General features: G+C 64.1%; 58 protein-coding genes (2 of these 58 running past the window's edge). 34 read left to right on the top strand and 24 right to left on the bottom strand.

The features are described from left to right. The 5 genes in view from ACQ5ID_RS10420 to ACQ5ID_RS10400 are tightly spaced (at most 41 nt apart) and all read left to right on the top strand, a layout consistent with a single transcriptional unit that may run on beyond the window. On the top strand, positions 1-245 hold the 3' portion of the coding sequence (locus tag ACQ5ID_RS10420; protein WP_429912392.1) for a flagellar basal body-associated FliL family protein. Its footprint begins 301 nt before the window's first position; 245 of the gene's 546 nt are visible here — the last part of the coding sequence; its start codon lies beyond the left edge, outside the window; the stop codon is at positions 243-245. Between the two features lie 41 nt (positions 246-286). Beyond that, positions 287-1,435: a flagellar motor switch protein FliM gene (gene fliM, locus ACQ5ID_RS10415; protein ID WP_429912391.1), complete on the top strand. Its 1,149-nt coding sequence runs from the start codon at positions 287-289 to the stop codon at positions 1,433-1,435. Beyond that, positions 1,432-1,824: a DUF6468 domain-containing protein gene (locus tag ACQ5ID_RS10410; protein WP_429912390.1), complete on the top strand. Its 393-nt coding sequence runs from the start codon at positions 1,432-1,434 to the stop codon at positions 1,822-1,824. The genes fliM and ACQ5ID_RS10410 overlap by 4 nt, the downstream gene beginning before the upstream one ends. A 14-nt stretch (positions 1,825-1,838) precedes the next feature. After that, the gene (locus ACQ5ID_RS10405; RefSeq protein WP_429912389.1) at positions 1,839-2,522 is read left to right on the top strand and encodes a MotE family protein; all 684 of its coding nucleotides are present in this window, start codon (positions 1,839-1,841) and stop codon (positions 2,520-2,522) included. After that, positions 2,503-5,784: a hypothetical protein gene (locus ACQ5ID_RS10400; protein WP_429912388.1), complete on the top strand. Its 3,282-nt coding sequence runs from the start codon at positions 2,503-2,505 to the stop codon at positions 5,782-5,784. Before ACQ5ID_RS10405 ends, ACQ5ID_RS10400 begins: the two co-directional genes overlap by 20 nt. 12 nt (positions 5,785-5,796) lie before the next feature. On the opposite strand, the gene fliE is transcribed toward ACQ5ID_RS10400, so the two are convergent. From fliE to flgB, 3 genes are read right to left on the bottom strand one after another with little or no spacing between them, the layout of a single operon-like run. Beyond that, on the bottom strand, positions 5,797-6,108 hold the full coding sequence (gene fliE, locus ACQ5ID_RS10395) for a flagellar hook-basal body complex protein FliE (protein ID WP_429912387.1): 312 nt from the start codon (positions 6,106-6,108) through the stop codon (positions 5,797-5,799). Positions 6,109-6,130: 22 nt separating this feature from the next. Beyond that, positions 6,131-6,547 (bottom strand): flagellar basal body rod protein FlgC, encoded by a 417-nt coding sequence (flgC, locus tag ACQ5ID_RS10390; protein WP_429912386.1) that lies wholly within the window; start codon positions 6,545-6,547, stop codon positions 6,131-6,133. 20 nt (positions 6,548-6,567) lie between these two features. Next, a complete protein-coding gene (gene flgB, locus ACQ5ID_RS10385) occupies positions 6,568-6,987 on the bottom strand; it encodes a flagellar basal body rod protein FlgB (protein WP_429912385.1) in 420 nt (139 codons plus the stop codon). A 179-nt stretch (positions 6,988-7,166) separates the two neighbouring features. Between flgB and ACQ5ID_RS10380 the strand changes: the two genes are divergently transcribed. From ACQ5ID_RS10380 to ACQ5ID_RS10370, 3 genes are all read left to right on the top strand, one after another. Further along, positions 7,167-7,499, top strand: coding sequence for a flagellar biosynthetic protein FliO (locus ACQ5ID_RS10380; protein WP_429912384.1), 333 nt, complete (start codon positions 7,167-7,169; stop codon positions 7,497-7,499). Between the two features lie 80 nt (positions 7,500-7,579). Further along, a complete protein-coding gene (fliP, locus tag ACQ5ID_RS10375; protein ID WP_371395080.1) occupies positions 7,580-8,269 on the top strand; it encodes a flagellar type III secretion system pore protein FliP in 690 nt (229 codons plus the stop codon). Between the two features lie 54 nt (positions 8,270-8,323). After that, on the top strand, positions 8,324-8,965 hold the full coding sequence (locus ACQ5ID_RS10370) for a YqaA family protein (protein WP_429912383.1): 642 nt from the start codon (positions 8,324-8,326) through the stop codon (positions 8,963-8,965). Here ACQ5ID_RS10370 and ACQ5ID_RS10365 read toward each other — a convergent pair. The 3 genes from ACQ5ID_RS10365 to ACQ5ID_RS10355 all read right to left on the bottom strand — a co-directional run bounded on the left by ACQ5ID_RS10365 (position 8,962) and on the right by ACQ5ID_RS10355 (position 11,201). Next, complete coding sequence (locus tag ACQ5ID_RS10365; RefSeq protein ID WP_429912382.1) at positions 8,962-9,180, bottom strand: hypothetical protein; 219 nt, start codon at positions 9,178-9,180, stop codon at positions 8,962-8,964. The two genes, ACQ5ID_RS10370 and ACQ5ID_RS10365, sit on opposite strands and share 4 nt — an antisense overlap. Further along, on the bottom strand, positions 9,110-10,573 hold the full coding sequence (locus tag ACQ5ID_RS10360) for a glycosyltransferase (RefSeq protein WP_429912381.1): 1,464 nt from the start codon (positions 10,571-10,573) through the stop codon (positions 9,110-9,112). Before ACQ5ID_RS10360 ends, ACQ5ID_RS10365 begins: the two co-directional genes overlap by 71 nt. 139 nt (positions 10,574-10,712) lie before the next feature. Continuing rightward, positions 10,713-11,201 carry a SixA phosphatase family protein gene (locus ACQ5ID_RS10355; RefSeq protein WP_429912379.1) on the bottom strand — a complete coding sequence of 163 codons (489 nt, stop codon included), beginning with the start codon at positions 11,199-11,201 and terminating at the stop codon, positions 10,713-10,715. Between the two features lie 118 nt (positions 11,202-11,319). On the opposite strand from ACQ5ID_RS10355, the gene ACQ5ID_RS10350 reads away from it, so the two are divergent. The 9 genes from ACQ5ID_RS10350 (at position 11,320) to ACQ5ID_RS10310 (ending at position 18,144) form a co-directional block, all read left to right on the top strand. Continuing rightward, positions 11,320-11,955: a peroxiredoxin gene (locus ACQ5ID_RS10350; RefSeq protein ID WP_429912378.1), complete on the top strand. Its 636-nt coding sequence runs from the start codon at positions 11,320-11,322 to the stop codon at positions 11,953-11,955. A 1,096-nt stretch (positions 11,956-13,051) separates the two neighbouring features. Then, positions 13,052-13,318, top strand: coding sequence for a hypothetical protein (locus tag ACQ5ID_RS10345; protein ID WP_429912376.1), 267 nt, complete (start codon positions 13,052-13,054; stop codon positions 13,316-13,318). A gap of 9 nt (positions 13,319-13,327) precedes the next feature. Next, a complete protein-coding gene (locus ACQ5ID_RS10340; RefSeq protein WP_429912375.1) occupies positions 13,328-13,747 on the top strand; it encodes a hypothetical protein in 420 nt (139 codons plus the stop codon). Continuing rightward, a complete protein-coding gene (locus ACQ5ID_RS10335) occupies positions 13,744-13,944 on the top strand; it encodes a helix-turn-helix transcriptional regulator (protein ID WP_429912374.1) in 201 nt (66 codons plus the stop codon). The genes ACQ5ID_RS10340 and ACQ5ID_RS10335 overlap by 4 nt, the downstream gene beginning before the upstream one ends. Before the next feature lie 81 nt (positions 13,945-14,025). Further along, entirely contained in the window at positions 14,026-15,621 is a 1,596-nt protein-coding gene (locus ACQ5ID_RS10330) for a lysine--tRNA ligase (protein WP_429912373.1), read from the top strand. A gap of 71 nt (positions 15,622-15,692) precedes the next feature. Next, positions 15,693-16,586: an AraC family transcriptional regulator gene (locus ACQ5ID_RS10325; RefSeq protein WP_429912372.1), complete on the top strand. Its 894-nt coding sequence runs from the start codon at positions 15,693-15,695 to the stop codon at positions 16,584-16,586. A gap of 48 nt (positions 16,587-16,634) precedes the next feature. Further along, positions 16,635-17,399: a hypothetical protein gene (locus ACQ5ID_RS10320; RefSeq protein WP_429912371.1), complete on the top strand. Its 765-nt coding sequence runs from the start codon at positions 16,635-16,637 to the stop codon at positions 17,397-17,399. 99 nt (positions 17,400-17,498) lie between these two features. Next, positions 17,499-17,921: a hypothetical protein gene (locus tag ACQ5ID_RS10315; RefSeq protein ID WP_429912370.1), complete on the top strand. Its 423-nt coding sequence runs from the start codon at positions 17,499-17,501 to the stop codon at positions 17,919-17,921. A gap of 4 nt (positions 17,922-17,925) precedes the next feature. Next, positions 17,926-18,144, top strand: coding sequence for a helix-turn-helix transcriptional regulator (locus ACQ5ID_RS10310; RefSeq protein ID WP_429912369.1), 219 nt, complete (start codon positions 17,926-17,928; stop codon positions 18,142-18,144). A gap of 168 nt (positions 18,145-18,312) precedes the next feature. On the opposite strand, the gene ACQ5ID_RS10305 is transcribed toward ACQ5ID_RS10310, so the two are convergent. After that, positions 18,313-18,939, bottom strand: a complete 627-nt coding sequence (locus ACQ5ID_RS10305) for a S24 family peptidase (RefSeq protein ID WP_429912368.1) — start codon at positions 18,937-18,939, stop codon at positions 18,313-18,315. Positions 18,940-19,049: 110 nt separating this feature from the next. Here ACQ5ID_RS10305 and ACQ5ID_RS10300 point away from each other — a divergent pair, with 110 nt between their 5' ends. Both ACQ5ID_RS10300 and ACQ5ID_RS10295 read left to right on the top strand, forming a co-directional pair. Next, complete coding sequence (locus ACQ5ID_RS10300) at positions 19,050-19,397, top strand: DUF952 domain-containing protein (protein ID WP_429912367.1); 348 nt, start codon at positions 19,050-19,052, stop codon at positions 19,395-19,397. Continuing rightward, complete coding sequence (locus tag ACQ5ID_RS10295) at positions 19,397-20,434, top strand: quinone-dependent dihydroorotate dehydrogenase (RefSeq protein WP_429912366.1); 1,038 nt, start codon at positions 19,397-19,399, stop codon at positions 20,432-20,434. Before ACQ5ID_RS10300 ends, ACQ5ID_RS10295 begins: the two co-directional genes overlap by 1 nt. Here the strand turns inward: ACQ5ID_RS10295 and ACQ5ID_RS10290 are convergent. Then, a complete protein-coding gene (locus ACQ5ID_RS10290; RefSeq protein WP_429912365.1) occupies positions 20,395-21,753 on the bottom strand; it encodes an MATE family efflux transporter in 1,359 nt (452 codons plus the stop codon). The genes ACQ5ID_RS10295 and ACQ5ID_RS10290 overlap by 40 nt on opposite strands. A gap of 99 nt (positions 21,754-21,852) precedes the next feature. On the opposite strand from ACQ5ID_RS10290, the gene ahr reads away from it, so the two are divergent. Continuing rightward, a complete protein-coding gene (ahr, locus tag ACQ5ID_RS10285) occupies positions 21,853-22,863 on the top strand; it encodes an NADPH-dependent aldehyde reductase Ahr (RefSeq protein ID WP_429912364.1) in 1,011 nt (336 codons plus the stop codon). 98 nt (positions 22,864-22,961) lie between these two features. Here ahr and ACQ5ID_RS10280 read toward each other — a convergent pair whose 3' ends face one another. After that, positions 22,962-23,303 (bottom strand): UrcA family protein, encoded by a 342-nt coding sequence (locus tag ACQ5ID_RS10280; protein ID WP_429912363.1) that lies wholly within the window; start codon positions 23,301-23,303, stop codon positions 22,962-22,964. Between the two features lie 143 nt (positions 23,304-23,446). Next, positions 23,447-23,605: a DUF2256 domain-containing protein gene (locus ACQ5ID_RS10275; protein ID WP_429912362.1), complete on the bottom strand. Its 159-nt coding sequence runs from the start codon at positions 23,603-23,605 to the stop codon at positions 23,447-23,449. Between the two features lie 135 nt (positions 23,606-23,740). Between ACQ5ID_RS10275 and ACQ5ID_RS10270 the strand changes: the two genes are divergently transcribed. Continuing rightward, complete coding sequence (locus tag ACQ5ID_RS10270) at positions 23,741-24,742, top strand: NAD(P)/FAD-dependent oxidoreductase (protein WP_429912361.1); 1,002 nt, start codon at positions 23,741-23,743, stop codon at positions 24,740-24,742. On the opposite strand, the gene ACQ5ID_RS10265 is transcribed toward ACQ5ID_RS10270, so the two are convergent. The 5 genes from ACQ5ID_RS10265 to ACQ5ID_RS10245 form a co-directional block, all read right to left on the bottom strand. Further along, complete coding sequence (locus ACQ5ID_RS10265; protein ID WP_429912360.1) at positions 24,739-25,146, bottom strand: PaaI family thioesterase; 408 nt, start codon at positions 25,144-25,146, stop codon at positions 24,739-24,741. The two genes, ACQ5ID_RS10270 and ACQ5ID_RS10265, sit on opposite strands and share 4 nt — an antisense overlap. Beyond that, entirely contained in the window at positions 25,143-25,652 is a 510-nt protein-coding gene (locus ACQ5ID_RS10260) for a PaaI family thioesterase (RefSeq protein WP_429912359.1), read from the bottom strand. The genes ACQ5ID_RS10265 and ACQ5ID_RS10260 overlap by 4 nt, the downstream gene beginning before the upstream one ends. Positions 25,653-25,711: 59 nt before the next feature. Then, entirely contained in the window at positions 25,712-26,524 is an 813-nt protein-coding gene (locus tag ACQ5ID_RS10255; protein WP_429912358.1) for a response regulator, read from the bottom strand. A gap of 102 nt (positions 26,525-26,626) precedes the next feature. Further along, positions 26,627-26,932, bottom strand: coding sequence for a DUF6460 domain-containing protein (locus tag ACQ5ID_RS10250; RefSeq protein ID WP_429912357.1), 306 nt, complete (start codon positions 26,930-26,932; stop codon positions 26,627-26,629). Positions 26,933-26,983: 51 nt separating this feature from the next. After that, complete coding sequence (locus tag ACQ5ID_RS10245) at positions 26,984-27,823, bottom strand: mechanosensitive ion channel family protein (protein ID WP_429912356.1); 840 nt, start codon at positions 27,821-27,823, stop codon at positions 26,984-26,986. 268 nt (positions 27,824-28,091) lie between these two features. Here ACQ5ID_RS10245 and ACQ5ID_RS10240 point away from each other — a divergent pair, with 268 nt between their 5' ends. Continuing rightward, entirely contained in the window at positions 28,092-29,729 is a 1,638-nt protein-coding gene (locus ACQ5ID_RS10240; RefSeq protein WP_429912355.1) for an AbgT family transporter, read from the top strand. 65 nt (positions 29,730-29,794) lie between these two features. Beyond that, positions 29,795-30,409 (top strand): glutathione S-transferase family protein, encoded by a 615-nt coding sequence (locus ACQ5ID_RS10235; protein ID WP_429912354.1) that lies wholly within the window; start codon positions 29,795-29,797, stop codon positions 30,407-30,409. 45 nt (positions 30,410-30,454) lie between these two features. Here the strand turns inward: ACQ5ID_RS10235 and ACQ5ID_RS10230 are convergent, their stop codons facing one another. From ACQ5ID_RS10230 to ACQ5ID_RS10215, 4 genes are all read right to left on the bottom strand, one after another. After that, the gene (locus tag ACQ5ID_RS10230; RefSeq protein WP_429912353.1) at positions 30,455-30,748 is read right to left on the bottom strand and encodes a nucleotidyltransferase family protein; all 294 of its coding nucleotides are present in this window, start codon (positions 30,746-30,748) and stop codon (positions 30,455-30,457) included. A gap of 40 nt (positions 30,749-30,788) precedes the next feature. Further along, positions 30,789-31,136: a HepT-like ribonuclease domain-containing protein gene (locus tag ACQ5ID_RS10225; RefSeq protein WP_429912352.1), complete on the bottom strand. Its 348-nt coding sequence runs from the start codon at positions 31,134-31,136 to the stop codon at positions 30,789-30,791. After that, the gene (locus tag ACQ5ID_RS10220; protein ID WP_429912351.1) at positions 31,129-31,416 is read right to left on the bottom strand and encodes a nucleotidyltransferase family protein; all 288 of its coding nucleotides are present in this window, start codon (positions 31,414-31,416) and stop codon (positions 31,129-31,131) included. The genes ACQ5ID_RS10225 and ACQ5ID_RS10220 overlap by 8 nt, the downstream gene beginning before the upstream one ends. Before the next feature lie 81 nt (positions 31,417-31,497). Next, on the bottom strand, positions 31,498-33,696 hold the full coding sequence (locus ACQ5ID_RS10215; RefSeq protein ID WP_429912350.1) for a prolyl oligopeptidase family serine peptidase: 2,199 nt from the start codon (positions 33,694-33,696) through the stop codon (positions 31,498-31,500). 98 nt (positions 33,697-33,794) lie between these two features. Between ACQ5ID_RS10215 and ACQ5ID_RS10210 the strand changes: the two genes are divergently transcribed. The 3 genes from ACQ5ID_RS10210 to pdeM all read left to right on the top strand — a co-directional run bounded on the left by ACQ5ID_RS10210 (position 33,795) and on the right by pdeM (position 37,799). After that, positions 33,795-36,287, top strand: coding sequence for a ligase-associated DNA damage response DEXH box helicase (locus ACQ5ID_RS10210; protein ID WP_429912349.1), 2,493 nt, complete (start codon positions 33,795-33,797; stop codon positions 36,285-36,287). A 139-nt stretch (positions 36,288-36,426) separates the two neighbouring features. After that, positions 36,427-37,065 (top strand): CatB-related O-acetyltransferase, encoded by a 639-nt coding sequence (locus ACQ5ID_RS10205; RefSeq protein ID WP_429912348.1) that lies wholly within the window; start codon positions 36,427-36,429, stop codon positions 37,063-37,065. Between the two features lie 20 nt (positions 37,066-37,085). After that, on the top strand, positions 37,086-37,799 hold the full coding sequence (pdeM, locus tag ACQ5ID_RS10200) for a ligase-associated DNA damage response endonuclease PdeM (RefSeq protein ID WP_429912347.1): 714 nt from the start codon (positions 37,086-37,088) through the stop codon (positions 37,797-37,799). Between the two features lie 272 nt (positions 37,800-38,071). Here pdeM and ACQ5ID_RS10195 read toward each other — a convergent pair whose 3' ends face one another. The 5 genes from ACQ5ID_RS10195 to ACQ5ID_RS10175 all read right to left on the bottom strand — a co-directional run bounded on the left by ACQ5ID_RS10195 (position 38,072) and on the right by ACQ5ID_RS10175 (position 45,662). Then, positions 38,072-38,554, bottom strand: coding sequence for a DUF3429 domain-containing protein (locus ACQ5ID_RS10195; RefSeq protein WP_429912346.1), 483 nt, complete (start codon positions 38,552-38,554; stop codon positions 38,072-38,074). An 11-nt stretch (positions 38,555-38,565) separates the two neighbouring features. Then, on the bottom strand, positions 38,566-39,369 hold the full coding sequence (locus ACQ5ID_RS10190; protein WP_429912345.1) for a TIGR02186 family protein: 804 nt from the start codon (positions 39,367-39,369) through the stop codon (positions 38,566-38,568). Next, the gene (locus ACQ5ID_RS10185) at positions 39,366-40,307 is read right to left on the bottom strand and encodes a sulfite exporter TauE/SafE family protein (protein WP_371392310.1); all 942 of its coding nucleotides are present in this window, start codon (positions 40,305-40,307) and stop codon (positions 39,366-39,368) included. The genes ACQ5ID_RS10190 and ACQ5ID_RS10185 overlap by 4 nt, the downstream gene beginning before the upstream one ends. Positions 40,308-40,316: 9 nt before the next feature. After that, positions 40,317-43,520 (bottom strand): peptidoglycan-binding protein, encoded by a 3,204-nt coding sequence (locus ACQ5ID_RS10180; protein ID WP_429912344.1) that lies wholly within the window; start codon positions 43,518-43,520, stop codon positions 40,317-40,319. Between the two features lie 192 nt (positions 43,521-43,712). After that, positions 43,713-45,662, bottom strand: a complete 1,950-nt coding sequence (locus ACQ5ID_RS10175; protein ID WP_429912343.1) for a hypothetical protein — start codon at positions 45,660-45,662, stop codon at positions 43,713-43,715. 137 nt (positions 45,663-45,799) lie between these two features. Between ACQ5ID_RS10175 and ACQ5ID_RS10170 the strand changes: the two genes are divergently transcribed. From ACQ5ID_RS10170 to ACQ5ID_RS10135, 8 genes are all read left to right on the top strand, one after another. After that, complete coding sequence (locus ACQ5ID_RS10170; protein WP_429912342.1) at positions 45,800-46,282, top strand: MerR family transcriptional regulator; 483 nt, start codon at positions 45,800-45,802, stop codon at positions 46,280-46,282. Positions 46,283-46,339: 57 nt separating this feature from the next. Further along, complete coding sequence (locus ACQ5ID_RS10165; protein WP_429912341.1) at positions 46,340-48,130, top strand: acyl-CoA dehydrogenase C-terminal domain-containing protein; 1,791 nt, start codon at positions 46,340-46,342, stop codon at positions 48,128-48,130. Between the two features lie 26 nt (positions 48,131-48,156). After that, entirely contained in the window at positions 48,157-49,332 is a 1,176-nt protein-coding gene (locus ACQ5ID_RS10160; RefSeq protein ID WP_429912340.1) for an acyl-CoA dehydrogenase family protein, read from the top strand. Positions 49,333-49,334: 2 nt separating this feature from the next. Further along, positions 49,335-49,760, top strand: coding sequence for a PaaI family thioesterase (locus ACQ5ID_RS10155; protein ID WP_429912339.1), 426 nt, complete (start codon positions 49,335-49,337; stop codon positions 49,758-49,760). An 11-nt stretch (positions 49,761-49,771) separates the two neighbouring features. Continuing rightward, positions 49,772-50,251 (top strand): OsmC family protein, encoded by a 480-nt coding sequence (locus tag ACQ5ID_RS10150; protein WP_429912338.1) that lies wholly within the window; start codon positions 49,772-49,774, stop codon positions 50,249-50,251. Next, a complete protein-coding gene (locus ACQ5ID_RS10145) occupies positions 50,248-50,712 on the top strand; it encodes a hypothetical protein (RefSeq protein WP_429912337.1) in 465 nt (154 codons plus the stop codon). Before ACQ5ID_RS10150 ends, ACQ5ID_RS10145 begins: the two co-directional genes overlap by 4 nt. 24 nt (positions 50,713-50,736) lie before the next feature. After that, positions 50,737-51,945: an acetyl-CoA C-acetyltransferase gene (locus ACQ5ID_RS10140; RefSeq protein WP_429912336.1), complete on the top strand. Its 1,209-nt coding sequence runs from the start codon at positions 50,737-50,739 to the stop codon at positions 51,943-51,945. Between the two features lie 471 nt (positions 51,946-52,416). Then, positions 52,417-53,618 carry the 5' portion of a 3-hydroxyacyl-CoA dehydrogenase NAD-binding domain-containing protein gene (locus ACQ5ID_RS10135; RefSeq protein ID WP_429912334.1) on the top strand. 997 nt of this gene lie beyond the right edge of the window, so 1,202 of the gene's 2,199 nt are visible here — the first part of the coding sequence; it begins with the start codon at positions 52,417-52,419; the stop codon falls past the right edge of the window.

The raw sequence follows: 53,618 nt of genomic DNA, 5'->3' as shown, positions 1-53,618 counted from the left end.
TCCTGACGCTGAAAGTGAGTTTCGAGTTCACTGATCCGGCGGTGGAGCTGGCCCTGCAGGCGGGGATGCAGCGCATTCTCGACCAGTATCAGGGCTTCCTGCGCGAGCTGACCCCTGACGATATTGCCGGGTCTGCCGGCCAGCACCGCCTGCGTCTGGAATTGCTGCGCCGGACCAATCTGGCGATTGCGCCTGCCCAGGTGGACCGCGTCCTGCTGACCGAAATCCTGATAACCCAGACCTGATACAGCCCGTTCACACGAAGAGATAAAGACCGGATTGCGCGATGAGTGATGTAGATCAGGAAGCCTTGGCCGCTGAATGGGAAGCGGCCGCCAGCGCCGAGCAGCCCGACTTTGATGCTGCCGGTTCGGATGCGCTTGCGTCTGAATGGGAGGCCATGGTCGGTGCCGATGGCGAGACCTTCCTGCCCCAGCAGGGTGCGCAAGGCCCTGAGCGTATCCTCAACCAGGACGAGATCGACAGCCTTCTGGGCTTCTCGGTGTCGGACGAGGACGGGGCCGAGCGCTCGGGCATCCGCGCTATCATCAATTCCGCGCTCGTCTCCTATGAGCGCCTGCCCATGCTGGAAATCGTCTTTGACCGCCTTGTGCGGCTGATGACGACATCTTTGCGCAATTTCACCTCCGACAACGTGGAGGTGAGCCTCGACAATATCTCCTCCATCCGGTTTGGCGACTATCTCAACTCCATCCCGCTGCCCGCCATCCTGTCGGTGTTCCGCGCGCAGCAACTGGACAATTACGGCCTGCTCACGGTCGATTCCAACCTGATCTACTCGGTGGTGGACGTGCTTCTGGGCGGGCGTCGCGGCACCAGCGCCATGCGTATCGAGGGGCGGCCCTACACGACCATTGAGCGCACGCTGGTCCAGCGAATGATCGAAGTGGTGCTGGCCGACGCCAAGCAGGCGTTTGCGCCGCTGACCGAAGTGGACTTCACCCTCGACCGGGTGGAGACCAATCCGCGCTTTGCCGCCATCGCCCGGCCGGCCAATGCAGCCATTCTCGTCAAGCTGCGCATCGATATGGAGGACCGCGGCGGGCGAATCGAGCTTCTTCTTCCCTATGCGACGCTTGAACCCATCCGCAAAATGCTCCTCCAGCAATTCATGGGGGAGAAGTTCGGACGGGACAATATCTGGGAAAGCCACCTCGCAACCGAGCTGTGGTCCACGCAGATGGAGGTTCACGCCGTCGTTGACGAATTGCAGCGGCCCCTTGGCGAGATCATGAAACTTCAGGTCGGCGACACGATTATGCTTGATGCCGGACCCGATAGCGCCGTTGAGCTGCGCTGCGGCACCATTCCGCTGACGCGCGGGCGCATGGGCCGCCTGGCCCATAACGTGGCTGTGCGCCTTGATTCGCCGCTGACACCCGCCGCGCGGCGCACCCTGACGAGGTTCTCATGAGTATGGCCGCCTTCCTGTTTGAAGCCCTGATCGGTGTCCTTCTGGTAGGCGCTGCGGTGATGTGCTGGCGCGTCGACCGGCGGCTCAAAGCCCTGCGCGACGGGCAGGACGGGCTCAAAGAGACGGTATCTGCGCTCAATGATGCGGTGGACCGCGCGCGCGCTGGCCTCGCCGCACTGGACCGGGCCTCGAAAGAGACCGGCGAGGTGCTGGAGCACCGCACACGGGAGGCGCGCGCTCTGGCCGATGAGCTGCGTCTTCTGACCAGTGCAGGCGAAACTCGTCTTGACCGTTTTGAGCGTGCCCGCCGCCCGCAGGCGGCCAGTGAGCTGCCCCGTGAACGCACGGCAGAGCCGCGTGAGCGCGAACACCTCAAGACGTTGCGCTAGAAAGGTCTTTGCTCATGCCCGGCCTTCGTCCCCTTGCCGTGATTGCGATATTGCTGGCTGCGATGTTCGCGCTGAAATCGGTGTCGCTGGCTGACAGCGCCGTGGCACTGATGAACACGCAAGGCGCAGACGAGCCGCAAGTGCTTGCCCCGCGCGCGGAGCCAGCCGTCCAGGCTGAGGCTGCGCCGCCAGCGGTCACGCCTGCGCCTGTGTTTGAACCTGAACCCGACGAGTTCAACGTGACGCGCTCCCAGTTCCAGCTGTGCGAGCTGGTGGAGAACCGGCGCGTGGAACTGGATATGCGCGAGGAAGAGCTCGATACGCGCGAGGCCCTGCTGGAGGTCGCCGAGCAGCGCATCGAGGCGCGCATCGCGCGTATGGAAGCGCTGGAGACCAGTCTGGAAACGCTTCTGGGCACGCTGGAAACCGAGCGCGAGCGCCGCGTTGGCGAGATCGTTTCGGTCTATGCCCAGCTGGAGCCGGAGAACGCGGCCGCAATCATGTCGCGCATGGATGAGGACACGCTGGTCCTGCTGGCTGAATCCCTGCAGCGCGATCAGGCGCGGCGCTATGCGGCAATCCTGGCGGAGATGGACCCCGGCTTCGCGGCGGAGCTGACCTTGCGGCTGCGCTCGCGTGCCAATCCGCCTGAAACCCAGACCGAGGTGGAGGCCCGCCTTGCCGGCCGGGACAGCTAGACCCGCCATCCTTGCGGTGGCGTTGCTCCTTGCGGGGCTGACCCAGGGCGCGTGGGCGCAGGTGACGGGCAGCGTTGGCGTGGAGCGCACACCCGCCAGCACGCGTCTGGTCATCACCTATCCTGAATCCATGGGCGGCGATCTGTCGGCGGAGGCAGAAATTGCCGCTGGCGCGGTGCTGGTCGCGCGCTTTTCACAGCCTGTCTATTTCGATGCTCCGTCTATTCCGGCCCAGACTGGCGGACTGGCAGCGATGGCGCGTCTCGACGAGGATGGCCGCACCTTGCGCCTTGCGCTGAACCGTGAGGCCGAGCCGCATGTCAGCGTCTCGCATAATGTCATCGCCATTGATCTGACACCGCCCGGCGCGTCCGCGCCTGCGCCCATCGTGTCGCAGTTCGAGCGTAACGCCCGTGCCGAGGCGCAAGCCGCTGCCGAGCGCGCCGCGGCTGCCAATGTCCCGCCCCCGCCTGCCAATGTTGCCGTGCGCACCGGCGAGGCGGCGGAATATACCCGGATCGAATTTATGTGGCCGTCGCGCACCGGCTATGCGCTGGAAACCGGTAATGGCCGGGCAGTCCTGCGTTTCGATGCGCCGGGCGAGGCTGATCTGCGCCAGCTTTCTGCCAGCCCGCCCCGCCTGATCGAGCAGCTGCGCGGTGCCAATGAGGATAGCGGTCTGACGATCTCGCTGCGCCTCGACGAGGGTGCCTCGGCGCGCGCGTGGGATGATGAGGATGGCCGCCGCATTGTGCTGGATGTGCTGCCTGAAGGGCATGTGTCGCCTGAAGCCATGCTGGCCGCGCTGGGCGGGCTTGAGCCGGAGACGCCGCCCGCCGGCGAGCCGCAAGCGCCAGAGCCGGAACCCGTTGCCGTGGCGGAAATCCGTCCCGACCCGGTGCCGGAAAACGGTATTGTGCGCGTGCGCCTGACGCGCAGCGGCAATGATGCGCTTTTGCACTTTGAGTGGGCGCACCTGCCGGGGCTGGCCGTTTTCCGCCGCCCCGAAGCCGTGTGGCTGGTGTTCGATGCGCGCGCCGAGCTGGATGTATCGGAGCTGTCTGACGCCCCGCGCCGCCATATGCGCGGGTTTCAGGTCGTGGCCGGAGAGGATTACACCGCGCTGCGTATCGAAGCGCCCGAAGCCACCCTGCCTGATCCTGTTGCGGCCGGTGCCACATGGACGGTTGGCCTTCGCGACAATATCGACCAGCCCTCACGCCCGGTCGTGCTGATGCGCGTGACGCCGCCCGGCCAGCCGGCCCGCCTGCGCATCGGTCAGGAGGGTGCGCGCTCCGCCGTCAGGATTGATGATCCCGTGATGGGCGACAGCCTTCTGGTGTTGACCGCTGACGGCGCCAAGAGCGGTGTTCTTCTGCCCTACCGCATGGTGGAGGCGCATATATTGCCATCGGTGCACGGCGTTGCGGTGCAGCCGCTGGCGGACGATCTGGAGCTGGCCCTGCTGGATGGCGGTGCGCAGCTGTCCCGGCCGGGCGGCATGGCCCTGTCGCGCTCTGGCGGGCCGGCATCAATGGCTGATGCGGTGATGCCCACCTCGCCCGCCTTTACCGATCTGGCGGCCTGGCGGGGGAACGAAGACTATCAGAGCGGTCTGACGCGCGCCCTGTATCGTGCCTCTGGCGGGGAGCCGAACGAACTGCTCAATCTGGCCCGCTTCTATCTGGCGTGGGAGCTGGCACCGGAAGCCCTGGGCGCGGCGCGGCTGGCAGCGCAGGCCGATAGCGAGCTGGCCGACAGTGTGGAGCTGCGGGTCATAAACGGCATCGCCATGCTGATGATGGGCCGCCTGCCGCGTGCCGAAGTGTTTCTGTCCGGCTCCGCCCTCAATGAAGACCCGGCCGTGCAGCCCTGGCGCGGGCTGATAGCCGCACGCCGGTCTGACTGGCCCGAGGCGCGCCGCCGGTTCGACGCCGCTGAAGGTACGGGCTTCTTCCTTGATCCGCTCTGGCGCGCGCGTATCCAGGCAGCCCATGCCCGCGCCGCAGCCGAGACCGGCGATATCGGCACGGCCTTGCGTCTGCTTGATGGCATCGATGCTGAGCTGGATGATCCGCAGGCGCGTGCCGAGGCCGAGTTTGCCGCCGCGCGTGTGGCGGCGCTGTCAGGGCGTAATGACGAGGCGATCAGGCGTTTCGCGGCTCTGGCTGAAGACCCGTGGCTGCCTATTCAGGCGGTGTCCCTGCTCAACCAGGTGCGTCTGGAGCTGGCAGAAGAACGCATAGCGCCGACACAGGCCGCCGACATGCTGGCCAGCACCGCCTTGCGCTGGCGCGGCGATGATACCGAGCTGGAAGCAGCCCGCCAGCTTGGCGCGCTCTACGCCGAAGCAGGCCGCTATGGCGAGGCGCTCGAAGTGATGAGCCAGGCGCGTCTGCGCCAGCCGGGCAGCGCCGCGGCGCGGCGCATCGCCTCGGACATGGACGCCCTGTTCCGCAGGCTGTTTCTGGACGATGAAGCCGCGCGCATGTCGCCGCTGGAAGCCCTGTCGCTCTTCAACGAGTATGCGTCGCTCACCCCGCAAGGCGCGGACGGCGACCGGATGGTGCGCCGGGTGGCCGAACGTCTGGTGGCGGTGGACCTGCTCGATCCGGCCGCGCAGCTTCTCCAGCATCAGGTCGATAACCGCTCCATGCCCGCGCAGGCGCGCGCCGCCATCGCCTCGGATCTGGCCGTCATCTATTTGATGGGCCGCCGCCATGAGGAGGCGCTGCGCACCTTGCGCGCGACCCGCGTGACCGGACTGTCACCTGCGCTGGTTACAGAGCGCCGCCTGCTGGAAGCGCGCGCCATGGCCGGGATTGGCCGGGCCGACCATGCGCTTGAAATGATCGGGGATGATGACAGCGCCCCTGCGCGCCGCCTGCGCGCTGATATCGCCTGGGAGCAGCGCGACTGGGCCGGTGCCGCGCGCGGGCTGGAAGCGGTGCTGGGCGCGCGCTGGCGCGAGGATGGACCGCTGACCGACACCGAATCGCGTGATGTCATGCGCGCCGCGATTGCCTATGCGCTTGTAGGCGATAGCGGATCACTGGAACGGATCGAGGCGCGCTATGGCGAGGCCATGGCCACGACCCGCCATCGCGGGGGCTTCAGCCTCGTCACGACGGAATTGCCCGCACCAGGCGACCGGCGGCTGACAGAGCTGGTCTCCAGCCTCGCCAGCCGGGGAACGATGGATGCGTTTCTGGCAGGGTTTGCGCGCCGCTTCGAGGCGGGCGCAGATCAGGGGCCGTCCTGAGCGAATTTCGCTCTAGATCGGCATGCGCAGGATTTCCTGATAGGCCCGGATCACCTGATCGCGCACGGCGATGACGGTTTCCAGCTGTACCTCTGCGGCGGCCATGGCGGTGACGACATCAACCAGCTCGGCCTGTCCGGTGGCATTCTGTGCGGTCAGGCTTTCTGACGCCTGCATGACGGCCTGCGTCTCGCTCAGCGCGTTCATCACCATATCGCCAAAGCCGGACGCAACCGGATTGCCCGCGCTGGCGGCGCTTGTGGCATTCGGGTCGGACACCTGGCGGGCGGCCTGTGCATAGGCGCGGATGGCTGCAAGATCCATCGTTCAGTCTCCGGTCAATTCTCTAGCGGCGCAGAAGGTCCAGCGTGCGCTCCATCATGCGCCGCGTGCCTTCCACCATGTTCATGTTCGCCTCGTAGGAGCGCTGTGCCTCGCGCATGTCCATCAGCTCGATAAGGCTGGAGACATTGGGATAGCGCACATAGCCCTCCCCGTTGGCGGCCGGGTGGCCCGGCTCATAGACCATACGGAAATCCGATTCGTCCGCGCGCACGTCGCTCATGCGCACCAGGTTGGCCCCTGTAACCCGGTCCAGCTCGGCGCGGAAAACCGGCATCTGGCGCTGATAGGGGTTTTCGTCCGGTGTGCGCCCGGTCGAGGACGCATTGGCCAGGTTCTCTGCAATGATGCGCATACGCGCGGACTGGGCGCGAAGGCCCGCCGCGGCGATCTGCAAGGTATCTGATGCGTTGTTGGACATGGGTCAGATCCTTCTTTCCTTTACGCGCCCGGCCCTCTGGCCGCCATGCGGATGAGTGACAGGCTCTTCTGGTAAAGCCCCAGCGCGGTTTCAAAGCGCATCCGGTTCTCGCCGGAGCGCACCATCTGCTCTTCCAGCACGACCGAATTGCCGTTGATCGTGGTTTCACTGTCCGGCGTTGCCATGGAGCGCCATGCGCCCGATCCGCCAGAATTGACGCGCCCCTGAATATGGCCCGCTTCGGTGGCGCTCAGCGTGACCCGGCGCGTGGTCTGTGCGCCGGACAGGGCGCGCTCGAACTCGCTTTGCGGAATGTCGCCGGGGACATAGCCGGGCGTATTCGCGTTGGCGACGTTTTCCGCGATCACGCGCTGGCGGTCGGAGTGATAGCCGAGCGCCTGGCGCAGAATGCCAAGGACTGGAATGTCGTCCGGACGCATGCGTTTTGCTTCCTGTTTTCGCGCTGGCCGTTCTGGCGCGCATAAGGCTCCAACCCAAGCCTTGTGCTGATGCGGTTAAGAGTGGCTTAACCAAAGCCGCGACTCCCGCTAGCGGTTGAAGTCCGCAAAACGGAACGGGCGCTCACGGGGCTGCGCCTTTCCGCCGGGGAGCGCGTCAAATGGACGTAATAGATTTCGGACGCTATTTCGCGGCGCTTCTGCTCGTGCTGGGCCTGCTTGGCGGGCTGGCACTGCTGGCGAGGCGGGCAGGGCTGGCCCATTTCCTGCCCAGCATTCAGCGCTCCAATGCGCCGCGCCGCATGGAAGTGGCCTCCACCCTCATGCTCGATCCACGCCGCCGCGTGGTGCTGGTGCGTGTGGATGATGAGGAGCATGTGATTCTGCTGGGGCTGGCTGGCGAGACGGTTCTGGACCGGCGTCCCGCCCCGCCGCGCTTTGAGCCGGTGGAGCCGGGTATTGCCGATGACACCGCGCAGCAGGACCCGTCCTGATGGCGTGGTTGCGGTCCGGACCGGCGCTTTTCTGGAGCCTCGCGCTCGCCCTGCTGCTGGCCGGGCTGGCGTTTGGCGGCATGGCCGAGGCGCAGTCAATCAGCATTGATGTCGGCGAGGAGGATGGCCTGACCGAGCGGGTGATCCAGCTCGTCATCCTGTTGACGGTGCTGTCTCTGGCTCCGTCCATCCTCATCATGACGACGAGCTTTGTGCGCATTATCGTCGTGCTGTCCCTGCTGCGTACGGCGGTCGGCCTGCAGCAGAGCCCGCCCAATGCGGTGCTGGTTTCGCTCGCCCTGTTCCTTACCGCCTTCATCATGGCACCGGTTTTCACACAAGCCTATGGCGAGGGCATCCAGCCTTATCTGGATGGCGAGATCGAAACCGAGGAGGCGTTCGAGCGCACCACCTCGCCGGTAAAGATGTTCATGCTCGCCCATACGCGCGAGGATGATCTGGCGCTGTTTTTCGACATCGCGCAGGTGGAGGTGGAGACGCCCGAAGCCACGCCGCTGCATGTGGTCGCGCCCGCCTTCATGATCTCCGAGCTGCGCCGGGCCTTCGAGATCGGTTTCCTGCTTTTCATCCCCTTCCTGATTATCGACCTGGTGGTGGCCTCCATCCTGATGTCGATGGGTATGATGATGCTGCCGCCAATCATCATCTCGCTGCCGTTCAAACTGATCTTCTTCGTACTGGTGGATGGCTGGCGTCTGGTGACCGGCTCTCTGGTGGAAAGCTTCCAGACCGGCCTGCCGGGTGGGTAGCGGCGTTAGGCCGCTTTTGCGCGCCGCCGCCAAGCGGGTAAAGACCGGCTGGTGATGAGCAAGCCCGATACCCGCCCCGCATCGAGATCGCGCCCCTCAGGCTGGTCGCGAACCGTGCGGCTGATCCGCCTGCGCCTGATACGCGCGGCGAGGGGAAAATGGGCCGTGCCTGCGCTCTTCGTTGGCTCTTTCATCGATTCCACGATCTTTCCCTGGCCGGTCGCCCTGCCGTTGGCCGCCCAGATGCTGCGCGGGCGCCGCTTTGTCTTTCCGGCAGCGGCAGCAGCGGCTCTGGGGTCGATTCTGGGCGGGCTGCTGGTCTACACGCTGGCCCGGCTGGCCTTTGATGCCATCGCGCCGATGATCGTTGATGATAGCGGCGCGGCAGCAACCCTGTCGGACGCGCGTGCGCGCATCGAGACGGGCGGCGCTCTGGCGGTATTTGCCGCCATGCTGACCCCTGTCCCGGTACAGCTGACCAGCCTGGCTGCGGGGCTGGCAGGCGTTGGCGGGGTGTGGTTCGCGCTGGCCATCACGCTGGGGCGGGGCCTGCGCTATTTCGCGATGGGGCTGGTGCTCTATGCGGTGGGAGACCGGATCGTGGCGGGCTGGCTGTGGCTTCCCCGCTGGGGCCGGTGGCTGCTGATCGCGCTTTTTGCCGCGCTGTTCGCCGGGCTGATTGCCGCGTCCTTCTAGAAGGTCCGCACGCGCTGGCCGGTTTCTATGCCGATAAAGCTAAGCAGATGGGCCAGCAAGAGCAGCAGGAAGATCGCAAGAGCGATGCAGATCAGCGTCCACGGCACCATGCGTGGCCCGTGCACCGGGTTCCACGGCCTTCCGCTACGCCACGCGCTGAAAGCAAACAGGGCCAGCGCCGCGATCATCAGGATGAGCGTGAGGGTAAGGCTCATCAGGGGCCATCCTGTGCTGGGCGGTAATGCCGTGTTCGGTCTTCGCCCACACATAAGGTTGGCTGCCAATCTCGCGCAAGCCCCGGATGGCGGCGGGCGTCTGTAGCAGCCAGTAGGCGGGCAGCATGGCAAGATCGCGCGCCAGCGGCTTGAACCCGGCCCGGCGTGCACCGGTGGCCGCAGCGAGTATCGCCGCGCCATATCCGGCCAGCGCAGGCAGCACGATCCAGGGCAGGCTGGCGGCGGCAAGGCTGCTGGCGGTCATCCAGATGATGAAGAGAGCCGCCGGCCCGTGTACCAGCGCACTCACGACATTCATGCCCAGCGATGCCTGCAGGGATACAAGCCCGCCAAATCCACTCTCGCTGACAAGCCCGCCGGGCTGGCGCATCTGCACACACCAGCTGATCGCATGACCTTTCAGCCATCGGCTGCGCTGGTGCGTCCAGGCGTGTCGCGTAACGGGCGCTTCCTCCAGCGTGCCGTGATCTATCATCCCGGTTTTCCAGCCATGGCGTGCCAGCCGGAAACCCAGATCCGCATCCTCGGTGACGTTGTGGGCATCCCAGCCCCCGCAGACCATAAGGGCATCGCGCGAGAAGACATTGCTGGTGCCGCCCAGCGGCAGCGGCCAGCCCATCCGCAGGAAAAGCGGCAGGACAACATGGAATTGCGCGGCATATTCCAGCGCGAACATGCGCGTCAGCCAGTTTTCCGACCGATTATACCAGCCCAGAGGGGCCTGCACGCAGCCCAGCGCCGGGTCTGCCGCAAACGCTTCTGCCGCGGCACGCAGTTGCTGCGGAGCAGGGGCGTCTTCCGCGTCATAGACGGCGACCAGCTCGCCTGTCGTGCGCTGCAGCGCGAAATTGAGCGCCTTGGGTTTGGTGCGCGGACCCACGGGCGGTACCGCCATGACGCGCACGGGCAGGCGGCTGGCATTGGCTTTAGCGGCGGCGTGGGCGGCGCTCAGCGTCTCCCAGTCATCGGCTTCGATGGCCAGTGCCACATCCATGCGCTCGCGCGGATAGTCCATGCGCGCCAGCTGATCGACCAGACCGGCAACGACAGATGCCTCCCGGTGAAGCGCTACCAGCACGGTCACCGAGGGCAGCGCATGGGTAAACAAAGTGCGGCGCGGGCTGGTACGGGCGGGCAGTATCGAAGCGGCCAGGCGCAAGCCGGCAACGCCCAGAAACAGGAAAGCGGCCAGCAGGCCCAGCACGGCCAGCCCGGCACCTGCGCTTATCAGCTCCAGAATGATCAGAAAGCTGGCAGGCCCGGCCCACAGGGCATGAGGCACAGCCAGCGGATGGACTGCGCTGGCCTGCGGGTTTTCGTCTGCAAGGGCGTAGGCAGCCCGGTAGGCCTGCGCATGGCTGCGCGTGGCCATGATCGCACTGGACGGGGTGGGCGCCGGTAACGGCGCGCGCCGCAATCTCTGCCCGATAGCATGCCCCATAGCCGCCTGTTCCTTGCGAAACGGCCGGTATGGTTAACGCAAATTAACCTTTAAGGCGAATCGATTCCGGCTACGCCTTCGGATTGAACAGGAAAGTGCGGTTGGGCCGGGACAGGCTGGCATCGGCCAGATCAAAGGCGATGGCGGCGCTGGTTGGCCAGCCATAGGGCACGCCCTCCATCGCTTCGGCCCGCGCCGCAAGCCCGTGGGCAAATTCGCCTATGCCGGGATTATGCCCGACCAGCACGATAGCCTTCACGCCGGTGTCCAGCGCTTCGGTCACGGCCCGCTCCAGCATTTCGCGTGAGGCATGGTAGAGCGCCATCGGGTCTTCGATCACTGCATCGGGGAAGATGGCGGCCAGCGGCTTGTAGGTCTCGCGTGTGCGCCGGGCAGGGGAGACCAGCGCCAGCTCGGCCCTGAGCCCTGCATTGTGCATCTCCTGTGCGGCGCGCGCGGCATCCGCGTGGCCGCGCGGCGTGAGCCCGCGTTCGAAATCGTCCTCGGCCTCCATCCGGTCGACGGCTTTGGCATGGCGCATGATGATCAGGCTGGGCATAATGGGTCCGCCAGTAATTCTGAATGAGGGGTGGAGGCGCGATGGCCTTACATCGCCCAAGCCTGCTTCCTAAGTAAAGCGCTTAACGTTCCGCCAGCAAACAATCTGGAGCATCTGCATGTCCCTTCTCCTCGGCGATACCGCCCCGGACTTCACCGCCGACACCACCGAAGGCCCTATCCGCTTCCATGACTGGATCGGCGATAAATGGGTGGTGTTCTTCTCCCACCCGGCTGATTTCACGCCCGTCTGCACCACCGAGCTCGGCTTTACCGCCAAGCTGAAAGACGAGTTCGCGAAGCGAAACGCCAAGGCCATCGCGCTCTCGGTCGATCCGCTCGACCAGCACAAGGCGTGGATCAAGGACATCGAGGAGACGCAAGGCACGGCGATGAACTTCCCGATCATCGCGGACGTGAACAAGGAGGTCTCCACCCTTTACACGATGATCCACCCGAAGGCCGATCCCAAGGTAACGGTGCGCGCCGTCTATGTGATCGACCCGAACAAGAAGATCCGCGCCACCTTCACCTATCCGCCGAGCGCAGGGCGCAATTTCACCGAAGTGCTGCGCCTGATCGACTCGTTGCAGCTCACCGATGGCTACAAGGTGGCCACGCCGGTGAACTGGACCGATGGCGATGACGTGATCGTGGTGCCAAGCCTCTCCGACGAAGACGCCGACAAGCTCTTCCCCAAGGGCTACAAGAAGATCAAGCCATACCTGCGCGTCACGCCGCAACCGAACAAGTAGGCGCGCTCATTGCAGGAATGCCGGAAAGGCCGGGCTCCGAAAGGGGCCCGGTTTTTTTCTTGTGGGTCGCACTTGAAGCGGCCGGAAATCGAGCTGATCATTCGTGAGTTGCGATAGTGGATTAACAGATCATGCCAGACCGACCCTTATGCCGCATAAGGCGACCCTGATGCGCCAGCTCAGCAGCAGATGAAATTGAACGGGATGCGGGCATGCGCAAGTTGTTTCGAATGAACGGTCTTGGGTAGTTACAAAATGCGAATTTTCTTGTTGCTGCTTCTAGGGTTGGTTGCAATTGCCGTTTCAGTACAAATGGCTTTAGATTTCAGAGGAATGTATCTCTATATTTTGTGTACAGCAATGGGATTCATATATGTTATTGTTCGAATGGGCAAATCACACGCAGAATTCAAGAAAGCATCCGTTGTGTTTTTCGTATATTTTCTCGTGTATACGATGCTCATAATGTTTTTCGTGAGGTAGTAACAATGAATTTAAGGTGGTGGAATGATTGGTATGATGTCTCGCTGATTGCTCCAGTATTTGTTATTTTTGTGCACATGATGTTTTTCGGATATTTCGAATATATATTAATTTTTGTATCATTTATTATATTGTTGTTCTGTAGCTTATCTGTTCATTTTTTAAGGCGTTATTATTTGTATAACAAAAAGAGTCGCGTCTGGTTAGAGTGACAAGGCACGCATGTAATCCGGACGTCCGCAAAGCTGATCTTCCTTGCCGCCATGTTTCTGGCGGCCTGTGATGCTCCGGAGGTCTCATGCTGCCGCATGATCCTCACAGTGGCGCCCAATATCGATGACGAGTTGCGAGAGTCGGCGTTGGAGGAAGCCGTTGCTCAGCTTCAAGGCGTTCAAGGTGTTCGAGAGCTAAATCGCGACGGGGACCAGCTGCACTTCATAGCTCCATGCCACTCATTTCACGACACAGCACCACTTATAGGTGCTTCCTACGGGGTCACCGCTCAAGCCATCGAAGGTTGATCCACCGCTCCGCAAAAAAGTTGTAAAGCACCCTTGACGTAAAGCGAGCTTGACGCTACATCGTAAAGCACGCTTTACAACGGAGGTGAATTATGACTTTCTCAAAGAAACTTCGCATCGGTCTGGTCGTGCTGGCAGGTTCGGCAACATTGCTGGCGTGGACGGGTGCGGGAGCCGCGTATTTTTTGGACGCGCCGCGGGCGGTTTTTGTGGTTGCGCTGATTGCAGCGGCCCTGGCGACCGAGGCGCTTTTCTGGCTGACCATGCTCGTTCTGGGCTGGACAGCGTTTGCGAACCGTCACTGGCTGATACGCCTGTTTACTGGCGGCCAGAAGCCTGGTGACGCCCATCAAGCCTGAAGGCAGCCCATGATAAATCTCCTCCCGGAAACCTACTCCGCCCCGCCGTCTGCCCGCCGCCGTTATATCTGGCGTACAACCGCCCTGATACTGGTCGTGCTGGCGCTGCAAACCGGCTATTACGTGGCGGGTGGAGATCCGGGAGGAGCGAGCCCGCTAAACCTTGCCATGCTGGCGATCTGCGTCGTCTTCGTGGCAGCGGCGAGCTACGAGATTGTCATCCTTATCCGGGCGCTCGACGAGCTGCAGCAGCGCATCCACATCCTCGCCTGGGCCATTGGCGGCTGTCTTTCCGTGACATTGATGTTCCTGTGGGGCCTGGCAACGGTGCTGACGGGCCTGCCAGCCTTCGAGCCGGTCATGTCGGTGGCAGTGGCGGCGCTTGGATACTACGTCTCGCTATTCCTGCTGGGGCGCAGTTATTCATGAATAACCGGCTGAAGGAATTGCGCGGGGAACGCGGCTGGAGTCAGGCGCATCTGGCCGAGCAGCTGGATGTATCACGCCAGACCGTGATCTCGCTGGAAAACGGCAAGTATGACCCGTCTTTGCCGCTGGCGTTCAAGATCGCACGCCTGTTCGGCCAGCCCATCGAGGCGATCTTCGATGATGGTGCGCAAGACTGAGGGCAGGGCTGTCATTGACGGGTGCGCGTGTGCGGTCTACCTGCCAGCCCATCCTTCAACGACAGACAGGACGCCCGCCCCATGAGTGAGTATTCCGCCCTTGCCGCCAACGCCAAAGCCTGGCCGTTCGAGCTCGCGCGGGAATTGCTCAAACGCGTGGAAAAGCGTGGGGGTCCGTCAAAGCCTGTGGTCTTCGAGACCGGCTATGGCCCGTCCGGCCTGCCGCACATTGGCACGTTCGGCGAGGTGGTGCGCACCACAATGGTCCGCCATGCCTTCGAGGTGCTCACCGATGGAAAAATCCCGACCCGCCTGATCTGCGTGTCCGACGATATGGACGGGATGCGCAAGGTGCCGGGCAATATCCCCAACCCGGAAAAGCTCGAAGCCCATTTGCAGCGTCCGCTGACCGATGTGCCCGATCCGTTTGGCACACATGAGAGCTTCGGCCACCACAATAATGCCCGCCTGCGCGCGTTTCTGGACGGGTTCGGCTTTGAGTACGAATTCCTCTCCGCGACCGAGCTTTACCGCTCCGGCGCGTATGACCAGATGCTGCTCACGGCGCTGGAGCGCTATGACGACATCATGAAGGTGATGCTCCCGACGCTGGGCGAGGAGCGGCGCGCCACCTACAGCCCCTTCCTGCCGATCAGCCCCAAGACGGGCCGCGTGCTCTACGTGCCGATGAAAGCCATCGATGCAGATGCAGGCACGATCACCTTCGATGACGAGGACGGCGAGGAGCTGACCCTGCCGGTCACGGGCGGTAATACCAAGCTGCAATGGAAGCCGGATTTCGGCGCGCGCTGGGCCGCGCTGGGCGTCGATTTCGAGATGTATGGCAAGGACCACCAGGTCAATGGTGCCATCTATTCGCGCATCTGCCGCATTATCGGCGCCGAGCCGCCGGTGCAGTTCTGCTACGAGCTCTTCCTGGATCAGGTGGGCGAGAAAATCTCCAAGACCAAGGGCAATGGCATCGCGGTGGAGGAATGGCTGCGCTATGCGCCGGCTGAAAGCCTGTCGCTCTACATGTTCCAGAAGCCCAAAACCGCCAAACGGCTCTATTTCGACGTGATCCCCAAGGCCGTGGACGAGTATCGCCAGCATCTGGCTGCTTATCAGGCGCAGGAGCCGGAAAAGCGCATCGAGAACCCGGTCTGGCATATCCATTCAGGTGAACCGCCTGTGCCTGGCGCGGATATCTCCTTTGCGCTGATGCTCAATCTCGTCTCGGCGGCCAACGCCTCCAGCAAGGAAACGCTGTGGGGCTTTATCGGCCGCTATGCGCCTGATGCGAGCCCGGCAAGCGAGCCCTTCCTCGACCGGCTCGCCGACTATGCGATCCGCTATTACGAGGACTTCGTCAAACCGGCCAAATCCTACCGAGCGCCGAACGCGCAGGAGCGGGCAGGGCTGGAGGGTCTCGTGGCGCGCCTTGAGGCGCTGTCACCGGATGAGCGCGATGCCGAGCTGATCCAGACGGAAGTCTATTCAGCCGGCAAGGATGCAGGCTTTGAACAGCTTCGCGACTGGTTCCAGGCGCTCTACGAAGTGCTGCTCGGCCAGTCGCAAGGCCCGCGCTTTGGCGGGTTTGCAGCCATATACGGCCTGCCGCGCACCATTCACCTCATCCGCCGCGCGCTCAACGGCGAGGACATGGGCAAGAGCTGACACAGCAATTCCGGTCAAGCGGGAGTGCGCGATCCGGTCCAGAACGTTATGGCTTTGAAGGAGCAATAGCCATGACCGAGCCATCCGGCACTGCTGCATCCTGCCCCGGCCTGCCTGTACCGGCGGAACGGGCCTCTTTGCCGGAAAAAGTGTCCTGGTTCATAGAGCACCGGCTTCATGATGCGCTGGACCTTGACGCTATCGCAGCCTTTGCCGGTGTGTCCCGATACCATGTGCTAAGGGCGTTCAGCGCCGTGGCAGGCCGCCCGCTAATGCGCCATGTCCGGGCCAGACGGCTAAGCCAGGCGGCGCGCATGCTGGCGGCCGGGGCACCGGATATCATCTCGGTGGCCTTGGAGGCCGGTTACAGCTCCCACGAAGCGTTCACCCGCGCCTTTCGCGAGCAGTTCGGCGTCACGCCGGATGATGTTCGCAAGACGGGCCGTGTTGATGACCTTGAGCTTGTGGAGCCTTTCAGAATGACGATATCCAGTGATACACGCCTGGCCCCGCCGCGGATGGAAGAGCAGGGCGTTCTGCTGCTCGCCGGCCTGGGCGCGCGCTACAGTTATGCCGGCAATGAGGGCATTCCGGCCCAGTGGGGCCGGTTCGCGCCTCATATTGGCCATGTCCCGGGACAGGTAGGTGATGTGAGCTACGGCGTATGCTGCAATTTCGACGATGCAGGGCATTTCGATTATGTCTGCGCCGTCGAAGTGAAGGATTTTGAAGATCTGCCCGAGGAATTCACCCGTTTGCGCGTACCGGCGCAACGCTATGGCGTGTTCACCCATTCGGGCCATGTTTCCGCCCTGCCAGCCACCATCGCGGCGATATGGAATGAGGGGCTGTCGCGTGCCGGGCTGGCAGCCGCTGATGCGCCTTCATTCGAGCGCTACGGACCGCAGTTCGACCCGATGACGGGTGAAGGTGGTGTGGAAATCTGGGTGCCGGTGGAAACGTGATCCCTTCACGCCGGGCAAGGACGGGTTAGATTGGAGCGTATGCGCTCCATGCCGTTGATCGTTATTGCAATCTTGTTGCTGGCGTTCGCTGCGCCCGCAATGGCCAGTCTGCCGGCAGCGCGCGAGGCGTACGCGGCCGGTGATTTTGCCCGCGCGGAGATCCTTGCCAGTGCCGATCCATCCGCCGAAGCGCAAGCCTTTGCCGCCGGGGCTGCGCTCGCGCTTTTGATGGCGGATCAGGCGCAGGACCGCCGCGCTACGGCTGGCCGCCTTCTCACCCATGCCCGCGGCGCCGTGGCTGCTGACGATACGCTGGCCGAGGCCCATTTGCGCATGGCCGCAGCAATAGGGTTCGAGGGGCGCTATACCGGCACGTTCCGGGCCTTCATGCGCCGCCTGCCCCAGCAGGGCAAAACCCATATCGAGCGGGCCATTGCGCTGGACGGGGATGATCCGTGGGGACCGGCCATGCTGGGCACCTGGCATTTCGAGGTGGTGCGCCGGGGCGGCGGGCGTGCGCTGGGCGCATCCATGGCAGAGGGCATGGCCGCCTATGGCGAAGCCATCGCCAGCGCCCCCGATGATCCGGTGATCGCCTATTTCTTCGCCGTGGCGCTGCTGGCCAGTGGTGAGGCGGCCTATATGGACGCGGCCCGCGCGCAGCTTGCCCGTTCGGCTGAGCTGCCACCGCGCGAGGGACTTGATGCTGCGCTCGATACCGCGATCAGTACTCGCGCCCGCATGCTGCTGCGTGCGCTTGCGGATGATCCGGCCCATGCCGCCCGCCTCGCCGTTGCGGAGATGGAGCGCTAGGGCACGCCGTCACTTGTACGAAAAACTTGACATGCCCGCCTCGTGATCCTACACACCCATGTGTAAGGTAATTCATACCTGTTGGCGGAGTTTTTTGACATGTCGTTTCACGAGAAAACCAATCTGGCCATGCTGGTCATCCTCGCCATCGTGTTCGGCGGGTATTTCTACACCGTGGCCGGGCATCTTCTGTCCGATGCGCCGCCGCCTGCGCTTGATGCGGTGTGGGGCAGCCTGTTGCGTATGGTGCTGTTGCTGGTCGCGCTGATGGTGGCGTTCCATATCACCGCGACGGTGTTTGCGCCGAAGGATTCTGAACAGCCAGATGAGCGCGACCGCTCCATCGAGATCAGGGCAGAGGCGCGTTCCGGCGTCGTGCTCGGCATCGGGATTGTCTGGGCGCTGATACTGTTGTTCGCAGATATCGAGCCCTACTGGATCGCCCATGCGCTGATGTTCACGCTGGTGGCGAGCGAAATTGCCAAGAGCGTGCTGCGGGCCATCGCCTACCGGGTCGGTTGACCCCATGGGCAAGGGCAAAACCCACATCGCCAACACGATCCGCGAGCAGCGTTTTCACGCCGGCGAGATGACGCAGGCCGAACTCGCCGATGCGGTGGGCGTCACCCGCCAGACCGTGATCGCCATGGAGCAGGGACGCTATTCGCCCTCACTGGAAGTGGCCTTCCGCGTGGCCCGCGTCTTCGGCAAGCCGCTCGAAGAGGTGTTCTCTTACGAGGATTAGAGAGTGAGGGGCTTTTTAGTTCCGCAACGCATCCGCGTTGCGATGTTCCGCGAAAAGTCGCGGGCGCGCGTTCGCGCTCTTCGGACGGCGTTCCGCCGTCCGCAAGGCCGACCGGCCGCCGGGCACTTTTGCCCGAAACGACGCACGAATGTGCGGAGCATCACTGAATTACTGGCTCGCCCAGACGATGCGGGCCATCCACACCAGCTCGCTGACATCAAGCACGCGGGTCTCGTACTCGGTGTTGAGCGAGACCAGCTCCACCGTGCGCGCCGTGGTACGGCCGAGCTCCTTGGCCATCACCTCGCCGGAGCGCAGCTTGGCCACCACCCGGTCGCCGCGCCGGGGCTGGGCATGGGGGGCCACGACGATACGGTCTCCGGGCCTGTAAACCGGCAGCATGGACTCGCCGGAGATTTCGAGCGCATAGCAGGCTTCGTCATCAAGGCCGGGGAAGATCACCTCTTCCCAGCCCGATCCCACCGGAAAGCCTGCATCATCGAAAAAGCCCTGATTGCCCGCCTGCGCCATGCCGATCAGCGGCACTGAGCGGCCGGCGATGGAGTCGGTGGCAAGACCGGCGAACTCGGCAAAGCTGACCTTTGCCGCGTCCAGCGCCTTGGCGAGACTCTCGGTGGACGGCCAGCGCGGCTTGCTGTCAGACGAGGCCACGCGCTTTGACGGGTTGAATGTGGTCGGGTCCAGCCCCGCCAGACGGGCCAGCCCCGAAGGCGAGGTGCCAACGCGCTGGGCAAGCCGGTCAATGCCGCGCCAGACCTGGGCGTGGGTGAGCATGGCCGCGCCTCCTTTAACCATAGAAAAGGAATTTATTCCTTTGCTGGGGAAGAATGTCAAGTCTCTGCGGCGCTCTTGCCGGAGCGTTCGGGGCGGTCTAGAGCGATGCTATGACCGATGATGTGATCTACCGTTTCGCCGATCCGGCCGAGCTTGGCGCAGCAGCGCTGACGGGTGTGTATGAGGGCGCGGCGCATGACCACGCCGATGGCTTCATCCATTGCTCGGCCCGCCATCAGCTGGAAGGCACGCTCGCAGCCCATTTTGAGGGCGTGGAGCGCGTAGCGCTGGCGGTGATCGATGCGGGCAGGCTGGGCGGCAGTCTGAAATGGGAAAAGTCGCGCGGCGGCGAGCTGTTTCCCCATATTTACGGGCCGCTTCCCTTCGCTGCGATCATGTCTGTGCATATTCTGCGGCGTGATGATAGGGGCGGCTGGCGCATGCCGGAGGAGCTGTAATGGCGCTTGCTGATCTCGCCGCGAAAAGCCTCACGCTTCTGCCGCCTGAAACCGCCCACAGGGTGAGCCTGAAGGCGCTGGCAGCGGGGCTGGGCCCGAAACTGGCGGCAGACGCCGACCCCGTTCTGGCAACCTCCATCGCAGGCATAGAGTTGGCGCACCCGGTCGGGCTGGCCGCAGGCTATGACAAGAATGGCGAAGCGCCTGATGCGCTGCTGGCGGCGGGTTTTGCGTTTGTGGAGCTGGGCGCCGTCACGCCCCGCCCGCAAGCGGGCAACCCCCAGCCGCGCCTCTTCCGCTTGCGCGAAGACCGCGCGGTCATCAACCGTATGGGCTTCAACAATGAGGGGCTGGACGTGCTTAAAACCCGCCTGGAGGCGCGCGCCGGCAAGCCGGGCGTGGTCGGCATCAATCTGGGGGCCAACAAGGATAGCGAGGACCGGGCAGGCGATTATGTGACGCTGGTCAAGGCGCTTAAAGGTCTCGCCAGCTTCTTCACCATCAATATCTCCTCGCCCAACACGCCGGGCCTGCGCGATATGCAGGGCGAGGAGGCGCTGGGCGCGCTGCTCGCCCGCGTCAATGATGCGCGCTGGACCGAGCCGGTCTTCCTCAAAGTCGCGCCTGATCTGGATGCGGCGGGGATTGAGTCCATCGTGCGCGTGGCGATGGCGAACCGCATTTCCGGCCTCATCGTGTCGAACACCACGCTCGCCCGGCCGGATTCCCTGAAAAGTCAGCACAAGGGCGAGGCGGGCGGCTTGTCCGGCGCGCCGCTGACCGGGGCCTCCACCGAAGTGCTGCGTCAGGTGCGTAAAGCCGCCGGGCCGGACCTGCCGCTCATTGGTGTGGGCGGTATTAATTCGGTGGACAGCGCCTACGCCAAGATCCGCGCAGGCGCGAGCGCGATCCAGCTTTACACCGCGCTCGTCTATGAAGGGCCGGGCCTGGTAAAGCGCTTGCGCGATGGTCTCGCGGCGCGCATCAGGGCCGATGGTTATACATCTCTCGCCGAAGCGGTGGGCGTGGACGCCTGAGCGATGATATCGCGTTTCAGCCCTGAAAGGCCGAGGCTGAGCGTCCCTGCCCGCGCCAAATAATAGCCCAGAAACGCCAGCCACAGCCCCGTCCCGCCAAAGGCCGGGCGCAGGGCAAAATCCAGCGCCAGATAGATCAATAGCGCGGCGATCATCGCATTGCGCATGAGCGGGCCTCTGGTCGTGCCGATCATCAGCCCGTCCAGCTGCCAGCTGGCAAACCCCATCAGCGGCACCAGCGCGCAGAACGGCAGATAGGCCATCGCCGCTGCGCGCGTGGCGGGGTCTGTCGTGATAAGGCCGATCAGCGTTTCACCGGCCAGCAGGAGCATGAGGCTTGCCAGCACGGCAAAGCCCGCGGCCTGTTCGGTTGTCAGGCGCAGCGCGCGTTTAAGCCCCTTCCAGTCGCCTTTTCCCGCCGCCTTGCCGGTCACGGTCTCGGTCACATGGGCAAAGGCATCGAGGAAATAGGCGATGATGGAGATGAACTGGAGCAGCACTGCATTGCCGGCCATCACCTCGGTGCCTTCGCGCAGGCTCGCCTCGTTGAACCAGGCAAAGCCCGCCAGCAGGGCCAGCGTGCGCAGGAAGATGTCGCGGTTGACGCCCAGCAGGCGGCGGATGGCAGCAGGTGCCAGAATGAGCGCAAGCGGGACGGAAGCCGCGATCCGGCTGCGCAGTATCCACGCCACAATGGCGATACCGGGCAGCAGATGCAGCCACAGCGCCAGCGTGCTCGCCCAGGCGACACCGGCCACGCCCCAGCCGAACCCGGCCACAAAGAGGATGGAAAGCCCTGCATTGATAAGGTTCAGCGCCGCCTGCAGGGCGAGTGCCATGCCTGTGCGCCCCAGCCCGATCAGCCAGCCATAAAGCGCAAATCCAGCCAGCGCCGCTGGCGCGCTCCAGATGCGTGCATCGAAATAGGCCCGCCCCGCTGCCTCCACGCCGCTTTCTGCGGAAAACAGGGTGAAGGCCAGTTCGCGCAAGGGCCACTGCGCGGCCAGCAAGACGCACCCTATGGCCAGCCCGGTGATGATGCCGCGCCAGAGGCTGGCGCGTACCTCTGCCTCATCGCCGCGACCGTCTGCCTGCGCGGTCAGGCCGGTCATGCCCATGCGCAGAAAGCCGAAGGCCCAGAAGAGGAAGTTGAAGATCAGCGCGCCCAGTGCCACGGCGGCGATCTCTGCCGTTGTGCCGGTCCGGCCAATGACGGCAATGTCCACCAGCCCGACCAGTGGCGTGGCGATATTTGCGGCCATGATCGGCAGCGCAAGGGCCAGTACTTTACGGCGGGTGAGGGGCGGCGCAGCTGTCATCACCGCCGCATAAATCCAATTGCCGGCTCTCGCAAACGCGATGTGTTCACATTAGCTTGCGCCGTGTGACGCCCTGCTGGCGAGACAAGGAGACCGCCCATGATCCGTGCCTATGCCGCCAGCGAACGCGCCGGAGCGTTCAAACAGATCAGCTTTGACCCCGGCCCTCTGGGCGATGATGAGGTGGAGCTGAAAGTCGAGGCGTGCGGGCTCTGCCATTCAGACCTCTCTTTGCTGGATGAGGAATGGGGTGAGACCCAGTTTCCGCTGGTGCCGGGCCATGAAGTGGTCGGCACAGTCGCGGCGGTGGGCCGCTCGGTGACGCATCTCAAACCCGGCGACCGGGTGGATGCGGGCTGGATGTCCCGCTCCTGCCTCACCTGCCACAACTGCATGGGCGGGGATCATAATCTCTGCAGGGACTCTGAAGGCATCGCGCTTGGCCGCTATGGCGGGTTTGCCGAGGCTGTGCGCCTGCAGGCGGCCTGGGCGGTGAAGCTGCCAGAGGGGCTGGATGCGCGCAGCGCCGGGCCGCTCTTCTGCGGCGGTATCACCGTGTTTGCGCCCATTCTCGAATTTGGCGTGAAGCCGACCGACAGAGTGGGCGTGATCGGGATTGGCGGGCTGGGCCATCTCGCCGTCCAGTTCCTCAAAGCCTGGGGCTGTGAGGTGACGGCCTTTACCTCGTCCGGATCAAAGGCAGAGGAAGCGCGCGCGCTGGGCGCGCACCGTGTCGTCGACAGCCGCTCCAAGGATGCGCTCAAAGCTGAGGCCGGACGCCATGATTTCATCCTCTCCACGGTCGCCGTGCCGCTCGACTGGAACCGCTATATCGCCGCGCTCGCGCCCAAGGGCCGCTTGCATACGGTGGGGGTCATTTCAGAGCCCATTCCGGTGCCGGCCTTTGCCCTGATCGGGGGTCAGAAATCGGTCTCCGGTTCTCCGGTCGGCAGCCCGGCCGTGATGGCGAAAATGCTGGAATTCTGCGCGCGCCATTCAATTGCGCCTTATGTCGAATACATGCCCATGAGCCAGATTGACGAGGCATTCCAGCGTCTTCGCGAAGGCAAGCCGCGCTACCGGATCGTGCTGGAAAACGATTTCGCCTGAGGAAAAAGGGTGGCCCCCGCACCGCAAGGGCGCGAGGGCCAGTGACTGCCTCGGCAAAGGGGAAACAGAGCCGGGCAAACGGGGCGTGCAACTGGCCGCTAGCGGCCGCTGCGGGTGGAGGTCAGCTGCGCTGTGTGAGCGGACACGGGCGCGCTGGCCGCCCGGTATCCTCTGGCATCCAGTTCGGCGTATGCGTCCTGCAGCGCGTTTTCCCGGCAGCGTGCCTCATGGGTATGGCGGGCAAGGCCATGGAGGCCGGGCTGGCGGCAGACTTGGCGCGCGGCCAGTTCAAGTCTTTCCCCGACCGCCTGGCGTCCCTCGGCTGAACGCAGTTCGGAGGTGTCAAAGCTGACGGAGCGGACGGGCGGTTCGGCGGCGAAAGACGGCGCAGAGACGCTGATCGCCGCGATGGCAGCGAGCATGAGGGGGAGGGCTTTCATGGGGCGTGTTTCCTTGTTTCCTGAGTGTGTTATCGACCGTGCGGAGCCGGTGCCGGGATCTGACGTCCCGGTCTTGCCAGCCACGCAAGGCACACTCTGGAGCGGGAAAGATTGCGCCTTGATGGCGCGCGCGTGAACTTGATTTAAGGCGCTGTGCTTTGCCGCGCTTTCTTCGCCTCGCCCGAACAGCGTTTCGAGCAATAGCGCACCTCGTCCCAGACGCGTTCCCACTTCTTGCGCCAGGCAAAGGGACGGCCACAGGCCGCGCATATCTTCTCAGGCAGATCGCCCTTGCGCCTCATCGCGGGTCCCCACTGCCGAAAAACACCTCACACAAGCCATATTCAGGTCCGTTTGCAGTGCGTTGATCTTGTGTTTGCGTTTTGTGGTCCATTTGAAGTGTTATCTAGACCGGTGCCGGGGGCGGAAAAGAAGACATGGCAAAACGCCGCATAGCCATTATCGGGGCCGGACTGGCCGGTGCAGCCTGCGCACGCGCCCTGAAGGCAGCCGGGCACACCTGCCAGCTTTTCGACAAGGCGCGCGGGCCCGGCGGCCGCCTGTCCACGCGGCGGGTGGATACGCCGCTGGGCGAGGCAGGTTTTGACCATGGCGCACAATTCATTACCGCGCGCGGCGAGGGGTTCTCAGCCCTCATGCAGGAGGCGCGTGATGCCGGTGCGGCGGCCATCTGGGATGCGCGGCTGGTTTCGATAGACCGGCGCGGCAATCTGGAACCCTTGCGCAAGGAAGACCGCTGGATCGGTGTGCCGGGCATGAATGCGCTGGTAAAGCACGCGCTGGGCGGGTTCGACGTGCAGTTCGGAGCAAGAGTGGTACGGCTGGCAGGCGGGCCCGGCGCGTGGATGCTCGTGCTGGAAGATGGCCGCCGCGAGGGGCCGTTCGACGCGGTGGCGATCACGATTCCACCCGAACAGCTGGTCGATCTGCTGGCACGCACCGACGGTGATTTCTCCAGCCAGATCGCGCAAGGCAACGCGGCGCAAATCGGTCCGTGTCAGGCCGTGATGACGGTGCTGGATGCGCCCTTCGATCCGGGATTTGACGGCGCAAAGCTCTATGGCGGCGCGCTTGCGTGGATGGCGCGCATGGGGTCACGTCCGGGCCGGACGGGGCCGGAGGTGTGGATACTGCACGCAACAACCGGCTGGTCGCGGGCCAATCTGGAAGCCAGCCCCGACGCGGTGGTGCGCAATCTTGTGGAAGAAGCCCATGTCCGGTTCGGTTTCCCGGCGCGCCCGGTCTGGAGCGCAGCCCATCGCTGGCGCTACGCGCTGAGCGAAAAGGCGCCCGGCACACCCTTTGCCCTTGATGAGACCGGAACGGTCGGTTGCGCCGGCGACTGGCGGCTCGGCGGACGGGCGGAGCTGGCATGGGATAGCGGCGCGGCTCTGGGTGAGGCGCTGGCTAAATCCTAGCCGTCCCCTTCCGGCTTGATGAGGAAATGGCCGTGCAGGGCGGCGACGGGCGCAGCCCGGCGGTCCTGCCAGGCTTCCACGCGCACATTGGCCACGCGTGCGCCCTGACGGGTGATGATGCCTCTGGCATAGACGTCCTGGGGCCGTGCCGGGCGCAGATAGTCCACCGACACATCGATAGGTTTGGGCAGGGCCGCAAGCCGCGTGCCGGCCAGCAGGGCGGCAGAGGCGGTGATCTCCATGAAGGCGCCAATCGCGCCGCCATGCAAAGCCGGGATCAGCGGATTGCCGACCAGCGTTTCGGCATAGGGCAGGATGGCCGTCAGCTCGTCGCCATGACCATCGAAACGCACGCCCATCATGCGCACATAGGGGCTGGAGAGGAGCGGCTCTAGCGGGCTCATTCTTCTTCCACCTTGCTGATCGGTGTGGCCGACTGGCCAAAGGCACGCCTTGCCTTCGCGGCCGCTTCCTGGCTGACCCGGCTGACCATGAAGGCGGCGGCAGCGGTCGCAACCGGATCGGTTTCATCCCCGTCATGGGCGATGGCGCTGACAAAGGCGAAAAGCCCCGATGCGCGTACGCAGCGCGCTATCGCCACCACATCGCGCCCCGGTTCTGCCGGGCGCATATAGTCAAGGCGCAGATCGAGCGTGGCGGTCGCGTCCTTGCCGCCAAGCCCCGCAAAGGCGGCCAGCCCGCAGGCATGGTCCAGCAGCGCCGTCACCACACCGCCATGCAGCACGCGGGTATCAGGATCGCCGATCAGATCATCGCGATAGGGCGCGCGCATTTCGGCCATGCCCGGTTCGATGCGCTCCAGCTTGAAGCCGAGCGCCACCGCATGAGGCGAACCATCCACCAATAGCGGGGCGAGGGTGTCGAGGAGTGTCTGCAAATCGTCAGCCATAAGCTGCCGTTTAACGGGCAGCTTATGGCTTGGCCAGAGGGGTGCTCAGGGGGGCGATGTCAGGCGGCCAGCCTGCGGGCAGTGATTTCTTCAAGGCCGTTCACGAGCTCGTTGCGGTGAGCGTCGGGCGCATTCTCAAACTCCTGCAGGCGGCGCAGGGCCGAGCGGTGCAGGGTGATGATCTCGGTCTCACGCGGGCCGACATCGCGCACCGTTTCCAGATACTGGCGCAGGGACCGGCCGACCCGTGCCGCGATCATGTCGCCCTGACGCATCATGGCTTCTGCCATGGCGTCGGCTTGCGCCAGAGCAGCTTCCAGCGGCGTGGCAAGGCCCGATTCCACGTCCACACCGCGCTTCCACGCGATGCGGCCATTCTGGTTGGGGCGTGTCCGCCGGTCCGGTCCGGCAAAGCTCTCGGTCTCCACATAGGGGCGCGGGCGGGCGACGGTTTCATCCAGCCGGGCAAACAGGGAGGCAGGGGCTACGGGGCGCAGAAGGAAGGCATTGACGCCGGCATCGCGCGCACGCTCGACCTCGCGCATCTGCCCGCTATTGCCCAGCGCGATCACGGGTGCGCGGCGCACAGGAAGGTTCTTGCGGCGAAGCGCACGCGTCAGCGCGGGTCCGGCGGATGCAGCCTGCGACCAGTCAGCAATGATGATCGGGCGGGCATAGGTCACGGCGGCCGACAGCCCGTCATCTTTGCTTGCAAAGGTGTGGACGTGATCGGCGCCGGCATGGCGCAGCACGTCCGCGATCAGCCGGCGCAGGAAGTTGGAAGGATCCACGATAAGGATGGGCCGGTCCTGCCATCTGGCGGAAACGGGCACACGCACAGGTGTGCTGGTCTCGATATCGTCCAGTTTCATGCTGTCCCCGCCGGCGCAACGCTTCCCTTGAATAGGCAAGCTAGCAGTGGGCGCGGGAGATTTCGCGCGCAAACCGGTGACAGGGTTAATGGCGGGTAAGTTCTAGGAACGCCGCCCGGCAGCGGAGATGATGCGCCAGACAATCCATAGCGGGATCACCAGAACCGCGCCCAGCAGGAAGTAGCGCACTGACCAGCCAAGCGACTCGGTGATGATCAGGAAGAAGCGGTCCCAGGCCCGCGCAATCGTGCCGAAGAAATCCACCCACAACTCGGCCGGGTCGATATTGAACAGCGCCAGTACCACGCCCGCGAGCACACACAGCAGGAACAGCACGAGTATGTCGCGCAGGCGCACCGCGACGACGCGTTGCAGGAAGGACTTGCGGGGTGTGGGTGTATCGCTCATGGTGCCGAGATTAACGCAAAGATTGCGGCACGTGTGAGGCGAAAATCGCCCCTATCCCTCTTTCTTGATATGCACCTGATGCGGATAGGGGATTTCGATGCCCTCGGCGTCGAACGCCAGCTTCATCAGCCGGGTTTTCTCCCAGAAATAGGGCCAGTAATCGCTCGAATTGACCCATGCCCTGGCGGTGTAGTCGATCGAGGACGCCCCGTGGGCGGCCACTTCCACCACGACCTCCGGCATCGCCAGCACGCGCTCATCATCTTCCAGCACACGCCGGATCGTGCTGCGCACCTTTTCGATATCGCTGTCATAGGATGCGCTGAAGGTGAAATCGACGCGGCGCGTCGAGTAGCCGGAGAAATTGATGATGACCCGGCCCCAGGACTGGGCATTGGGAACAATCACCTGGCGGTTATCTGGGGTGTTGAGCTCGGTGTAGAACAGGGTGATGTCGCGCACCGTGCCTGCCGCGCCGCCAATATCCACGAAATCGCCGATCTTGTAGGGCCGGAAGAAGACGATCATCACGCCGGCAGCGACGTTGGAAAGCGTACCCTGAAGGGCCAGACCGACAGCGAGCGTCATCGCGCCGAGCGCAGCCACCAGAGAAGTGGTCTCCACCCCGAAGCGCGTCAGCACGGCAATGATGACGACCGCGATGATCAGATAACGTACGATTGAGGCGAAGAAGAGGGCGAGTGTGGTATCGATCTTGGGGTGGTCCACCGCCCATTTGCGAACCCGGCGCGAGATGAAGCCGGCCATGTAAAGGCCGACGATCAGAATGAGGGCGGCCAGCGCGATGTTGGAGAGGACGGCAACGCCCAGCGTCGCGAGGTATTCCAGTATGGTGTTGATCTGACCGTCTATCTCGCCGCCAAATTCCATGAGCGGATGTCCTTTTCCCAATGATTTCAGAACGTGCCGGGCCTCTAGCACGGAATGGCGGGAAGGTCGAATTGCCGGTTTGAGCGGGCCGCCTCTGGCCGCGCCATGCTGCCTGAACCCTTCCCTGAACGGAAAAAGCGGGGTTCCCTAAAAGCCTCGCGAATGCTTAACCTTGGGCCTTCGAGAGCGGCATGATCTGCTCTGTATGGAAAAAAATGGCCGGGCCGCCCGCTTCGGGACGATCCGCGCGCCAGGGGGGAATTGCAATATGGCAAAGGTCGACGCGCCCGCAGTGGAGGAGCACCAGAAAGGTATTCTCGGCTGGATCGAGAAAACCGGCAACAAGCTGCCTGATCCGGTCATCATCTTTGCCTATCTGATTGGCATACTGGTTGTGATCTCGGTCATCACCGATCTGCTGGGCGTGTCGGTCGAGCATCCGGTCCGGGTCGCGGCGGATGGCTCGCCGGTTATCGAACCGGCCCGCATGCTGTTCCGCTCCGAACTGATTGAGCACTTGCTGGTGCGCATGCCGACCATTTTCACCTCCTTCCATCCGCTCGGCTATGTGCTGGTGGTGATGCTGGGCGCCGGTGTTGCCGAGCGCGCGGGCCTGTTTGGCACCGCCATGCGCGCAGCCGTGCGCAATGCGCCGCGCTTCCTGCTGACGCCAGCTGTCGCGCTGGTTGCCATGCTGGCCAATCTCGCCGCGGACGCGGCCTATGTGGTGCTGATCCCTCTGGCTGCGGTGATCTATGCTGCCGCCGGACGCCACCCGATCGCGGGTATCGCGGCCGCCTTTGCCGGCGTGTCAGGCGGCTTTTCGGCCAATTTATTCCCCGGCCAGCTTGATGCCCTGCTGTTCGGTATTACCGAGGCAGCCGTGGGCACCCTTGTCGCGGACTGGGTAATGAATATCGCGGGCAACTGGTACTTCATCGCCGCCATGACGCTCATCTACCTGCCCGTCATCTGGTTTGTGACCGACGCGATCATTGAAAAACGCCTGGGTAAGTGGACGGGCGGCGCGGTTGCGGGCAGCGATTCTGCTGACGACGACGCGGATGCGCCGCTCACCCCCGGCCAGAAGAAGGGCCTTGCCCATGCGGGTCTGGCCGTTCTGGCCGTGGCCTTCATCTGGGTCTTCCTGACCGTGGATCTTGTCGAGGCGATCAGCTTTGGCGCGCTTTCGGTCTGGGGCGGCAATCCGCCTCTGCTCAATCCCGATCCCGCCCTGGCACCGGCCCAGCAATTGGTGCCGTTCTTCTCGTCGCTGGTCGCGGGCTTCCTTGTCCTGTTCCTTGCTGCCGGTGTCGCCTACGGCATGGCGGCAGGCACGATCAAAAGCCATCGCGATACGGTGGAGATGATGGCCGGCGGCATGAAGGATATGGGCTATTATCTCGTGCTGGCCTTCGCGGCGGCCTACTTCGTGGAGATGTTCAATCTCTCCAATCTGGGGATCATCTCGGCGGTCAATGGTGCCAACGCGATCCAGCAATCGGGCCTGCCTCTGCCTATCGTGCTGGGCCTGATCGTGCTGTTTGCCGGTGTGCTCAATCTCTTCGTCGGATCGGCCAGCGCGAAATGGGCCTTCATGGCGCCCATCCTGGTGCCGATGCTGATGCTGCTGGGGATCAGCCCGGAAATGGCAACGGCGGCCTACCGTGTGGGTGACAGCGCCACCAATATCATCACCCCGCTCATGGTCTACTTCCCGCTGGTGCTGGTGTTTGCGCGCCGCTGGGTGCCTGAGTTTGGCATCGGTTCGCTGACAGCCGCCATGCTGCCCTACTCGGTCTGGCTGATGATTACCGGCATCATCATGACGATTGCCTGGGTGTATCTCGGCCTGCCGCTCGGACCGGGCGCAGATGTGGCCTACACCCTTCCCACCGCCAACTAGGCCATAGCCCCCCGCAGTCGTTTCCAGGCTGCGGGGGCGCCATGCCGAAACAGGATTGTGCGCCGATGAGCCTGGTTCTCCATCACCTCAACGCCTCGCGCTCGCAGCGCATTATCTGGCTGATGGAGGAGCTGGGCCTGCCCTACACGCTGGTTCGCCATGAGCGCGATACGCAGACCCGCCTTGCCCCGCCCGAACTCCTCAAAGTTCACCCGATGGGCAAGGCGCCTCTGCTGGAGCATGAAGGGCAGGTCATCGCGGAGACGGGCGCGATTGCGCAGTACATTCTCGCGGTCTTCGATACCGAGCACCGCCTGCACCCCAAGCCCGGACGCCCGGAATTTGCCCGTTATCTCGAATGGATGCATGCGGCAGAGGGCTCGCCCTTCCTGCCGGGCCTCATTCTGGTGTTCACCCGCGCCACGGGGCTACAGGACTCGCTGCTGGCTGGCTGGATGACGGGCGAGCGCGACAAGGCAACGGCCACGATCGAGAGCCATCTGTCGCGCCATACCTGGTTTGCCGGGGACATGTTCACGGCGGCTGACTGCCTGATGGGTTTCCAGCTTGATGGCATGGAAAAGTCCGGCCTGCTGGACAATGCGCCAGCCACCAAAGACTGGCTCAAACGCGCCCACGCCCGCGAAGCCTATAAGCGCATGATTGAGCAGGGCGTTTAGGGCGAGACCGCAACCAGGACCTTCCAGTCCCGCGCCTTGCCTTGCTCAGGCATCGACCAGGCTGTCCTGAATGCGGTGTGCGATACGCGGTGACAGGGCGCGCGGTGTCATCAGGTCGACCGGGCGGCCCAGCCGCTTCTCCAGCTCAAGGCGAATGCCGGAGAAACTGAAGAGGTCCGGCGCACCGTCTTCCGCAAACTCCACCAGCAGATCGACATCGCTGTCCGGGCCGGCCTCGTCGCGGGCGTGGGAGCCGAAAACGCGCACGCGGATAATGCCATGGTCCTCAAACCATGGTTTCAACTCCCGCAGGCGGGCCAGAAGCTCATCGCGTTTCATGGCGCCATTGTCCCACTGACGGGCAGTGGCGGCAAGAGAGTCAGGGGTTCCCGGCTAGCCCGCTTGAGCGGATAGCCGTTTCCAGTTCTGGAAGGTCTTCGCTGGCGGTCCGCCAGACGGCCTCCATATCGATTCCGAAATAGCCGTGGACAATGCGGTTCCGCATTCCCCGGATGTCCGGCCAGGGCAGGTCCGGCACGGCCGAAAGCGTCTCTGGCGAGAGCTTGCCTGCGGCTTCTCCGATGGTTTGCAGCATATGCAGCAGCGCGCGCTGGGCGAACGGATCCGCAGCGAACGCTTCATAGTCCATGGATTGGGTGAGCTGACGGGCCAGCGCTGCCTCGTCGAGAATGTCGGCGAGCCAGTCGTGATCGCCCCGTTCAGGCATCAACGGCCTCTGCCGCGACGTGGGCGCGCGCGCGCGGCTTCAGGCCACGCTCGGTGGCGAGATCGACGGTGCATCCGAGCTGCTCGCCGAGCGAGCGCTCAAGGCCGATCATGCCTAGCAGGCTGGGTGTTTGAGCAAACTCCACCAGCAGGTCCACATCGCTGTCAGGGCCGGCCTCGTCGCGGGCATGGGAGCCGAAAACGCGCACGCGGATGATGCCGTGGTCCTCAAACCATGGTTTCAACTCCCGCAGGCGGGCCAGAAGCTCATCGCGTTTCATGGCACCATTGTCTCACCAACGAAAAAAACCGGCAAGGCGCGATGCCCTGCCGGTTCTTTTAGTCAGGCGTGCAAAGACGCTCTATTGCGCCTGGGGGACCTCCAGCCCGGTGTGGAAGCCGATGAAGGCCCACTTGTCCGCCGTCTCCTCGATCAGCATGGAGACCGGCGTGCCTGCGCCATGGCCGGCCCGCGTCTCGATGCGGATGAGGGTCGGCGCATTGCCGGTATCGGTGGCCTGCAGCGCGGCGATATACTTGAACGAGTGGCTGGGTACCACGCGGTCATCGGTATCGGCCGTCGTCACCAGCGTTGCCGGATAGCCCTCGCCTTCGGGAATGTTGTGCAGCGGCGAGTAGGCGTAGAGCACGTCGAACATTTCCGGGTCCTGCGGGCTGCCATAGTCCGACACCCAGAAGCGCCCTGCGGTGAACTGGTTGAAGCGCAGCATGTCCATCACGCCCACGCCCGGCAGGGCGGCGGCAAACAGATCGGGGCGCTGATTGGCGACCGCGCCGACCAGCAGCCCGCCATTGGACCGGCCCTCGATGGCGATATTGGCCGGGCTGGTCCAGCCCAGCTCGATCAGGTGCTCGGCGGCATTGATGAAGTCGTCATAGACATTCTGCTTGTTGGCGAGGCGGCCGCCATCATGCCAGTCGCGGCCATATTCCGAACCGCCCCGGATATTGGCCAGCGCAAACACGCCGCCCATCTCCATCCATTGCAGACGGCGCACATCAAAGGCGGGCGTCATCGGGATGTTGAAGCCGCCATAACCGAACAGAAGCGTGGGTTGCTGGCCGTTGGGCGTCACATCGCGGTGGTGGACGATATACATCGGCACCTGTACCCCGCCCGTGCTCTCATAGAATACCTGGCTGACTTCATAGTCATCGGGATCAAAGGTGAGGGGCGCTTCGTGGAAGAGCGTGCTCTCGCCCGTCTCCACATCATAGCGGTAGACCGTGCCGGGCCGGTTGAAGCTGGTGAAGCTGTAGAAGGTCTCCGGGCTGTCCGGGCGGCCATCAAAGCCGCTGGCGACGCCAAGACCGGGCAGTTCCACCTCGCGGACTTCCTCGCCTTCCAGCGTGTGGACGCGCACGACAGAGCGCACATCCTCAAACGTGCGCACGATCAGATGCCCGCCAACATGGCTGGCCGCAGAGATCGGGAAATCGCCTGCCGGGATGATATCGGTGAGGGTGGAGGGATCGGAGAGATCAACCGCCACGATGCGCTGGTTGGGCGCATCAAGATCGGTCATGAAGAAGAAGGTCTCGCCATCATTGCCGACGGGCGAGTGGTTATTGTCAAACCCTTCAAAGATCGCCACCGGCTCGGCGTCATCACGCGTCAGGTCGAGGATGTGGATGGCATTGCCGTCCGTTCCGGCAGAGGAATAGATGAACAGATAATCGCCATCATCGCTGACGCCGGCGCGCCAGCTGACTTCCGGGTTTTCCGGGTCGGCCATGATCTGGCGGTCTTCGCTCTGGCCGGTGCCCAGCGCGTGGAAATAGATCGCCTGATCCATGTTCAGCGAGGTGAACTCCTCACCGGCTTCCGGCTGGGGATAGCGTGAGTAGAAGAAGCCCGAACCATCCTTGGCCCAGGACAGGTTTGAAAACTTGATCCACTCAATCCGGTCTTCGAGTGCCTCGCCGGTTTCCACATCGATCACCTGCGCGATGCGCCAGTCTGATCCGCCATCCTGCAGCATGTAGGCGACGTGGCGGCCATCCGGGCTCGGCCAGGTGCCGGCCAGCGCCACCGTGCCGTCGTCTGAAAGCTCGTTCGGGTTGATGAGGACGCGCGCCTCTCCGTCCAGCCCGTCACGCACCATGTAGACCGACTGATCCTGCAGCCCGTCATTATAGGCGTAGAAATAGCGCCCTTCGCGTGCAGCCGGGACCGAGATGCGCTCATAATTCCACAGCTCGCGCAGGCGCGCGGCAATCACCGGGCGTCCGGGCAGGTTTTCCAGATAGCGGTTGGTCACCGCGTTCTGCGCCGTGACCCAGGCGGCAACCTCCGGGCTTACGCGCACATCCTCTTCCAGCCAGCGATAGGGGTCGGCCACTTCCACCTCGCCATGGGCCGCCGACTGGTAGATATCGATCTGCTCCATGGTGCGGGTGGTCGGATAATTGAGGCGGTCCTGTGTATGCGCCGCGCCAACGACCACCTCGCGGGCGTCACCGTCTCCTGTGGCAACCTGATCGCCGCACGCGGCCAGAACCAGAATGCTGGCCAGCGAAAGAAGAGTTGCACGCTTCATGTGATGCGCTCCTGCATGATGAATGTTTGGGCCGAAACCTAGGCGGGCAGGGCGAAATTGTCGACCGCTGGGGGCATTTGGCCCTATGTGTGGAGCTGATGGATACCGCCACCGGCCTACCTTTACTGCCGCCGCTTTTTGCCCGCTGGTTTGACAGCCGGGGCTGGCAGCCGCGCGCGCATCAGCTGGCCATGCTGGAGGCGGCAAGGGCAGGCGAGGACGTGCTGCTGACCGCACCAACAGGTGGCGGCAAGACGCTTGGCGGCTTCCTGCCCTCGCTGATCGAGCTGGCGGAGATGGTAGAGGGCGCGGGCAAGGAGCGGCCCCACGCCCTGCACACGCTCTACATCTCGCCGCTCAAAGCCTTGTCCCAAGATGTCGCGCGCAATCTGATGGTGCCGGTAGACGAGATGGGGCTCAAACTTCGCATCGCGACGCGCACCGGCGATACGCCGCAATCCAAACGCGCCCGCCAACGCGCCGCCCCGCCCGACATATTGCTGACCACGCCCGAACAGCTGGCGCTCTTCGTGGCGCAGGAAAACGGCGCCGCCTTCTTTGCCGACCTCAAGGCCGTGATCGTGGATGAAGTCCATGCACTCGCCCCGCAAAAGCGCGGCGATTTGCTGGCCCTGGGCCTCACCGCGATCAGCCATTATGCGCCCGCTGCGCGCCGCATCGGCCTCTCCGCCACCGTGAAGGATGTGGAGGGCCATGCACGCTGGCTGTCGCGTGATCCGGCAAGCCCGGAGCTCGCCACCCGCATCGTGCGCGGCGCTGCAGGAGCGGAGGCAGAGGTCTCCATCCTCACCCCCGATGCGCGCATCCCCTGGGCCGGGCATATGGGCCATCATGCGATGGAGGGCGTGTATGAGCTGCTCAAGACCGCGCGCACGGCGCTGGTCTTTGTGAACACGCGCTCTCAGGCCGAGTTCGCCTTCCAGCAGCTCTGGCGCATCAATGAGGATAATCTCGCCATCGCGCTCCATCACGGCTCGCTCAGCGTCGAGCAGCGCCGCAAGGTGGAAGGGGCGATGGCGGCGGGAAAATTGCGCGCGGTGGTGTGTACCTCCACCCTCGATCTGGGGATTGACTGGGGCGATGTGGATCTTGTGATCCAGCTTGGCGCACCCAAAGGCACCTCGCGCCTGATCCAGCGTCTGGGCCGGGCCAATCACCGGCTTGATGAGGTGTCGCGTGCCGTGCTGGTGCCCACCAACCGGTTTGAGCATCTTGAATGCCTGTCGGCGCGCGACGCCGTGGCCGAACATGCGCTGGACGGTGAGCCGCTCAAAAGCGGCGCGCTCGATGTGCTGGCCCAGCACGTGATGGGCCGGGCCTGCGGTGATCCGTTCGAGGCAGACGCGCTTTATGCCGAAATCTGCCGCGCTGCGCCCTATACCGGCCTGCCGCGAGAGACATTCGACCGGGTGCTGGAGTTTGTCGCGACCGGCGGCTACGCGCTCGGCACGTATGACCGCTTCTGCCGCATCGTGAAGGGGCGCGATGGCCTCTGGCGCGCGCGCAATCGCAGTGTGGCGCAGCGTCACCGGCTCAATATCGGCACCATTGTGGAAAGCCCGATGCTGGATGTGCGCGTGGTCAGCGCGCGCAGCGGTGCAAAAAGCCTTCGCGCCGCCGGGCCTCGTTTGGGCCAGCTGGAGGAGTGGTTCGCGGACCAGCTCAGCCCCGGCGACACCTTTCTCTTCGCCGGGCAGGTGCTGCGCTTTGAAGGCACCAGCCAGACCGACCTTTTCGTCAGCCGGGCGAGCGGCGAGGACCCCAAAGTGCCCTCCTGGCAGGGCGGGAAATTCCCGCTTTCCACTTATCTCGCCGCGCGGGTGCGCAAGCTGGTCAGCGAGCCGGACCAATGGTCAAAACTGCCAGATCAGGTGCGCGAATGGCTGGAGATGCAGCAGCTTCGTTCGCGCCTGCCACAGGCTGACCGGCTGCTGGTGGAAACCTTCCCGCGTGCGGGCAAGCATTATCTGGTCTGCTATCCGTTCGAGGGGCGGCTGGCGCATGCGACGCTGGGCGTCTTGCTGACCCGGCGGCTGGAGCGGCTGGGGCTGAAACCGCTGGGCTATGTCGCCAACGAGTATGCGCTGTCGGTCTGGGCGCTGGAGGATATGGGGCAGGTCGATTTTGCCGCGCTGTTCTCGCCCGACCTGATGGGCGATGATCTCGATGCCTGGCTCAATGAAAGCGTGCTGATGCAGCGCACTTTCCGCCATTGCGCGCTGATCTCCGGCCTGATCGAGCGCCGTCATCCGGGGCTGGAGAAGACCGGCCGGCAGGTCAGCTTCTCCTCAGACCTCATCTACAACGTGCTGCGCGAGCATGAGCCGGACCATATCCTGCTGCAGGCGGCCTGGGCGGATGCGGCCACCGGCCTTCTGGACATTCGCCGCCTGTCGGACCGCCTCGCTGCCATTGAAGGCCGGATCGATGCCGTCGCGCTGGAGCGCATCTCGCCGCTGGCCGTTCCGGTCATGCTGGAGATTGGGCGCGAGCCGGTCTATGGCGAGGCCCATGAGGCCATCCTCGAAGCCGCGTCCGAAGATCTGATCGAGGAGGCGATAAGAGCTTGACGCTGGACGCGTGTTTGCAGCAAATGCCGCACATTATGAACTAGCATCTTTCAAGGCGCGCCCCGCGCCCTCTTCGCCCTCAACGGCAATATGAGAACGCCCCGCCATCTGGCGTGCGGGCGTGAAAGGTGACTACCCCATGCATGGTCCTGACCCCATGAACCCGCACCCGATGGCGGGCTTTGACCGCGTCTGCTTTCTCAAACCCGTCATCACCCGGCCCAATATCGAGGTCGGCGAATACACCTATTACGACGATCCCGATGCGCCCGAAGAGTTCGAGAACCGCAACGTTCTCTATCATTACGACTTCACCGGCGACCGGCTGATCATTGGGCGCTTCTGCGCGATTGCCACCGGTGTAACCTTCATCATGAATGGCGCGAACCATGCGCTGGACGGCATCTCCACCTATCCGTTCCAGATATTCGGTGGCGGCTGGGAGAAGGGCTTTGAGGAAAGCTCGCTCGACAGCGGTTACAAGGGCGACACGATTGTCGGCCACGATGTCTGGATAGGGCGCGGAGCCGTCATCATGCCGGGCGTGCGCATCGGCAATGGTGCCATCATCGCCGCGCACAGCGTCGTCACCCGCGATGTACCCGACTACGCCATCGTGGCAGGCAACCCGGCGGAGCTGCGCAAGAAGCGTTTTGACGGCGCCACCATAGCGGCGCTGTTGCGGATCAGCTGGTGGGACTGGCCGGTGGAAAAGATATCGCGCCATATCAATGCGCTAAGGGCAGGCGATGTGCAGGCCCTGCAAGAGGCCGATTGACGAACGGACAGGGAACGCGCTTGTCTGGAGCCATGCTACAGGCCGCGCCTCCCATCGTTCAGCATATAAACGTCAACGGCGTGCCGGTGCTGGCCGATGTGTCGGGCGTGGCGTTCGTGGAGAGCGCGGCGGCGCTCATCGTCGCTGATTTGCACTTTGAGAAGGGTTCATCCTTCGCCGCCAAGGGCGTGATGCTGCCGCCTTACGATACGCGCGCGACGCTGGCCCGCCTCGCCGACGCGATGGTGCGCCTGCAGCCGCGCACGGTCATCGCGCTGGGTGACAGTTTTCACGACGGGACGGCCGAAACTCGCATGCATGGCGAGGACGAGGCCTTCCTGAAAGATCTCGTCGCTTGCGTGGAGCGCTGGGTGTGGATTGCCGGCAATCACGATCCCGCGCCTTCGCCGCGCTATGGCGGAGAGCTGGCGGGGGAGATAGAGCTGGACGGCCTCACCCTGCGCCATGAGCCGCGTGAAGGTGCGTCACCGGGCGAATTGGCAGGCCACCTCCACCCCTGCGCCAAGGTACGCCGGAATGGCCGCTCGGTGCGCCGGCGCGCCTTTGCCAGTGATGGCACGCGCCTCATCCTGCCAGCCTTTGGCGCCTATACGGGCGGTCTGAATGTGCGTGATGACGCCTTTGCCGCGCACTTTGAGCGCACGCCCGATGTCTGGATGCTCGGCCGGGAACGGGTCTACCGCGTGCCGGGTAAAAGCGTGCTGGGGGACTGAGGGGTAAAGCCCTGTCATGGCCTGGTTTGTCCGGGCCACCCATGCCTGAGAGGTGGCTTTTCCCTCGTGCTTCGAGACACTCGCTTCGCTCGCCCTCAGCATGAGGGGAAAAGCATGACCTAAAGCCCTCATCCTGAGGGGCTTCGTCAGAAGCCGTCTCGAAGGACGAGGGCTTTTTGGCCGCTTAGCGGCCTGAAAAGCGCGACTGCGTTGCGGAAACTAAAGAGGCATGGGTCACCCGCATAAAGCGGGTGATGACACTCGGCAGGCCCCTACATCGCCCGTATTGCCAGTGCCGCGCCAAGGCCGATGACGGCGCCCAGTGTCAGCACCAGCCGCAAGGGCAGATACCAGCGCGGCAGCGTGCCGCCGCGCACCGCCCCCCGGTCCCACAGATACTGGATGACGAAACCGGCAATCAGAATGCCCCATCCGGCCAGCTCGGTATCAAAGGGCAGATCAGGCCGGTTCCAGACCTGCAAAAGCACCGCAAACCAGCCCGACAGCGAGAGCAGCACAGCCAGCATCAACACACCTGTGCGCGGCGCATCGGCGCGCAGCACGATCTCGGTGGTCCAGCGTCCGCCCGCCAGGAAGGACAGCACGACCGCGGCATAGATCGGCAGGAAGTTCGCGGCCTGCAGCCCGGCCTGCCCGCCCAGCGCAATGCCGAACGCGCCGGCAAAGAAGGGGACAAGACCGGCAAAGCCCAGAAGGAGCGGTGTGCCGGGCGCTTCGCTGAGTTGTCTGAGCATGGTCGGTATTCCTATCTGCGGCGGAAAACTTCAGCCGCGCTCCATCCTGCGATGAGCGCGATGATGACGGCAATCATGCCATAGAGCGGCGCGTGCTGATGCGCAAAATCATAAATGGCCTGCTCAAACCCCGCCTTGCGCACCTGCAGGCTGGTGCGGCGGCTGGCGATGGGTACGCCGTCGCGGAACAGATAGATGTCGAGCGCGTACTCGCCCACCGGCGTGACAGGCGGCAGGCGCACGCCAGCCCGGAACAGCCCGCCATCGAGTATTTCCACCCCGCCGGGCGATTCCACATACAGGCCTTCGCGCGCGCGGTTGCGCACGATGGCCCGGCGGTAATCGACAATCTCCGCGCCCAGCTCGGTAACGACCACGCCGCCCACGCCAAAGCGGGTCTCCTCGCGCACATGGGCAGGCGCTGACAGGCGCAGATGCTCCATGCCGATGCCTTCGCGGCGCAGTGAGGAGAAGGTGGCAAACTGGCTTAAAGACCGTGTGGAGGCGACCGCGTAATAGCCATAGATGTCTTCAAACGCGATCGGCGCGCGGTTGATCCAGATGCCCAGCGTGCGGATCTTGCGCATCACGCGCAAATCCTCCTGCGGCCCGCGCACGACGACGACGATATCGTCGCCCTCGGCCAGACCCGTCACCGCGCCATAGACCAGAAAATCCGCGCCGGTGAAGTTGGAGCGTATCTCCACCACTTCCTGCGTCAGGGCGGCGACAATGCCGACAGGCTGGATTTCGTCTTCGGGCGCGGCGTGTGCCGCTCCGGAAAACACCAGCAGGGCCAGCAGGGCGCGGATCATGGTGCGCTCCTTCCAGCGGTCTCCATCAGCTCGAACATGTCAGCGGGATCAGAGACCAGATCGAAGGCGAGTTTGAGGCAGACCGCCAGCACCATCAGGGCCAGCGCCGCGCGCAGCTCCTCGGCCCGGATGCGCTGGCCGGCGCGCGCACCGAACTGTGCGCCGATAACCCCGCCAATGATAAGCAGGGCCGCCAGCACCAGATCGACCGTCTGGTTCTGCGCCGCCTGCAGGAAGGTGGTCAGCGCGGTAACGAACAGGATCTGGAATAGGGAGGTGCCGATCACGACCGATGTCGGCATGCGAAGGATGTAGATCATGGCCGGCACCATGACGAAGCCGCCCCCAACGCCCATCAGGGCTGCCAGCAGGCCCACCAGCGCGCCAATGCCGATGACCGGGATCAGGCTGATATAAAGGCCGGAGACGGGAAAGCGGACCTTGAAGGGCAAAGCATCGATCAGCCCGCGCCTGCGCCGCCTTGGCCGAGGCGTGATGCCCGCCTTGCCCTGCCGGTAGCGCCGCCACAGTGCGCCCGCGCTCTCCACCAGCATCAGCGCGCCAATAATGCCCAGAAAGCCCACATAACACAGCGAGATCACCAGATTGATCTGGCCGGTAGCCTGCAGGAAGGAGAATAGCTGCACCCCGCCGATCGACCCCGCAATGCCACCGGCAAGCAGGTAAAGGCCCATCTTCAGATCAAGGCTCTTGCGCCGGAAATGGGCAAGGGCACCGGAGGCGGACGAGGCGACGATCTGGTTGGTCTGGGTTGCCACCGCGACCGGAGGCGGAATGCCGATAAAGATCAGGATCGGCGTCATCAGGAAGCCGCCGCCAACTCCGAACATGCCCGACAGGAAGCCGACCGCCAGGCCAAGGCCGAGTATCAGAAAGATATTTACCGAGACTTCCGCGATGGGAAGGTAGATGTCCATCGCTCCGCCCTACCGGGACGGGCCGCGCTCGAGCCGGGAGACCAGAGCGGTATCGATCGCTCCGCTCGCTTCCAGTCCTTGTGCGCGTTGGTATGCCACCACTGCCTCTCGGGTTCGCGGGCCATAGGCCCCGTCAGCCGGACCGGTATCATAACCCATCGCAAGCAGTAATTCCTGCGCCCGTGCAATCAGCCGCGGGCTGGTACCCTGTTCCCAGGCTTGTGCGGGGTAGCGTCCCTGCGCCTGAGGGTCCAGCGTGCGCGGCGCGAAATTGCGCGCGGCATCCTCTGCAGCAGCACGCTCCTCGGCTGACAGTTCCCGGCGCAGACCCGCGGCGCGCTCGGAGGCGGCGCTGTCTCCGCCCGCTGCGGCAATCAGGAACCAGGCATAGGCATCAGCGGCGCTTTGCGGCACGCCAAAGCCCTCTTCAAACAGCAGGCCGAGATTGAACTGGCTGTCGCCCATGCCGTGCAGGGCGGCCTGCTCAAACCAGCGCGCGGCAGCCTGCTGGTTGGCCGGTGTGGGGGAGAGGTTCACATACGCCACGCCAGCCTCGTACATGGCGCGCAGATGGCCGTTCTCGGCTGCGCGCACGATCCACTGGCGGGCAGATTCAGGGTCGGCCGTCACGCCCTCACCACGCTCCAGCATGCGGCCATAGCGGAACTGGGCATCTGGCACACCCTGTTCGGCGGCCCGGCGTATCAGGGTGACGCCGCCTTGCGTATCACCTGCCTCAAACCGCTGGAGAGCCAGCTGGTAGCGTGCCACCGGATCGCCAGCGGTCGCGGCGGCCTCCAGTGTCACCGGGGTGTCGGGAAGCGTGTTGGCGGCAGGCTGGGCCGTTGCCGGAGCTTCTGCCTGCTGCGTGGAAGGGGCGGGGGTCTGAACGGGTCGCGCCGGAGCCGCGCTCACTTCAACTGGCGTATCTAGCGCGTCTGCGGTCGCAGCCTCATCGCTGCTGGCGGATGCACTCTCGTCTGCGCTGGCAGGTTCAGCCGGAGCCGGTTCGGCCTGAGCGGTCGGTTCGGTGCGCACATCGGCAAACAGGCTGGACAGCGCTTCAGGAGAAATGTCGCTCTGAGCCGTCTGCGTGCCGCGATTAAAGCCATCGGTCAGCACGAAGGCAGCCGCCGCGCCCAGTGCGAGGAAGCCCAGAAGGCTCACCCCCGCCAGCAGCCAGCGGCTGCGTGACCCTTCAGCCTTGGGAGCCTGAGCGGCAGCATAGTCAAAGCGTGCCGGATCAGAACCGCCCATGCGGACCTTGCGCCGCGCAGCCGAGAGGAATTCGGCGTCCGCCGTAGCGCCCAGCACTTGCGAGACGCGCGTGCGCCGGGAGGGTTCCGGCATCGGCGCGGGCTGCGGCGCTTCCTGCCAGACATCGTCATCCGCGCCGCTATCTGCCGGCTCGTCGAAATCCTGGCGCTGCGTGCTGGTGAGCGGGTCTTCCACCGCAACGACAAAGCTGTCCGCGCCACTAATCGCGAACTCGCCCTGCAGGGCCGCGTCCCGCTGGCCGGGCGGCGGTTGCAGCGGGCTGGCAAAGCTGTCGGCCTCTGGCGCCGGTTCACTGGCTGTTTCAGCGCGCTTTTCGAACGCGGCGGCGGGCATTTTGCGCCGGGGCGGTTCGTGCAGCGCATTCTGCTCAATGGCTTCCAGCCGCTCGGCAAGCGCCGTCATGGCGCGCTGAACGGGCGAGAGCGTGTCGGCGGTCTCGCTGCGCGCGGCGTCGAGGCGGGCGTGCACGCCTTCCATCGCCTCGGCGATGCGCTGGGCGGTACGTTCTTCCGAGGCGGCAATGCGCTCCTGAAGCACATCGTCCTCGGGACGTGCGCGTCCATTGGCATCGAGTGTTTCCACCACGCGGGCCATGCGTTCGCCAGCGGCCTCCAGTGCCTTGGCAGAGCGTTCCTCGGCATTGCTGACGCGCTCGGCCAGCGTTTCGCCAAGCTTTGCCACCTGTTCGCCGATCTGCCGGACAGCATGACTGCTTTCCCGGCGCACATCGTCAAGGCGCGCTTCGATATCGGCCTGATTGCGCAGCTGGTGGCGGCGCTGCTCATCCTCGCGCAGACGCGCTTCCATCCGGCTTTCATTGTCGGTGAAGCGCCGGTCGATGGCGCGGGCGAGGCGGGAAACTTCCTGGCTGATGCGCGCCAGCGTATCAGCCTGACGCGTTTCAGCCGCCGACAGGCGCGCTTCAGTGGCCTGCAGGGCCTGCTCGAACCGTCCGCCCTGCCCGCCAGAGCGCGACAGCGCATCAAGCTGTCCGGCAAACTCCCGGCGGGTATCGCGGATCACTTCGGCCAGCTCGGTCGCCAGCCGGTCAAAGCGCTGCTGGAACTGTTCCTGCGTCATGGCAGAGCTGCTGCCCTGCTCCAGCTGGGCAAGGCGCGCTTCCAGACGCTCATGGGATTTGGCCAGCGCATCAGCTGCCTGATGCGTGGCGCTTTCGGCGGCGACGAGGCGGCGCTGCATGGTCCGCGAGCTGTCATGCATGCCTTCAAGCGCGCTTGTCATGTCGCGGTGGCGCTGCTCCACCAGATCGCGCAGCGACTGCTCTTCGGCGCGCGTGCGCCGCTCGGCCTCCTCGATGCGTTCGGCCAGCGTGCGGATCGATTTTTCCGCACCGTCCTTGCGGCGGTCCTCACGGTCCAGCAGACCGTCAATCTCGGCGCGGAAATCGCGCTCGGTCTCGTAAAGGCGTGCGGCCACCTTGCCCAGCGCCGTCTCGACCGCGCGCACCGGCGCGGTGTCGCCGCTGCCGCCATTACGCTCCAGCTTGCGCAGCCGGTCCATCAGCTCGTCCTGGCTGGCGCGCATGCGGGTGAGGGCCGCCTGGGTGGATTCTTCCTCGTCCTCCAGCCCGTCCTCGATGCGCTCCAGACGCCGGGCCAGCCCGTTCACCGACTGGTCGACGCCAGAAATGGCCAGTTGCGCGCGCGACTCTGCTGCCTCGATGCGGGCACCCAGGCGCGCGATCATTTCATGGAGATCATCGCCGCCACCGCCGCCATCACCATCGGGCGATGCGGTAAAGCCGGGAAAGGCGCTCAGCCGGTCGGACCAGTCGCTGGACAGGGGGCCGTCTTCGAGGATGACGCGGTTCAGCCACTCACCGAGCGTCATGCCCTCGCGGCGCGCAGCTGTCTTGGCCATCGCCCGCGCACGCGGGTCGATGCCTTTAACGCTCCATGGTGTCCCGGATGTCATCCGACTCACGCGCTCCCGACCCGATAGGGCGAAGGTAGCGGAACGGTTAATATTGTGTAAACCGGATCGCTGACCGCAATATGTGGTGTTTCCACAGCTATCCGTTGCACACGGGCGTTCCACCCCCGTCCTTAACAGTTAACAAGAGCCCGCGATGCGGTTAACGGCGCGTAAAGTTTCCTTAAATTGCGATCACTGTTCTGCATGGCCGGGGAACAGGGCTGGAGCGAGCAATCGCAGCCGCCGTTCCAGGCTGTCTGCCTGGTCGAGCGTGGGTGTGGACGCACGTCCGGGCAGGGCGCGTCCTGCATCCAGCAAGAACCACGCTTCATCGGGCGCGCCGGCGGCCATATAGCGCGTGGCCAGATGCCAGTAGAGGTTTGCGGCAAACGGATCCATCGCCAGCGCCTCGGTGAGCAGCCCGGCCGGATCGAGATCGGGGTGTTCGGTCAGCCCTTCCTCGCCCCATTCGATCAGCTGGCGGGCCACCATGGCGCGGGCAGCCGAGCCTGCGTGACCATCACGGTCCAGATAGGGCCGCACGCGCTCCACCGCGAGACGGTGCGCGCCTTCGCCGGCGGCCTGCGTGGCTTCGGATATGGCCTCGAACCCGGCATTGCCCACGCCTGCCGTGGCCAGCCTCTCGGCACCGGCGCACGCGAGGCGCTCTGAACCGATTGTCTCGGCCGGGCACAGATCAAAATGGGTGGTTTCCTGCATGAGTGTCAGCAAGGCACCGGCAAAATCGTCTTCGCGCTGCAGGCCCTGAATCTCCACCATGAAATCAGGCGGGGAGGGCGGGTTGCCGAGCTCACCGCTCAGCGCCGAGGCAATGGCATCGCGCAGCTCTGCATCTATCAGTTCCTGATTGCCAAAACCGAGGCTGGCATCTTCAAAGCCGAGCTCGGCAAACGCCACCGGCTCGGCCGCGTCCAGCCGCCAGTGCTCGACCCGGCCTTGCGGGGTTTCGGGGCTGATGACGGCAAAGGACAGCGCGCACAACGGCTCGCCGCCATCGCGCAAGGCCGTCAGAATATCCGGATGAACAGCCACCCGGTGGGCTAAGGCCGTGATGAGATTGCGGTGCCGGGCAGGGCTCAGCTCCACGCCCTCGCACCCGGTCCACGCGCTGGCCACGGGCGAACCGCCCTCTTCGCGGTACCAGCTGGTGACGGTGCCGCCCGCGGGTGCGCCATCATGCGCCTCGGCTGGCCGCGTGGTTTGCGTGAGATCCGCCGGGGCAGCGGCCACGCTCATGGCGGCCTCCAGCCAGAACCGGTGAAAGCTTGTCTGCGGCCCGAACGCGATCTCTTCGGCCTGCCCGCCTTGCGACAGGGCGGCGTAGATGTCCACATTGCGCCGGACGGCGGCGTAAATCGATGTGTTGCTATAGCTGCTGCCGGCGCCATTGAGCGTCAGGATGCGGTTGGCCTCGAAGTCATAAAGCCACGTCCCGCTGTCCGAGCGCTCCCCCGCCCCGCTGTTTCCGGCGATGAAAGTGCGCGATCGCAGCCCTGCGCCATTGGCCAGCGGCGTGTCGGCATCTGGCGCGCCGGAGCTTTCCAGCGGCCCGACATTGATGCGCCAGCTTAGCGCGACACCATCGCCCAGAGCCGCGCCGCGCACCGCTTCATACTGATCCATGCCGATATGGGGCGTCATCCGGCGCAGCGCAGGCATGGCGCTGGCTTCGGGTGAGGCGGGCTGCGCCGCCTCACCCTCATCGGCTGCCAGTTCAGCATCCGGCGCTGGCACGTCACTGGCCGGGCTTTCGCCTGCTTCATCACCTGCTTCATCAGCCAGATCGGCATCGGGAGCATCCGGCAGTTCCGGGCTTTCAGCGGCCTCCTCGTCTGCGATGTCTTCGTCGCGGGCTTCTTCGTCAATGGCCCCGTCGTCTCCGGCTGCGTCTTCCTGCCCGATATCGTCTGCGGGCGCGGCGCTGTCATCGAGCTCATCACTGACAGGAAGAGCCTCATCGGCAGCGTCCTGATCACTGGCCGCCTCCTGTTCCTCCTCGGCGGCATCCATCGCGCGCAGCAGGGCCTCCAGCGCCTCGATGTCGGTCGGATCAAGCCGCGACGGCCCGGCAGGCGGCGTTGCCGCCAGTGACAGGGCGAGTAGTATGGTGCTGACAGGCATGGCGTATCATTCCCTCGGTGCAGTCTCGAGCCAGAGCCAAGCGCGCCATTGGGGCGCGGTCAAGGCGGCATGCAGGATGTCGCGCGTTAACTCGAATTGACGTTGACGTGAACGTCAACTTGATCGAAAGTGCGCGCATGAAGGCCACACCCCCGTCCGAGACACTCTATTCGATACGTGATCTCGCCGCCTCGTTCGGCGTGACGCCGCGTGCCTTGCGGTTTTACGAGCAGCAGGGCCTCATCACGCCGCAGCGCAAAGGGGCCACCCGGCTCTACACGGCGGCGGACCGGGCGCGCCTCATCCTCATCCTGCGCGGCAAGCGCGTCGGGTTTTCGCTGGCCGAGATCAAGGAAATGCTTGATCTTGAGGCGACAGAGCACGCCAGCCGCGGTCATCTGGAAAACTCCATTGAGCGTTTCCGCGCGCGTATCGAAGACCTGAAACGCCAGCGCGACGACATAGATGACGCGATAGGCGAGCTGGAAGCAGGCTGCGTGTGGATGGAAGAGCGCCTCAATGACCGCGAGCCGCCCGAAGACATCAAACGCCGCGCGCGCGCCTTCGAGGCGCTGGCCGCCGCCCGCCTGGTTCAGTGGTCGGTGGGACCGCCGGACTAGCCCGCCTGCATCATGCTGACTGAATGATTTTCAATTTACGACCCGGAGACACCCCTCATGCCCAGCTACCGCGCCCCTATCCGTGACCAGCGCTTCGTCCTCAACGATGTGCTGAATGTGCAGCAATACGGCAATCTGGCGGGCTTTTCCGATGCCAGCGCCGATATTGTCGATGCCATTCTCGAAGAAGGCGGCAAGTTCTGCGAGAACGTGCTCTACCCGCTCAACAAGGTGGGCGATCATGAGGGCTGTCAGCTTCAGCCCGATGGCGAGGTGGTGGTCCCCAAAGGCTTCAAGGAAGCCTATGACCAGCTGACCGAGGGCGGCTGGACGGCGCTGTCAGCCGACCCCGAATATGGCGGGCAGGGCCTGCCGCACTATCTGAACCTGGCCTTCAACGAGATGGTGACGGCCACCAATATGGCGTTCGGCATGTATCCGGGTCTGACCGGCGGTGCCGCGCAGGCGCTCTATGTGGGCGGCTCGGATGAACAGAAGCAGCTCTACCTGCCGAAAATGATCTCCGGCGAATGGTCAGGCACGATGAACCTGACCGAGCCGCATTGCGGTACCGACCTTGGCATGCTGCGCACCCGCGCCATTCCCAATGGCGATGGCAGCTATCGCATCACGGGCCAGAAGATCTGGATCTCGGCCGGTGAGCATCCGATGAGCAAGAACATCATCCACCTCGTGCTCGCCCGCGTTGAGGGCGCGCCCGCTGGCGTGAAGGGCATCTCGCTCTTCGTGGTGCCCAAATTCATCCCCGACGAGAACGGCAACCCGGGCAAGCGCAACACGGTCAAGTGCGGCGGGCTGGAAGAGAAGATGGGCATTCACGGCAACGCCACCTGCGTGATGAATTATGATGACGCGACAGGCTGGCTCGTCGGCGAAGAGAATAAGGGTCTGCGCATCATGTTCGTGATGATGAACGAGGCGCGCCTGGGCGTCGGCCTGCAGGGTCTCGCGCTCGCCGAAACCGCCTACCAGTACTCGCTGGCCTTTGCCAAAGACCGCATTCAGGGCCGCTCGCTGACGGGGCCGAAAAACCCTGATGGCCCCGCTGATCCGATCATCGTCCACCCCGATGTGCGCCGCATGCTGATGGACCAGAAAGTGTTCGTCGAGGCAGGCCGCGCCTTCACGCTGTGGACCGCGCTGCAGGGCGATCTGGAACACAAGGGCGCGGATGAGGAAACCCGCACCAAGTCCGGCGACTACATGGCGCTGCTCACCCCCATCGTGAAGGCGTATCTGACCGACAAGGGTTATGACAGCGTCTCAAAGGGCCTGCAGATCCATGGCGGGTCGGGCTTCACCCGCGAATGGGGCATTGAGCAGCTTCTGCGCGATGCACGCATCACCCTCATCTATGAAGGCACGAACGGCGTGCAGGCGCTCGATCTGGTGGGCCGCAAGCTCGCCATGAACGGCATGCGCCCGATCAACACCTTCTTTGCCGAGATGGACGCCTTCGTGGCCGACAATAAAGGCAATAAGGAGCTGGAGCCCTTCCTGGACGGTCTCGCCGCAACCAAGGCCAAGCTGCAAAAAGCCACCAACTGGCTGGTCGAGAAGGGGCTGGAGAATTTCGACAATGCCGGTGCGGCATCGACCGATTATCTCCACCTCTTTGGCCTGACCTGCTTTGCCTGGATGTGGGGCCGGATGGCGAAAGTGTCGCTGGAGAAGATCGCCGAAGGCTCTGACGATCCCATCTACGCCTCCAAGCTGGCGACCGGGCATTACTTCCTGCAGCGCTGGCTGCCCGATGCCGACGCGCATCTGGCCAAGGTGGAGGCCGGGGCCGACACGATGATGGCTCTGACCGCCGAACAATTCTGATCCAAACGCCTACAGGAGACGCTTCCATGTCCGCCAATGCCGCCGCCATTCTGGCCAATCCCAAGCCCGCCTGGCTCGACCAGGAAGACGTCAACATGTTCGACCACGCCGTTCGTGGTTTCCTGGAAAAGGAATGCCTGCCCCATGGTGACCGCTGGGAGAAGGAAGGCGTCGTCGACCGCGAGATCTGGAACAAGGCCGGTGAGGCGGGGCTTCTCTGCCCGGCAGCGCCGGAAGAGTTTGGCGGCGCGGGCGGCGACTGGCGCCATGACTATGCCTTCCACATGGCGGTGGCAGAGCTGGGCGTTGATGGCTGGGGCGCGTCTTTGCACAACTCCATCGTCGGTCCCTATGTCTGGCATTACGGCACGAAAGAGCAAAAAGAAAAGCTGATCCCGAAGCTCATTTCGGGTGAGTATGTCGGCGCGATTGCGATGACCGAGCCGGGCGCAGGCTCTGACCTGCAGGGCGTGAAAACCACCGCTGTAAAAGATGGCAATGGCTATCGCATCAATGGCGCGAAAACCTTCATCACCAATGGCGGCACGGCCAATTTCATCATTGTCGTGGCCAAGACCGACCCCAAGGCAGGTGCCAAGGGCACCTCGCTCTTCATGATCGAGACCGACGGGCTGGAAGGCTTCCGGCGCGGGCGTAATCTCGACAAGGTGGGCCTGAAAGCCCAGGACACCGCCGAGCTCTTCTTTGAGGATATGTGGGTGCCGGCCGACGCGCTGCTGGGCGAGAGCGAGGGTATGGGCTTCATCCATCTGATGGAGCAGCTGCCGCAGGAACGCCTGCAGATCGCGGTGCAGGGCGTGGGCATGATGAAGCGCGCGCTCGCCGAGACCATCGCCTACGTGAAGGACCGCAAGGCGTTCGGCAAATCGATCATCGAGTTCCAGAACACCCAGTTCAAGCTGGCCGAGCTGAAAACCAAGGCGACCATCGCCGAGGTGTTCGTCCAGCACTGCTCCGACCTGCTCATTCAGGGCAAGCTGGATGCCTCCACTGCCTCCATGGCGAAATACTGGGTCACGGACATCCAGTGCGAACTGGTGGACGAATGCGTCCAGCTCCATGGCGGCTACGGCTTCATGAACGAGTACCCGATTGCCCGCATGTGGCGCGATGCACGCGTGCAACGCATCTATGGCGGCACCAACGAGATCATGAAGCTGCTGATTTCACGGACGCTGTAGGGATGAGCAAGCCGCCCCCTTTCTTCTCTGAAAATCACGCCCCGCCGGCAGCAAAACTGCTGGGCTGGCGCTATGAAGGCGGAGATGCTGCGGAGGGCGCAATTGAGGTGAGCTTCGAGGCCCGGGAGGACTTCCTCAACCCGGCTGGAACGATCCAGGGCGGGTTTCTGGCTGCCATGCTGGACGACACGATGGGGCCAGCCATCGTTCTGGCAAGCGATGGCAAGTCCTACGCACCCACGATCAATCTGAATGTCAGCTTTCTGCGCCCTGTGCTTCCCGGACGGGTACGGGTAAAGGCCCGGATCGTCCAGATGGGGAAGACCGTCGCTTATCTGGCAGGCGAGCTGTTTGATTCCAACGGGCAACTCGCGGCCACGGCAACAGCCTCGGCGCGCGTCATCGCCAATCCGATGGGCAAGGCGTGAGGGAGACGTGAATGTCTGAACACACCGCCACGATTGTCTGGACGCGCGATGGTCAGGATTTCGCGTCCAACCGCTATTCAAGGCGCCATGACTGGCACTTTGATGGCGGGGCGGTGGTGGCGGGTTCGTCTGCCCCGACATCGGTGCCCGTGCCAATGTCAGACCCGGCGGCAGTGGACCCGGAAGAGGCCCTCGTGGCGGCGCTTTCCAGTTGCCACATGCTGTTCTTTCTCGCCCTTGCAGCCAAGGCCGGTTTCACCGTTGACCGCTATGAGGACAAGGCGATTGGCGCGCTCGGCAAGCGGCCAGACGGGCGCATGGGCATGATATTTGTGGAACTTCGGCCCGAGATATCCTTTTCAGGTGACAAGCGCCCGGGCGCTGATGACATCGCCCGGCTTCATCACGAGGCCCATGAGCGCTGCTACATCGCCAACTCGGTGAATTTCGAAGTTGTGGTGAAGGGGGCCGAAAACGGAGACACCCGATGACCCGCAATATGTTTTTCACCGCCATTGCCGCTGCCTTCATTCTTGCCGCGTGCGAGCCGCCTGACCGCCCGCCGGAAGAGGATCTGCGCTCCGACCCTGTTGACGGCATGACCGTTGACGATGAGGCAGAGCAATCCGGCACGGACCCTGTTCCTGACAGCGCGGACGCCATTGGTGCGCTGGGCCATTTCAACGCGAATTTCGCAGGCCGCTGGGGCATGAGCAGGGCGTGTGGGCCGGAAGGCATGTTCACGCTGACTGCGGAGCGCTGGGGCCTCTACGAACTTGCCTGCGACGTGCTGGAGCTGGGCCGGGAGGGCGAGATGAGCTTTGCCCGCGTCTCCTGCACCGCCGAAGGCCAGAGCGAACCTGACAGGACACTGACCATAAGGGCCACCGGCCCGGACGAGATCACGGTGGAGGACGGTCATTACGACTGGGTCCGATACCGCTGCGAATAAGAAACCGCCAACAGGGAGTTTCCCATGACCGACGCCTATATCTATGACGCCACCCGCACACCGCGGGGCAAGGGCAAGAAGAACGGCACACTGCACGAGATCACCGCTCTGCAACTGGCCACCCAGCAGCTTCAGGCCATTCGCGAGCGCAATAATCTCGACACCAGCCTCGTCGACGACGTGATCCTGGGCTGCGTCTCGCCGGTGGGCGAGCAGGGCGCGGACATTGCCCGCGCCGCTGTGCTCAACGCGCGTTATGCCGAGAACGTGGCCGGTGCGCAGGTGAACCGTTTCTGCGCGTCGGGTCTTGAGGCGGTGAACCTGGCGGCAGCGAAAGTCATGTCCGGCGAGGCCGACATGGCCATTGGCGGCGGTGTGGAAGCCATGAGCCGTGTTCCCATGGGCTCTGATGGCGGGGCGATGGTCGTCGATCCGGAAATGGCCTTTGACCATTACTTCGTGCCGCAGGGCATCTCGGCGGACCTGATTGCCTCCAAATATGGCTATTCGCGCGATGACGTGGACGCCTATGCCGTGGAGAGCCAGAAGCGCGCCAAGAAGGCGTGGGATGAAGGCCGGTTCAAGAAGTCGGTTGTGCCGGTGAAGAACCAGCTCGGCCTGACGCAGCTGGACCATGACGAATATATGCGCCCCGAAACCGACATGCAGTCACTGGCGAGCCTTAAGCCCGCCTTCCGTGATCTCGCGGCCTTTGTGGGCCTCGATAACGTCGCGATCCAGCGCTATCCCGACGTTGAGAAGATCAACTTCGTCCACCATGCGGGCAACTCGTCGGGCATCGTGGACGGTGCGGCGGCCGTGCTGATCGGCAACAAGGAGATGGGCGAGAAGCTGGGTCTCAAACCCCGCGCGCGCATCCGCTCCATGGCCTCCATCGGCTCTGAGCCGACCATCATGCTGACCGGCCCGGCGCCTTCCGCCCGCAAGGCGCTGAAGAAAGCCGGCATGAACCCGGAAGACATCGATCTTTACGAGATGAACGAGGCGTTTGCGGCAGTCGTCCTGCGCTTCATGGAAGACCTTGGCGTCCCGCACGACAAGGTGAACGTCAATGGCGGCGCGATTGCGCTCGGCCACCCGCTGGGCGCGACCGGCGCGATGATCCTGGGCACCCTGCTGGACGAGCTGGAGCGCACCGGCAAGGGCACGGCGCTGGCGACCCTGTGTGTCGGCGGCGGCATGGGCACAGCCACCATCATCGAGCGGGTTTAGGTCAGATGATGCTCCGGGCTAAAGGGATACTAATCGGTGTGCTAGCGGCAGGCGTACTTGCCGCTTGTGGGCAAGCTGAGCCGCCCCAAAACCGTTCAGTAGCTGAAACTTATCCAGGTTCGTGGAACCAGCGCGTCAACACCGGAATTACCGCCACCTTGGCGCAGAACAACATCCGTGGTTGCGGGCAGTACGAGTTCCGAAGCCATTACAGTAGTAGCGGTGAATACCTTGTTCGTTGCACCGCAGATGGCCGTAACTGGGTGGTGTACATCGTCTGGACGCACGCCAACCGGGTAATGGGGCCGTATCCTCTCGAGCCTGAACTTAGATGATCGCGACACCGCTCCCTCGTCCTTCGAGACGGCCTGACCGCCTCCTCAGGATGAGGGACAACAGCACAGAACCAAGCCCTCACCCTGAGGAGCCACAACGTGGCGTCTCGAAGGGCGAGGGCGCAGGAGAAACAAAATGAGCTACACACACTTCAAATACGATCTTGACGATGACGGCATTGCCCTCGTCACATTCGACAGCCCCGGCGTATCCATGAACGTGCTCTCTGCTGCCGTGATGGCGGAAATCGGGGAGATTGTGAACCGGATCGCCAAGGACAATGCGGTCAAGGGCGCGGTCATCACCTCTGGCAAGAAAGCCTTCTGCGCAGGCGCGGACCTCTCCGAGCTGGGCGCTGGCATGATGGACCTGAAAGGTCTCTCTGAAGAAGAAGCCAAGCAGAAGCTGTTCGACACGGCGTTCCGTCTGAACGCCCAGCTGCGCGAGCTGGAAACCTGCGGCAAGCCGATTGCGGCTGCCATCAATGGGCTCGCGCTCGGCGGCGGGTTCGAGGTGACGCTCGCCTGCCATTACCGCATCATGGCCTTTGATACCGGCGCCAAGCTCGGCCTGCCGGAAAGCCTGGTCGGCGTTCTGCCCGGCGGCGGCGGTACGCAGCGCCTGCCGCGCCTGATCGGCGTGATGAACGCTGCGCCGATCATGCTGCAGGGCAAGCAGTTCGATGCCCAGTCCGCGAAGGATCAGGGCGTGGTCCACGAGATCGCCTCGGCTGCCGAGCTGGTCGACAAGGCCAAGGAATGGGTCAAGAAGGACCCCAATGGCGCCAAACAGCCCTGGGACCAGGACAAGTTCAAAATCCCCGGCGGCGGACCCTACCACCCGGCGGGCATGCAGATTTTCGCGGGCGCATCCCCGATGCTGCTCAAAGAGACCTACGGGAATTATCCGGCCCAGCGCTATATCCTGTCATGCGTCTATGAGGGCCTGCAGGTGCCGATCGATGCCGGTTTGCGCATTGAGAGCCGCTACTTCACCAAGCTGCTGATGCGTCCGGAAAGCCGCAACATGATCCGCTCGCTCTTCCTGTCCAAGCAGTCGCTGGACAAGGGCAGCCGCCGCCCGCAGGGTCAGGACAAGGGCGAGATCAAAAAGATCGGCGTTATCGGTGCTGGCTTCATGGGGGCGGGCGTTGCCACCGTGTCGGCGCAGGCCGGGATCGAAGTGGTGCTGATCGACCGCGATCAGGAAAGCGCCGACAAAGGCAAGCAGCACGCTGCGGACTTCTTCGCCAAGGGCGTCAAACGCGGCAAGATTTCCGAAGCCAAGGCCAATGAGCTGGAGCGTCTGATCACCGCGACTACCGATTACAGCCTGCT

The sequence above is a fragment of the Glycocaulis sp. genome (assembly GCF_050485565.1).
In the GTDB taxonomy this organism is placed as follows: domain Bacteria; phylum Pseudomonadota; class Alphaproteobacteria; order Caulobacterales; family Maricaulaceae; genus Glycocaulis.
This window is presented reverse-complemented; position numbering and strand designations above follow the sequence as displayed.

What these genes read in the sequence shown, in the direction of transcription:
- ACQ5ID_RS10225 (WP_429912352.1), bottom strand. Translation starts at nt 31,136, where the DNA reads ATGCCTGAACGGGGCGATCACGACTGGCTCGCCGACATTCTCGACGAG.
- ACQ5ID_RS10195 (WP_429912346.1), bottom strand. Translation starts at nt 38,554, where the DNA reads ATGCTCAGACAACTCAGCGAAGCGCCCGGCACACCGCTCCTTCTGGGC.
- ACQ5ID_RS10250 (WP_429912357.1), bottom strand. Translation starts at nt 26,932, where the DNA reads ATGAGCGATACACCCACACCCCGCAAGTCCTTCCTGCAACGCGTCGTC.
- ACQ5ID_RS10170 (WP_429912342.1), top strand. Translation starts at nt 45,800, where the DNA reads ATGAAGGCCACACCCCCGTCCGAGACACTCTATTCGATACGTGATCTC.
- ACQ5ID_RS10150 (WP_429912338.1), top strand. Translation starts at nt 49,772, where the DNA reads ATGTCTGAACACACCGCCACGATTGTCTGGACGCGCGATGGTCAGGAT.
- ahr (WP_429912364.1), top strand. Translation starts at nt 21,853, where the DNA reads ATGATCCGTGCCTATGCCGCCAGCGAACGCGCCGGAGCGTTCAAACAG.
- ACQ5ID_RS10335 (WP_429912374.1), top strand. Translation starts at nt 13,744, where the DNA reads ATGAATAACCGGCTGAAGGAATTGCGCGGGGAACGCGGCTGGAGTCAG.
- flgB (WP_429912385.1), bottom strand. Translation starts at nt 6,987, where the DNA reads ATGCGTCCGGACGACATTCCAGTCCTTGGCATTCTGCGCCAGGCGCTC.
- ACQ5ID_RS10380 (WP_429912384.1), top strand. Translation starts at nt 7,167, where the DNA reads ATGGACGTAATAGATTTCGGACGCTATTTCGCGGCGCTTCTGCTCGTG.
- ACQ5ID_RS10345 (WP_429912376.1), top strand. Translation starts at nt 13,052, where the DNA reads ATGACTTTCTCAAAGAAACTTCGCATCGGTCTGGTCGTGCTGGCAGGT.
- ACQ5ID_RS10405 (WP_429912389.1), top strand. Translation starts at nt 1,839, where the DNA reads ATGCCCGGCCTTCGTCCCCTTGCCGTGATTGCGATATTGCTGGCTGCG.
- fliM (WP_429912391.1), top strand. Translation starts at nt 287, where the DNA reads ATGAGTGATGTAGATCAGGAAGCCTTGGCCGCTGAATGGGAAGCGGCC.
- ACQ5ID_RS10210 (WP_429912349.1), top strand. Translation starts at nt 33,795, where the DNA reads ATGGATACCGCCACCGGCCTACCTTTACTGCCGCCGCTTTTTGCCCGC.
- ACQ5ID_RS10320 (WP_429912371.1), top strand. Translation starts at nt 16,635, where the DNA reads ATGCCGTTGATCGTTATTGCAATCTTGTTGCTGGCGTTCGCTGCGCCC.
- ACQ5ID_RS10265 (WP_429912360.1), bottom strand. Translation starts at nt 25,146, where the DNA reads ATGAGCCCGCTAGAGCCGCTCCTCTCCAGCCCCTATGTGCGCATGATG.
- ACQ5ID_RS10295 (WP_429912366.1), top strand. Translation starts at nt 19,397, where the DNA reads ATGGCGCTTGCTGATCTCGCCGCGAAAAGCCTCACGCTTCTGCCGCCT.
- ACQ5ID_RS10310 (WP_429912369.1), top strand. Translation starts at nt 17,926, where the DNA reads ATGGGCAAGGGCAAAACCCACATCGCCAACACGATCCGCGAGCAGCGT.
- ACQ5ID_RS10325 (WP_429912372.1), top strand. Translation starts at nt 15,693, where the DNA reads ATGACCGAGCCATCCGGCACTGCTGCATCCTGCCCCGGCCTGCCTGTA.
- ACQ5ID_RS10160 (WP_429912340.1), top strand. Translation starts at nt 48,157, where the DNA reads ATGTCCGCCAATGCCGCCGCCATTCTGGCCAATCCCAAGCCCGCCTGG.
- ACQ5ID_RS10350 (WP_429912378.1), top strand. Translation starts at nt 11,320, where the DNA reads ATGTCCCTTCTCCTCGGCGATACCGCCCCGGACTTCACCGCCGACACC.
- ACQ5ID_RS10355 (WP_429912379.1), bottom strand. Translation starts at nt 11,201, where the DNA reads ATGCCCAGCCTGATCATCATGCGCCATGCCAAAGCCGTCGACCGGATG.
- ACQ5ID_RS10360 (WP_429912381.1), bottom strand. Translation starts at nt 10,573, where the DNA reads ATGGCCACGCGCAGCCATGCGCAGGCCTACCGGGCTGCCTACGCCCTT.
- flgC (WP_429912386.1), bottom strand. Translation starts at nt 6,547, where the DNA reads ATGTCCAACAACGCATCAGATACCTTGCAGATCGCCGCGGCGGGCCTT.
- ACQ5ID_RS10240 (WP_429912355.1), top strand. Translation starts at nt 28,092, where the DNA reads ATGGCAAAGGTCGACGCGCCCGCAGTGGAGGAGCACCAGAAAGGTATT.
- ACQ5ID_RS10370 (WP_429912383.1), top strand. Translation starts at nt 8,324, where the DNA reads ATGAGCAAGCCCGATACCCGCCCCGCATCGAGATCGCGCCCCTCAGGC.
- ACQ5ID_RS10305 (WP_429912368.1), bottom strand. Translation starts at nt 18,939, where the DNA reads ATGCTCACCCACGCCCAGGTCTGGCGCGGCATTGACCGGCTTGCCCAG.
- ACQ5ID_RS10290 (WP_429912365.1), bottom strand. Translation starts at nt 21,753, where the DNA reads ATGACAGCTGCGCCGCCCCTCACCCGCCGTAAAGTACTGGCCCTTGCG.
- ACQ5ID_RS10365 (WP_429912382.1), bottom strand. Translation starts at nt 9,180, where the DNA reads ATGAGCCTTACCCTCACGCTCATCCTGATGATCGCGGCGCTGGCCCTG.
- ACQ5ID_RS10255 (WP_429912358.1), bottom strand. Translation starts at nt 26,524, where the DNA reads ATGAAACTGGACGATATCGAGACCAGCACACCTGTGCGTGTGCCCGTT.
- ACQ5ID_RS10205 (WP_429912348.1), top strand. Translation starts at nt 36,427, where the DNA reads ATGCATGGTCCTGACCCCATGAACCCGCACCCGATGGCGGGCTTTGAC.
- ACQ5ID_RS10220 (WP_429912351.1), bottom strand. Translation starts at nt 31,416, where the DNA reads ATGAAACGCGATGAGCTTCTGGCCCGCCTGCGGGAGTTGAAACCATGG.
- ACQ5ID_RS10180 (WP_429912344.1), bottom strand. Translation starts at nt 43,520, where the DNA reads ATGACATCCGGGACACCATGGAGCGTTAAAGGCATCGACCCGCGTGCG.
- ACQ5ID_RS10165 (WP_429912341.1), top strand. Translation starts at nt 46,340, where the DNA reads ATGCCCAGCTACCGCGCCCCTATCCGTGACCAGCGCTTCGTCCTCAAC.
- ACQ5ID_RS10275 (WP_429912362.1), bottom strand. Translation starts at nt 23,605, where the DNA reads ATGAGGCGCAAGGGCGATCTGCCTGAGAAGATATGCGCGGCCTGTGGC.
- ACQ5ID_RS10270 (WP_429912361.1), top strand. Translation starts at nt 23,741, where the DNA reads ATGGCAAAACGCCGCATAGCCATTATCGGGGCCGGACTGGCCGGTGCA.
- ACQ5ID_RS10245 (WP_429912356.1), bottom strand. Translation starts at nt 27,823, where the DNA reads ATGGAATTTGGCGGCGAGATAGACGGTCAGATCAACACCATACTGGAA.
- ACQ5ID_RS10140 (WP_429912336.1), top strand. Translation starts at nt 50,737, where the DNA reads ATGACCGACGCCTATATCTATGACGCCACCCGCACACCGCGGGGCAAG.
- ACQ5ID_RS10330 (WP_429912373.1), top strand. Translation starts at nt 14,026, where the DNA reads ATGAGTGAGTATTCCGCCCTTGCCGCCAACGCCAAAGCCTGGCCGTTC.
- ACQ5ID_RS10230 (WP_429912353.1), bottom strand. Translation starts at nt 30,748, where the DNA reads ATGAAACGCGATGAGCTTCTGGCCCGCCTGCGGGAGTTGAAACCATGG.
- ACQ5ID_RS10185 (WP_371392310.1), bottom strand. Translation starts at nt 40,307, where the DNA reads ATGGACATCTACCTTCCCATCGCGGAAGTCTCGGTAAATATCTTTCTG.
- ACQ5ID_RS10340 (WP_429912375.1), top strand. Translation starts at nt 13,328, where the DNA reads ATGATAAATCTCCTCCCGGAAACCTACTCCGCCCCGCCGTCTGCCCGC.
- fliE (WP_429912387.1), bottom strand. Translation starts at nt 6,108, where the DNA reads ATGGATCTTGCAGCCATCCGCGCCTATGCACAGGCCGCCCGCCAGGTG.
- ACQ5ID_RS10145 (WP_429912337.1), top strand. Translation starts at nt 50,248, where the DNA reads ATGACCCGCAATATGTTTTTCACCGCCATTGCCGCTGCCTTCATTCTT.
- ACQ5ID_RS10190 (WP_429912345.1), bottom strand. Translation starts at nt 39,369, where the DNA reads ATGATCCGCGCCCTGCTGGCCCTGCTGGTGTTTTCCGGAGCGGCACAC.
- ACQ5ID_RS10260 (WP_429912359.1), bottom strand. Translation starts at nt 25,652, where the DNA reads ATGGCTGACGATTTGCAGACACTCCTCGACACCCTCGCCCCGCTATTG.
- ACQ5ID_RS10215 (WP_429912350.1), bottom strand. Translation starts at nt 33,696, where the DNA reads ATGAAGCGTGCAACTCTTCTTTCGCTGGCCAGCATTCTGGTTCTGGCC.
- ACQ5ID_RS10300 (WP_429912367.1), top strand. Translation starts at nt 19,050, where the DNA reads ATGACCGATGATGTGATCTACCGTTTCGCCGATCCGGCCGAGCTTGGC.
- ACQ5ID_RS10175 (WP_429912343.1), bottom strand. Translation starts at nt 45,662, where the DNA reads ATGCCTGTCAGCACCATACTACTCGCCCTGTCACTGGCGGCAACGCCG.
- ACQ5ID_RS10410 (WP_429912390.1), top strand. Translation starts at nt 1,432, where the DNA reads ATGAGTATGGCCGCCTTCCTGTTTGAAGCCCTGATCGGTGTCCTTCTG.
- ACQ5ID_RS10155 (WP_429912339.1), top strand. Translation starts at nt 49,335, where the DNA reads ATGAGCAAGCCGCCCCCTTTCTTCTCTGAAAATCACGCCCCGCCGGCA.
- ACQ5ID_RS10315 (WP_429912370.1), top strand. Translation starts at nt 17,499, where the DNA reads ATGTCGTTTCACGAGAAAACCAATCTGGCCATGCTGGTCATCCTCGCC.
- ACQ5ID_RS10235 (WP_429912354.1), top strand. Translation starts at nt 29,795, where the DNA reads ATGAGCCTGGTTCTCCATCACCTCAACGCCTCGCGCTCGCAGCGCATT.
- ACQ5ID_RS10280 (WP_429912363.1), bottom strand. Translation starts at nt 23,303, where the DNA reads ATGAAAGCCCTCCCCCTCATGCTCGCTGCCATCGCGGCGATCAGCGTC.
- fliP (WP_371395080.1), top strand. Translation starts at nt 7,580, where the DNA reads ATGGCCGAGGCGCAGTCAATCAGCATTGATGTCGGCGAGGAGGATGGC.